The sequence below is a fragment of the Bacteroides sp. AF20-13LB genome (genome assembly GCF_003603065.1).
Classification (GTDB): domain Bacteria; phylum Bacteroidota; class Bacteroidia; order Bacteroidales; family Bacteroidaceae; genus Bacteroides; species Bacteroides uniformis.
Genome location: NZ_QTMH01000015.1, coordinates 57,672 through 103,805, shown reverse-complemented (window position 1 = coordinate 103,805; position 46,134 = coordinate 57,672). Strand labels below are relative to the sequence as shown.

Below are 46,134 nucleotides of genomic sequence, written 5' to 3'. Positions count from 1 at the left end.
ATCTTTGCCTTCTGAACAAGAATCACCAGATATGTCCAATCGCAGCAAGGAAGCCTACAAAGATGAAAATGCCCAATTAAAAAAGCGCATTAAAGAGCTGGAGAAAGCTCTGTCTTTCTCCAAGCTGGAAACAGAAGCCCGTGAGTTGATGATTACGCGTGCTGAAGAACTCTTCAACATCCCTATCAGAAAAAAATCTGGGGCCAAATCGTAACGGAACTGGTCAGTCAGCGCAACCTGAAAGTTGCGTTGGCCTGCCGTCTGTTTGGCCATTGTCGTCAAGCCTACTACCAGTCAAAGGCTGACATTGAGAGTCAGATACATAGGGAACGTCTCATGCTGGATGCTGTCCGTGATATCCGTATCGAAGATCCGGGTATAGGCTGTTACAAACTGTGGATTATGCTCACCGTGCTTTTTGGAGCCGGGTTCATGCCTGGGCGGGACAGCTTTTATGCATTGCTCCGGCAACACCGCTTGATGCTTCCTGCCCGCAAGACCCGGCATACGACGAACTCCAACCATCGCTACCACAAGTGGAAGAACCTAATCAAAGGACTGACCTTGACTTCAGCCAACCAGTTGTGGGTCAGCGACATTACTTATATACCACTTGCCAATGGTGAAGTCTGTTATCTGCATCTGATTACGGATGCCTACTCCCATAAGATAGTGGGATGGGTGCTTGCCGACACCTTACGGGTATCGGCAACCATCAATGCATTGCAACAGGCTATAGAGCAGGCTGTTGAAATGACAGGAGATGAAAATCTTACGGGCCTGATACATCACTCGGACCGTGGCGTACAATACTGTTGCGACCCATACGTGGCACTTCTTCAGAAACATGGCATTGCCATCAGTATGACGGAAGACTACAAACCCACCGACAATGCCGTTGCGGAACGTATCAACGGGATTATTAAGGCGGAAAGCAGCCATCCTCGAGGCCGGTTCAACGAAATCGGGCATGCAAGAAATGTCATAGCTCGCTACATACATTTCTATAACCATCGCAGACCGCATATGAGTATCGGGTATAAAATACCTGCTGTGGCGCATCTGGAGAAGGGAATACAGAAGAAAATGTGGAAGAAGAAAAAATATCCTTCCACAAGTAGCAATAAAAAGAAGGATGCAATATCTTTGCAAAGCCGGACAGCAAGTCCGGGCGAAGGCGCAGGACAGCGCACCTGACAAAGACAGAATGCCTCTTTTAGGGGCACCCAGTCTTGCCGGACAAGCAAGCACGGGCTCTGCAAATGCAGCAGGATGACTGTCAACAGAATCAGGACAACTCACTTTGCTGTGTCTACTATATCAGCAGGGCTTGGGAAGAAGTGACTACTGAACCAGTACAACATTCCAAGAACCGTCTACTGATATCGGTTATAAAAAGAAAAAGCGTCTAGCTAAATCAGGAAAAGACATACCCCAGGATGTAACTACCTTTACCCCGATATGTAACGGCCTTTACCCCGGTGTGTAAAGAGTCTTTCCCCGGCATGTAACGTCTTTTACATAAGGATGTAACAACGCTGTAAATGTAATGTATTGACAATAAGCCCCTAAACCCATCCATCAGTTTACCACTTCTTATACTGCAAATGACTATTTCTGCCATCCTCCTTCATCGTGGAATATAGAATTAAATAATAATCACACAAAGTATATTTTCAGCAAAAAACTTTTAAATAAATAATAAAAACACCACCTTTGTAGTTCATTCTTTCAGAGTCTATGTGGAATAGTACTTTACTATACAAAGACACTACCATTCAGAATGCGTAAATGTAAGATGAATCAATATGCAGAAAGAAAATGATACTTTATTGGTAGCCAAGTTGAGAGAAGGCAATAAATTTGCCTTTGAAGCATTGTACGAAAAATACAGTGCCAGGCTGTACAACACCATCGTCCTTCTCGTATATGACAAATCATTAGCCAAAGACATCACCCAAAGCAGCTTCATGACGATATGGGAAAAACGCAGTAATCTGGATACCGAGAAAAGTTTTCCGGCATATCTATGCACCATCGCACGCAACATGGTATACAAAGAAACCGAACGAAGATTATTACACAACAAATTTGTAGAAAACAAGCTGAAAACAGAAGCAGAGGCTATCGAGGAAGATACGATGGATATGGACGTCTCCATCATTGAAAAACAGATAGAGCAACTTCTGCAAAGCCTGCCAGAAGTTTCACGGGAAGTCTTTCAGCTGAAAAGAGCAGGAAAACTGTCCAACAAGGAAATCGCCTCACAGCTAGATTTGACGGAACGTGCCGTAGAGGCTCATTTCTACCGTACTATGAAACTACTGAAAGAAGAATTACGCAAATTCATCATGCTTTTCCTCTCCTTCTACTTTCTAAATAATTGTTAAAGCACGAAAATCCGTGAGTGTTTTGGCAGGCATACAGATATATACTACAGAACATGGATAAAAAAGACAGTCATATTGAACTTTTGGATCGTTTCTTTCGAGGACTGACCAGCCCTGAAGAAGATGTACAGTTGAAATCATGGATTAAGCAACCGGATTTTCAACAGAAATTTTCCGCATACTATCAGCAATGCTGGGCACTGGCTCCGGACACGATGGACAAAGCCGTACAAAATGAAATGTTCACCGAACTTTTAAGCCAGATAGACGCAAGTTCCACCACGGAAACGAAGGTCCTGAAAACAAGGAACCGTTTCCTGCGTCAGATTGGGCGCTATGCTGCAGTTGCCTGCATCATATTGGCAGTGGGAAGCGGAGCCTATTATGCAGGAGTCAAACGACCGGCCGATGACGCCAATACAGAAGTCACCATGTCCGTATCCAACGGGCAGAAGGCCGACATCATTTTGGCTGACGGCACAAAGGTCTACATCAATTCTGATTCAAGAATTGTATATGACAACACTTACAACAAGAAAACACGTATGGTCTCCCTGGAAGGAGAGGCCTATTTTGAAGTTGCAAAGGACAAGGAAAAGCCTTTCATCGTGAAAGCAAATGGCATCAATGTACAAGCGTTAGGTACAAGCTTCAATATACGTGCACATAAAGACGATAAATCAGTAGCTGTAATCCTGATAAGTGGAAAGGTTAAAGTAGACGACGGCAGACACGAGGCATATATGAAGCCAAACGAAAGGCTCGTTTGCAACCTGACCAATGGACAGTTCGAAAAAAGCGAGCTTCATCCTAATGCAAGCAACTTACTGTGGAGAAGCAACGAACTAGCACTCTATGGTGAATCCTTTGAAGAAATTTGTACCATGCTTACTCGAATGTATAATTGCAAATTTATATTCAAAAACGAGAAAGCCAAACAATATACTTATCATGGCATCATTAAAAACGGCAGTTTAAACAATGTATTGGAATACATCAGCCAAGCTGGCGGCATTAATTACAAGATAGAATCTGACAATACGATTATAATATATTAGTAGTGTAAAATAGCCCTTTATATTAACTAAAACAAAAAGTATATGGAATAGATTTTATAGGATTTTTACCTCAGACACAATGACCTACTTCTGGCAGCGACAATAAAATTTAAACATTCGAGAAATATAGTTTTAATATACTCTAATAGCTTAATTAGGGTTAGTCTTTGTCGTACCTTCCTTAAAGTAAAAAAGTAATTAACCTGATATGATAAGACATGAGACAAAATAAAATAATTACGCGATTTTCAATATTACTGGGAGTGCTGTTCTTCTGGGGAAATAGCTTTGCCCAAATCAGTTTATCTATAAACCAGCAGACTATCAAGCAGATTATACCTCAAATTGAAAAGACTAGCGGCTACAATGTATTCTATACCGACAAACTGCCCAATCTTGATACCCGAAAAGATTTGCTGGTATCCAATGCCCCACTTGAAGCCACCCTAAAGGAATTGTTCAAAGGGACCAAAATTACTTTCGAAATAAAACCCAACAAGCAGGTTCTACTATTTCAACAAGCCAACAAGCCCTCAGGCAATAGGAAACAAGTACCCAGCAAGTTATTGGTGGAAGCAGAAAGCTTTGACAGAAAGGGGGGATGGGTAGTAGACCAGCAATTCATGGACCTCATGGGTTCACCTTATCTGATGGCTCATGGAATGGGAGTCCCGGTTGAGGATGCCTCCACTACCATTTCTTTTCCTGAAGACGGTACATATTATGTATTTGTACGCACCTACAACTGGACTTCTCCCTGGTATGATGGTAAAGGACCGGGAAAATTCACTTTAGCCGTCGACAATAAAAAGTTGCCAGTGGTTTTAGGGGACGAGGGCAAACAATGGATGTGGCAACCTGCCGGAACAGTCTCTGTAAAAGCAGGAAGCTCTAGTCTGACATTAAAAGATTTGACCGGTTTTAATGGCCGTTGCGATGCCATTTATTTTACTACGGAAAAAGGGCAGCTCCCTCCCGCTCAGGCCACACAACTGACAGATTTCCGTAAAAAGATGCTGGATATTCCAGCCGAACCGGAGCAATACTCCTATGATGTGATTGTAACTGGTGGCGGTATAGCCGGTATGTGTGCAGCCGCAACCGCTTCCAGATTGGGATGCAAAGTGGCATTAATCAACGACCGCCCAGTACTTGGCGGCAATAATAGCTCTGAAGTCAGGGTTCACTTAGGGGGCAATATCGGAGTAGGCCCCAATTCCGGACTGGGACGTATGATAAGAGAATTCGGACATTCTAAAGAAGGAAATGCCAAACCTGCCGCAAACTATGAAGATGAAAAGAAGGAGCTTTTTATCGCCAATGAAAAGAATATCACCCTTTATGCCAACTACCGTGCCATATCTGTAAAGACCGATGGCAACAGAATAGAATCTGTCATCATCAAGCATATAGAGAATGGAAAAGAAGTGGAACTGAAAGCACCATTGTTCTCCGACTGTACCGGAGACGGCACCATCGGGTATCTGGCCGGTGCAGACTACAACATGGGACGCGAATCCCGTGCCGAATACGGAGAAGAGCTGGCACCGATTCAACCGGACAAAATGACAATGGGTTCATCCGTACAATGGTACTCTGCAGACAAAGGTAAACCTACCCGTTTCCCTATTTTCTCGTACGGTCTGCAATTCAATGAAAAAAATTGCGAAAAAGTGACGATGGGTGAATGGAAATGGGAAACCGGCATGAACTTCAATCAAATCGACGACTTCGAACGTATACGTGATTATGGCTTAATGGTCATCTATTCTAATTGGAGTTTTCTGAAAAATGAATCAAAGGACAACAAGAAATATAAGAACCGCGCATTGGACTGGGTAGCCTATATTGCCGGAAAACGCGAGTCACGCCGATTGTTGGGCGATTATATTCTAAAGCAAGATGATATAGATAAAAATGTCTATCACGAAGATGCCTCCTTCGTCACAACCTGGAGCATCGACCTGCATTTCCCGGATTCGCTCAATGCATCACACTTTCCTGATGCGCCTTTCAAAGCAGCAACCAAACACATCCATATATATCCTTATGCAGTGCCCTATCGCTGCCTATATTCCAGAAATATCGAGAATCTTTTTATGGCGGGCCGCAATATCAGTGTTACCCATGTGGCACTGGGCACTGTCCGCGTAATGCGTACCACCGGAATGATGGGCGAAGTTGTCGGGATGGCAGCTTTCTTATGTAAAAAGTACAACACCACTCCGAGAGGAGTATATCAGAAACACCTACCGGAATTGAAAGCACTGATGAAAGAGGGAGTAGGAAAAAAAGAAGGGATTCCTGATAATCAGAAGTTCAATGAACAAAAATTATTAAAAAAGCCTCGTATATTTGCCATTGAAAAAAACAAGAAGTAAGAAACACGTTGATACTACAATTTAAGTATTAATAAAACACGCATATCATGAAAAATATTCTAACATTATTATTTGTCCTTTTCGGAGGATATTCGTTACACGCACAAGATACCTGCTACGGCCTTCTGAGAAATGACACTTTAACCATCGGAAACAATTTGGTCGAACGTACCTTTTTGTGGAACGGGGGAAATATCATAACTTACCGCCTGACCGACAAGAGTAATGGAAAATCATGGAAGAACCACAGCCTTACTCCAGATTTCAGAGTAACGAAAAATTTGCCGCAACCATCAAACGGTTCACTCAAAGTAGTTCCCGTAAAAGAGACTAAAATATTTCCCGCTTATCTGAAAGTAGAAGTTTCTTTCAGCCTGGAGAAGCTAGATATAAAACGGGTATATCGTATTTATGATGATTGTCCAGCCATAGCCTGCGACACCTATTTAAGAGGAACAGTAAACAGTATTTTCGGAGGCAGAGAAGTTAGTGCAGCCGACCGGAAGAATATTGAATTCGCCGAAGACATGAAATCTAAAGAAGTAACCGCTGTACTAGACCAGTTCCATTTCCAAGGACAACATTGGCACGCTCGCAGCGTGGAATTTTCCGATGTGACCGACTGGCACAACAACCTGGTTTTCGAGAAAGAGATTATTTCCTACCGCAAACTGGGATATCGCGGCAATCTGCTGTTTGCCTTTAATGGCGAGGACAACTGTGGCATCTTCTTTTTAAAAGAGGTTCCCTGCTCTTCGGTACAATTAGCCTATCAAGGAAAGGATTTTCTGACTGATTTCGGAAAGTTTACAGTAACCGGTCTGGGCATTACCGAGAAAGACGTGACTCCCGACCGTTGGACCAAAACATACGGATGTGTATTGGGAATATACGGAGAAGATGAACTGAGCCGCCTACAAGCGCTTCGTTCATATCAGAAGAATATACGTACTTACCGGGCCGACCGCGACGAGATGATTATGATGAACACCTGGGGAGACCGTAGCCAGGACTCAAAAGTAAACGAATCCTTCTGTTTGAAAGAACTGGAACGCGCCGCCCGTCTGGGAATCACCCATTTCCAGATTGATGATGGCTGGCAAATAGGTAAAAGTCCTAATTCAGTTGTAGCCCGCGGTTCATTCAAGAACATTTGGGACAATAAAGACTACTGGAAACCCGATCCGCAAAAGTATCCACGTGGTTTGCATCCCATCGTAAAGCGTGGCAAGGAATTAGGTATTGAAATCGGTCTTTGGTTCAATCCCAGCATACAAAATGATTTTGCCGATTGGCAGAAAGATGCGCAAGCACTCATCAGCCTCTATCGCGAATACGGCATCAAAATATTCAAGATAGACGGGCTCACCATTCCCAGTAAAGAAGCCGAAACAAACCTGCACCGCTTATTCAACAAAGTGCTGGAAGAGACGGACGAGGAAGTGATTTTCAACCTTGATGCGACAGCCAGCCGCCGCGGAGGCTACCACATGTTCAATGAATATGGAAATATCTTTCTGGAAAACCGTTATACCGACTGGCAGAACTACTATCCTTACTGGACTTTGCGTAACCTCTGGATGCTTTCCAAATATGTTCCGGCAGAAAAGCTGCAAATAGAGTTCCTGAACAAATGGAGAAATACGGATAAATATAAAGGAGAAGTCTTCGCTCCGGAAAACTATTCATTTGAATATCTGTTTGCTACGACTTTAGCAGGACAGCCGCTTGCCTGGATGGAAGGTACCAATCTACCCGAGGAAGCATTTACATTACGAGAACATACAGAAGCCTACAAGAAATTTCAGCATGACATGCATTCCGGCACTATCCTACCCATAGGAGATGAACCATCGGGACGCTCTTGGACCGGCTTCCAGTCTCTAAAGAAAGATAGAGGATACTTGATTGTGTACCGTGAAAATCATCCAGAAGGGACTACAGAAGTCGATACCTGGCTGCCAGAAGGTGTCACAGTAAGATGTATCCCACTGATGGGACACGGCAAAGCTATGACAGCAGTAACCGGAAAGAAAGGAAGGCTGGAAATCTCTCTGCCATCAATCAATGACTATGTTGTCTACAAGTATGAAATTAAAAACAAACGCTAAAATAAATAACGACATGAGAACACTTTTCTTACTCACAACATTGCTTTTCATCATCCCGAACATGTTCGGACAAAAAGAATATCGCCTAAACTCACCGGACGGCAAGTTAGAGGTTACCTTATATATAGGTGACCGGATTACTTACGAGCTGACGGAAGAAGGGCATACATTGGTAGCCCCCTCTCCCTTATCAGTACATCTGGATAATGGGACAGTCTGGGGTAACGGCTCCCATCTTAAGAGAGTCAGTCATCGCCAGGCAAATGAGGTGATTCCCTCTCCTTTCTACAAACGCAGTGAAGTAAAGGATGTCTATAATGAAATGACGTTAAGTTTCCGGGAACATTTCAACCTCATTTTCAGAATGTACAATGAAGGAATGGCATACCGGTTCGCAGCGACCGGAAACAGACCGTTCAAAGTTACAAACGAAGAAGCCGCCTTCAACTTCAACAAGGACTACAAATCGATTGTTCCTTATGTAAAAGATGGCGATAAACAACCGATAGAAGCCCAGTTCTCCAACTCTTTTGAAAACACCTATACACATATAGAGCTATCCGGACTGAACCCCCAAAGACTGATGTTTACCCCCGTAGTAATAGAGCAGGAAAACGGCCGTAAACTTTGTATTGCCGAATCCGACGTGGAGAGCTATCCGGGCATGTTCCTCATCAACAGAAACGGGGGAACAGCACTCACTTCCGCTTTTGCCGCCGTCCCCAAAACAAAAAAACAAGGCGGGCATAACCAACTGCAAATATTAGTCACAGAGCGTGAAAACTACATTGCTTCCTGCCAGCCGAAAGCCAAACTACCCTGGCGCATCATTGTTGTGGCAAGAAATGACAAGGAGCTGGCAGATAACGATATGGTTTATAAGCTGGCTGCTCCATCACGCATGAAAGACATCTCATGGATACGTCCGGGCAAAGTGGCCTGGGAATGGTGGAACCATTGGGGAATCAAAGGCGTGGATTTCGAAGCTGGAATAAACAATGAAACATACATGCACTATATCGACTTCGCCTCCCGGCATGGCATCGAGTATGTGATTCTGGATGAAGGCTGGGCTGTCAACCTCAAGGCTGACCTTTTCCAAATTGTACCGGAAATTGATTTAAAAAAGCTCACGGCCTATGCCAGGCAAAAGAATGTAGGACTCATCCTTTGGGCAGGTTACCATGCCTTTGCCCGCGACATGGAACATGTATGCAAGCACTATTCCGAAATGGGCATCAAAGGATTCAAGATTGACTTTATGGATAGGGATGACCAGGAAATGGTAGACTTCCACTACCGGGCTGCCGAAACTGCCGCTAAATATAAGTTGATGGTAGACTTTCACGGCACGTACAAACCTACCGGGCTGAACCGCACTTATCCCAATGTCATCAACTATGAAGCCGTTCACGGGCTGGAACAGATGAAGTGGAGTGACATCCATACCGACCAGGTAACCTACGATGTCACCATGCCATTTATCCGTATGCTGGCCGGACCGGTAGACTATACACAAGGCGCCATGCACAATGCCAACAAACGGTGTTACCACTCCTCAATGGATACCCCAATGAGCCAGGGAACCCGTTGCCGCCAATTAGCTGAATATGTAGTATTTGAATCACCATTGAACATGTTGTGCGACAGTCCCACCAATTACGACCGTGAAGAAGAATGCACGGAATTCATCGCTACCATCCCTACCGTTTGGGAACAAACAATAGCCATGAACGGAGAAATTGGAAAATACATTACAATGGCGCGCAGGAAAGGAGATGTCTGGTATGTCGGCTCCCTAACCAATTGGGATGCACGTACTCTGACACTGGACCTTTCTTTCCTCGGTGCAGGCAGATGGAAAGCGGAAATGTTTCATGACGGAGTGAATGCCAACCGCCTGGCTTCCGACTACCAAAAGACCGTCACAGACATTCCTGCATCCCGTAAACTGACCGTCAAAATGGCACAAGGAGGCGGATGCGCATTGAAAATATACAAAGAATAATTCATAGGCTTTTTAAACGTTAACTGATACATACGATTTATGAAAATTAAAAGATTAATGATTACTTGTTTGCTCGCAGTGTCTGTACTGGGAGGCAAGTCACAAGCACAAGACTTATTGTCCAATGTTTACGGACGCGATTACCAGCTACTGAATGGGAAGTGGGGAGCCATTGTAGACCTTTATGACCAAGGAGAAAGGATGCAGGTGTACAAAAACAGAAAACCTCAAGACAACAAGCAATTTTATGAATACTCTTTCGACGGAGGTTTGGTCCTGAATGTACCTGCCGATTTCAATTCACAAATGCCCGAGTTGAAATTTTATGAAGGAACAGTATGGTACGGACGCTCTTTCGATACCCCAAAGACTGACGGCAAACGTTTGTTTCTCTATTTCGGTGCGGTAAGTTACCGTAGCAAAATATATCTGAACGGGGAGAAAATAGCCAGTCATGAAGGCGGATTCACTCCCTTCCAGGTGGAAATCACAGATAAGGTAAAGCAAAAGGACAACTTCCTGGTGGTGAAAGTCAACAATACCCGCACCACGGATGCCATCCCTGCCATGTCCTTTGACTGGTGGAATTACGGCGGCATCACACGCGATGTAATGTTGGTAAGCGTTCCACAAAGCTACATCAAAGACCATTTCATCCAGTTGGACAAGGTACAATCCAACCTGATTCGTGCCAAAGTAACCTTATCCGAAGCAAAGCCTGGCATCAACGTACAAGTCGCCATCCCCGAATTGGGCATCAGACAGAACATGACTACCGATGCCAACGGAATTGCCCAGGCCACTATCAAAACCAAAAAACTGCAACGTTGGTCACCGGATGCTCCAAAGCTGTATGATGTAACCATCACTTCGGAAAGTGACCGGCTCAACGAGCAAATTGGTTTCCGTAACCTTTATGTAAAAGGCGAAGATATCTATCTGAACGACCAGCCCATCTTCCTGCGCAGTATCAGCTTCCACGAGGAAATTCCGCAACGCCGCGGGCGTGCCTTCTCTGAAGCGGACGCAACAATGCTGTTGGCCGAAGCCAAAGAGCTGGGTGCCAACATGATTCGTCTGGCACATTATCCACAAAATGAATATACTGTCCGCCTAGCAGAAAGAATGGGATTTCTTTTATGGGAAGAGATACCTATCTGGCAAGGGATTGACTTCAAAAATACCGCTACCCGTGAGAAAGCAGGCAGAATGATTAAAGAGATGGTGATGCGCGACAAAAACCGTTGTTCCGTTGCCTTTTGGGGGATTGCCAATGAAACAGCCACTTCCGCCCCGCGCAATGAATTTCTGAAACACATGAAACAATGTTGCCTGGACATCGACTCAACCCGTCTGATTACGGCCGCCTTCGATTTGGTACGCTTCAACCGCGAAAGCCGGAACTTTGAGATGAATGACTCCATTATCAACATCCTGGACATGGTAGCCATCAACAAATATATGGGATGGTATCATGACTGGCCACTGGCTCCGGACCAGGCTGTCTGGAATGTAGCTCCCGGCAAACCTCTTTTCATTTCCGAGTTCGGAGGCGAAGCGCTCTATGGCAAACATGGCGACGCGGAAGTCAAGAGTTCTTGGAGTGAGGATTATCAGGCACAACTCTACAAGGACAATCTGGAAATGTTCAAGCATATCCCCAACCTGCGCGGAACATCGCCGTGGATTCTTTTTGATTTCCGTTCTCCCTTCCGTTTCCATCCACACCAGGGAGGGGAATGGAACCGTAAAGGACTGGTTTCCGACCAGGGACAACGCAAAAAAGCATGGTACATCATGCGTGATTACTATAACCAAAAGAAAACAGAACAATGAAGCACAAAATAAAACACTACATGGCTGCCCTCCTCCTGACCTCTATGGTCTGGAGCGGGCATGCCCAAGAAAAGAATGAAATGGACTTGTCTGGTGAATGGGCATTCCAGACAGATGTCATGGACTTCCGGAGAGGTTCACTGGACGTACGTTACTGCCATCGCCTGCAGGAAAGCATCGTTCTGCCGGGAATTACAGATGACTATAAAATAGGCTACAAATCTCCTTACCGCCACCTGGATAGGCTGACCCGTGTCTACGAATATATGGGCCCCGCATGGTACCAGCGAGAAATAGAAATTCCTGTGGCATGGAAAGGCAAACGCATTTTCCTCTATTTTGAACGTACACACTGGCTCAGTTCGGTATATGTAGGCAAAGAAGAAGTGAGTAAAATAGACTACATCAGTATTCCCCACAACCACGAACTGACCCAATGGCTACATCCAGGCAAAAAAGAACTGATAACTTTCTGTATAGACAACCGCTACCAGTACGATACCCATAAATGGGACCATGCCCACTCCGAATTTACCCAAATAAACTGGAACGGAGTATTGGGCGAAATTAAGCTGGTAGCTGTAGACCCAGTCTATGTAGATGACATGCAGGTCTATCCGGACATCAAGAACAAAAGCATCAAAGTCAAAATGACTGTCCGCAACTGTACAGAACATACCGCCAGCGGCAAAATATCCTTCCACGTGACAGGAAAGGACTATAGACTACAAAAGGAAGTACCAGTAACAGTGACCGATTCCATTACTTATATCGAGGAAGAAATGTTTTTGGGTAAGGATATCCATTTGTGGAATGAGTTCCATCCCAATCTTTATACGTTGGACTGTAAGTTGACTTCCAGTGTAGAGGGCCAATCCTATGCGCATGAGAAAAGCACAACTTTCGGTATGCGCGAAGTAGAGGCTGGTGAGGACCATATCATCCTTAATGGCGAACCCATACACCTGCGCGGTACCGTTGAAAACGCAGTGTTCCCCAAGACCGGCTATGCTCCCGTGGACGATGCCTCTTGGGAACGTGTACTCCGTATCCTAAAAGAATATGGTATGAACCATATGCGCTTCCACTCCTGGTGTCCTCCTGCCGCTGCGTTCCGTATGGCAGACAAGCTGGGTGTCTATCTGGAGGTGGAAATGCCGATGTGGGGTAAAGATGCCCAACCCGATGAGAAGCGCTGGAATTTCTTCCGTCGCGAGCTGCGGGGTATCTTGAAAGAATATGGGAATCACCCTTCCTTCATTCTCTACTGTAACGGAAACGAAATTACCGGCGATTTCAGTTTCATAGAAGAGCTTACCGCCACGGCCCGCCAGTTGGATAACCGCCGTCTATACAGCGGTTCCACAGCCCGCACACGTGTCAAATCAGACCAGTTCTACATTACCCATCAGACTACCAAAGGACACATGGCCATCTACGAAGGACGTCCTTATACAAACTGGGACAAAAACAAGGAACTGGGAGTAGGCCTGCCCATCATCTCGCATGAATCCGGACAGCGGTGCATCTATCCCAATTTCGAGGAAATAAAGAACTTCACCGGCCCCGTACAAGCGCGTAATTTCGAGATATTCCGTGAACTGCTGGACAAAAACCACATGCTCGACCAAGCACATGACTTCTTCCGTGCTTCTGGAGCCTTGACCGCCATAGAGTACAAGGATGTCATAGAAGCCCAGTTGCGCACTTATCTGAAAGGCGGTTTCCAATTACTGTCTCTGAATGATTTTACCGGACAAGGATATGCACCGGTAGGCATTCTCGATCCTTTCTGGAATACCAAAGGGCTCATCACACCGGAAAAGTGGCGCGAGTTCTGTGCACCGACTGTTGTGTTGCTCCGTTTCGACAAACGCGCACTTTACAATGATGAAGTATTTGAAGGAAAAGCGGAAATATACAATTATGGACCTACCCTATTGAAAAACGCAAAAATCAATTGGAGTATCACCGACAGCAACGGTAAAACCCTTAAGAGCGGAAAACTGAAAACACAAACTGTCGGAAAGAACGGGGTATTTCCACTTGGCAGTTTCAGTTATGCATTGAACAATATCACTGAACCACAGAAGCTGACGGTCCATCTTTCTGTTGCACACGTAAAAAACAGCTGGGATATCTGGGTATATCCCCGTCATAGCAACTTAATGCAGTCCACTAGTGAAGTGCTCTACACCACAGTATTCGATGAAAAAGCAAAACAACACCTTGCCGATGGCAAGAAAGTGGTACTCTGCCCCAAACCTTCCAAAGTAAAAGGTCGTAAATCCGTGTTCCACAATCACTTTTGGAATCCGATAATGTTCAAATGGCCTCCTATGACCATTGGCTGTCTGATTCATGACGACCAGCCTATATTCGAGCATTTCATAACTTCCTACCATACTGACTGGCAGTGGTGGGACATTCTGGAAAATGCCAAGGTTATTGAGATGAAAGATGCTCCGGCAGCACTGCGGCCTTTCATACAAGTAATAGACCATTACGACAATAATGAAAAGCTCGGTATTGGTTTCGAAGCAAAAGTGAAGAAAGGCAGTCTACTGGTACTAGCCGTAGATACCCAGAAAAACATCAACGAACGTCCTGCCACCCAGCAATTGCTGGAAAGCATTGACCGCTACGTAAAGAGTGACAAATTCGCTCCGCAAATTACCGTTGACGAGTCCTACATTGAATCATTCTTAAAGAAATAAATAAAGGAAATATGATGAAATTATTCTTGCTTTGGGCTCTTTTGTTGCTGCCGGTCGGACCGGCAGCAGCACAAGAGATAAAAATGTCACAAACAGCTCCATTGGAACAAGTTTATGGAGAAACTGTAGAAGATGATGCCTTACTGCCCATGAATGAACTGGATATGGATTTTGGCTATGCCCTCTATGAGACAACCGTTGATGTGGAAGAGGAGAATCCCACACTAACTATTGAAAACGTACGGGATTATGCTGTGGTCTATGCAGACGGCAAACTGCAAGGATATTTAAAAGATAGCAGTAAAAGCTTGAAAACCAATCTACCGATAGGTATACACAAACTTAGTATCTATACTGAAAATATCGGACGTATTACCTATGGTCCTGAAATTCTGGACAATTCAAAAGGTATCTACGGCAGCATAACATTGGGAAAGACAGATTTAGAAGGCTGGAAGATGACCCCATTGGAAATTAAGGAATGCGATGTGGCCGGAATAACTTTCAAAGAAGGTACCTCCTCCATCCCTTGCTTCCGTAAAGGTTGTGTCACAGTAAGCAATCCGGCACAAGAGACCTTTCTTGACGTGTCTGGCTGGGGAATGGGAGAAGTCTGGATAAACGGGCAATATTTGGGTGCCTACTGGGAAGAAAATGCAGAAAAGACCCTGGAGATACCTGCTGGTGCTCTGATAGCAGGTAATAATGAAATAGTGGTATTTGAACTAAAAAATAACGAACAAGCTTCCATGACACTAACCGATAAGCCTATTTTCAAATAAGCCCTTGCATGTACTTGTTTATATTCCTTAAAAAAACGACCTTTGTGTAGGAGCAGATTCCGAAAAACGTGTCTTATTTAATGAGAATAGCATAATTATATATATCATGAAGAAACTAACATTTATCAGTTGCCTCCTTTTAAGTGGTTGCCTGGCCGGAGCAATGGCTGCAAACAAAAAGCAACCCATCTACAAAGATGCCAAAGCTCCCATTGAGGAGCGTGTGAATGACCTGGTCAGCAGAATGACGCTGGAAGAAAAGGTACAACAACTCAACCAGTACACTTTGGGGCGGAATAACAACGAGAACAATCGTGGTGAGGAAGTAAAAAAAATTCCTGCCACATTAGGCTCCCTCATTTATTTTGATGAAGATGCCAATCTGCGTAACGAGGCTCAGAGAAAAGCAATGGAAGAATCACGTCTGGGTATCCCCATCCTTTTCGGATACGACGTCATCCACGGGTTCCGTACCATTTATCCCATCTCTTTGGGACAAGCATGTTCTTGGAATCCCCAATTGGTAGAACAGGCATGTGCCGTTGCCGCCCAGGAAGCACGCATGTCCGGGGTAGACTGGACTTTTTCCCCTATGATTGACGTGGCAAGAGACGGACGCTGGGGACGCGTTGCAGAGGGCTATGGCGAAGACCCTTATACCAATGCTGTATTCGGTGTCGCATCTATCAAAGGATACCAAGGTGAAGACATGTCCGACAGCAAGCGAGTAGCCGCCTGCCTTAAACATTATATCGGATACGGCGCTTCTGAAGCAGGACGTGACTATGTTTATACGGAAATCTCCAATCAGACTCTGTGGGACACCTATATTCCTCCCTATGAAGCTGGCGTAAAAGCCGGTGCCGCTACTTTAATGAGTTCATTCAATGACATCAGCGGCACTCCCGGAAGCGCCAACCATTACACGATGACAGAAATTCTGAAGAACCGTTGGAAACACGACGGCTTTGTTGTTTCAGACTGGTCTGCAGTACCGCAACTTATTGACCAGGGCCATGCTGCCGACCGCAAAGAAGCTGCCCGTCTGGCTTTCAACGCCGGCCTAGAAATGGACATGATGGGGCATTGCTATGACAGGCATATGGCAAAGCTGGTGGAAGAAGGTAAAATAAGCATGCAACTGGTGGACGATGCAGTAAAACGCGTGCTCCGTATCAAATTCCGCCTTGGACTTTTTGACAATCCCTACACCCCGACATCTACAGAAAAAGAGCGCTTCCTCCTTCCACAAAGCCTGGCTATTGCAGAGAAACTGGCAGAAGAGAGCATTGTTCTACTGAAGAATGAAAACAAGGTACTCCCTCTGGCAAACGGGAACAAGCCAACTATCGCCGTCATGGGGCCTCTGGTAGAAAACTATGCCGAGCTCCTGGGGTCATGGTATGGACATGGACATGCAGAAGATGTCCTCCCCATCAAAAAGGCGCTGGATGCAGAATTTGCAGGCAAGGCTGAACTGATTTATACCGAGGGTTGTGATTTCGACGGTAACGACACTTCCAAATTCAGTGAGGCACTGGCTGTAGCCCGGAAAGCAGATGTCATTCTACTCTGTATGGGTGAAAAGAAAAAGTGGAGTGGCGAAAACGCATCGCGTTCCATCATAGAACTGCCTGCCATTCAAGAGGAATTCATTGCTGAAATGAAGAAAGCATGCAAACCGATTGTTCTGGTACTGGCTAACGGACGTCCTTTGGGACTCTCTAAAGTGGAACCTCTCTGTGACGCCATCGTTGAAATGTGGCAACCGGGAGTACCTGGCGGTAAACCATTGGCAGGTGTCTTGTCCGGCCGGGTAAATCCTTCGGGCAAGCTTTCCATTACTTTTCCACGTTCCACCGGACAGATTCCAATCTATTACAATCAGCGCAAAACAGCCCGTCCACAAAGTGGCAAATATCAAGACCTCCCCTCTACCCCACTGTATGAATTCGGATACGGCTTGAGTTATACCACCTTTAATTATGGTAATATCAACTTGCCCAAAGAAACCATCAGACGCGGTGAAAAGTTGGTAATGGAAATCCCAGTCACCAATGTAGGCAAACGTGACGGTGCAGAAGTGGTGCATTGGTTTATCTCAGACCCATTTAGCACGATTACCCGTCCATGCAAAGAGTTGAAGCACTTCGAAAAGCAACTAATTAAAGCAGGTGAAACACATATATTCCGCTTTGAAATAGACCCGATGCGTGATCTTGGTTTTGTAAATGCCAATGGTGAACATTTCCTTGAGAATGGAGAATATTATGTAATAGTGAAAGACCAGAAAGTAAAATTCACGGTTATAGATTAATCTTCTTTTTATATTGCAGGCCATCCTCCTTTCATCATTCTAAAAGGCAGATGGCCTGCGATTTCTATTTTAGAACAAATAAGTATACTGTTCTCCTAAAAATTTCTTGATATGCTTCAAGGCTTTGGTTATTTGGGCCTCCACCGTCTTGACAGAAATCCCCATTTCCCCGGCAATTTCTTGATTAGTCTTCCCTTCCTCCCTACTTTTGCGATAAACCTGCCCACATTTGTCCGGAAGGGAACAAACAGCTTCTTCAATCAATCGGTTCAGTTCTTCCATCTCCACCGAAGTATCAGCAGCAAGAGCATATCCATATTCTTCTCCTCCCTCGATGGGAACCGTATCCTTTTCATCGCGTAAAGCATTCAGGCAACGATTACGTGCAGACTGGAAAAGATAAGCCTTGAATGAGATTTTAAGAGTCAAATCGGCCCTACCCTCCCACAAATTCATAAAGATAGAAAGGGCCAGTTCTTCTATCTCCTGCTTGTCTCTCAGATAAAGGGACATGAAGCGGCAGAGTGAAACAAAATAAGTATCGAAAAGGTGCTTGAAAGCCTTCTCGTCATCTTGTTTGATTAACTGTAACAATAGGATATCATCTTCTGCAGGCATATCGAAGTTATATTAGATAGGGCTTCTTGAGTGGCAAAGATACTAATATTATTCGTTCCTCGAAATTTATTAAAAAAATAATTGGAATTGGAATAAGGGTTAAACTCAAGTGATGTGTCATATAAGTGAAGGCCTATAAAAACATCGTGATCATGAAAAAAAGTGTTCCTTGGAATTTAATCATTCCTAAGTTGAAACAGGAAATTTCCGCAGACGAAGAGCGGCAATTGGAGACTTGGTTACGCAGCAGTAACAACGAAGCGTTATTCAAGGAATTGCAACTGTTATGGGAAAAAATTCAGGCAAATGTAGAAAACTACACGCCCAATACCGAATATTATTGGAATGAACTTGTCAACCGTATGCACGCCAGCGAGCCTAAGCAGACTGAAAAACCTGCAAAGAAACGCTTCGAACTGAAACGGATATACCGCTACGCAGTAGCTGCATGTATAGCTGTTGCCATCGGTTGCTCATTCTACATAGGATTCCTTAACGGACAGCCTGAAGCCATGCCGCAGTTATACTCTAATTTGTCGGGTAAGTCTAAGGTTCTCCTTCCTGACGGAAGCGAAGTATGGATGCATACAGAGACCTCTTTGCAATACGAATCACAAATGAATAAGGATGAGCGTATCGTAAATGTAACTGGTGAAGCTTACTTCGATGTAGCACACGATGCTGACAAACCTTTTATCGTGCAGACAGAAGGTATGCGTATCGTAGTTCACGGAACCAAATTCAATGTCGATGCATTCCCCGGTTCGGAAAATACATTGGTGAGTTTGGTAGAAGGGTCCGTCTCTTTGGAAACCGAGACAGAGAACCGTTTCCTCAAACCGGGCGAAACAGCTACTTTTAATCGGAAAACCCTGACACTTAAGGTAGAAAAAGATGATGTACATTTTGCCTCTTCGTGGGCAAATACACAACTCGTATTCAGAAACCGTTCATTGGGAGACATTTGCAAACTGCTTTCTAAATGGTATCGGGTAAAGATAGACGTGGATCCTACATTATCCAATAAATATTTCTATACGTTTACGTTGCGTAGCGAACCGCTGGACGAAATACTCCGCATCATGGCACGCATCCAACCTATGAAATATACCTTTAACGAAGAGAATGAGTTGACAATTTCGTTTGCAGACACAAAACAAAAAGTAAAATGAAACAGTAACAAAATTAAAAACTTATGCCAAACAAATGAGAAATGCACATTATTTAATAATTAACGAAAAGTAAACACCTACATTAATCTTTAAATTTAAGACAATTATGGATATAAGAAAACAACTCATCATTCTTATACTGGTACTTCTATGTGCCCCGGTTTCTGCACAAAAGAAAGAGAAACTGATCACACTGAAGTTCACAAATATCCCATTATCAGAGGCTATGCCAAAAGTGGAAAAGCAAAGCGGATACACTTTCTTCTATGAATCGCAGCAAATAGACATCAAACAGAAAGTCAGCCTGAATGTTAAGAATGAAACTATTAATAAGACAATAGCAGCCTTATTGAAAGGGACTAATGTTAAATTTGAAATCGACGCAACACACATTATTTTATATACCGGAAAGAATAACAAAGCAATATCCGGACAACCACAGAACATCTCTGGTACAGTAATTGACGAAAGTGGTGAACCGATTATCGGAGCAAATGTCATGGTGGAAGGAACCAGTACTGGTGTCATTACAGATCTTGACGGAAAATACACAATCAACGCACCGGCAGGGAGTAATCTCAAAATCTCCTATATCGGTTATGTGACACAGACTGTAAAAGCTGGTAGAAACAGTACCGTAAAGTTAGTGGAAGACAGTAAAACACTGGCAGAAGTCGTGGTAATCGGCTATGGTACACAGCGTAAGTCCGACCTGACTGGAGGTCTGGTATCAGTAGACCAGAAGAAACTGAACATGATAAATAGCAGTAACTTGATGGACCGTCTCGCAGGACAAATTCCGGGCTTAAGCGTAACTACTGGTGATGCGAAACCGGGGGCAGACCAAACCCTCCGTGTACGTGGTGAAAACTCATTAAGTGCTGACAATGCACCGCTTATTGTATTGGACGGTATTCCTTACAATGGTTCTTTGAGTGATATTGACCCAAACATCATCGAAAGCCTTAGTGTCTTGAAAGATGCTTCCGCAGCAGCTATCTACGGCTCACGCGGTTCCAATGGTGTTATCTTGATTCAATCAAAGAAAGGCAAGAAAGGTGCACCCCAAGTTACATACAAAGGGCAGTTCAGAATGTCGCAACCCCAACAGACTATTGATGTGATGACTCCAGACGAATACATCACATTTAAACAAGACATTGCACGCCTGAAAGATGGATGGAGCGGAGACCAATTGGCTCCTGAGAATATTCTGAGTGCCAGCGAACTTATAAATTACAAGAAAGGCGTTACAAACGACTGGCAGGACTATATTTTCCGCAATGCATTTACCATGGAACATCAAGTAGGCATTTCCGGAGGTACTGAAAGCACCACTTATATGGGGGCAGTTTCCTATCTGGATCAAGAAGGTGTAGTCTACAATTCTGCTATGAAACGTTACAATATCAATTTGAATGTCACACAAGTATTAAACAAATGGCTGACTATTGGTATACAGACCCAATTTATTCAAAGAGATGGCGGTGGTATAACCCCGAATATTGAACATGCTGTAAAGCAAAGTCCTTATGGTATCTACAAAGATGAAAACGGCAAGTATTATGAAGAACCTATGGACCAATCCCTGATTATTAACCCGATGGCCAATGTCAATGCCGACCAAGATCAAACAAGACGTAACTTCTTCATCAACACCTATGCTGACATTCTGTTGCCGGTAAAAGGTCTTTCAGCCCGTACAACCTTTGGTTACAACTATCGTAGCGACTTTACCGGCACATACTATGGCCGTGACACCAAAGACGGTAGAACAGCCAGCGGAAAAGCCAGCATCAACAATGAACACTACTGGGATTACACTTGGGAAAATCTGCTCAAATATAATCGTGAATTTGGCAAGCACCGTTTCGACGCTACAGGTTTGTTCAGTGTACAACAAACTCAGAAAAAGACTTCCAAGTCAAGTGCCGAAAGTTTTGTAAACGATGATTCCAGTTATCATAACATCAATGCAGGTGAAAAGAATAAAACCGTAAGTTCTGGTTTATCAGAAACCTCGATGCTGTCTTATATGCTTCGCTTGAATTATTCATATGCAGGAAAATATATGTTGACCCTGACCGGACGTTCCGACGGCTATTCTGCCTTCGGTGCAAACAACAAGTATGCATTCTTCCCGTCAGTGGCTGCTGCATGGAACATTGCTTCCGAAAGTTTTATGGAAAATGCACAAAACTGGCTGGACCAATTGAAGCTCCGCGTATCTTATGGTTCTAACGGTAACCAAGCCATCAACCCCTATCAGACATTGGACCGTCTGCACCTCACAAACTATATCTGGGGTGACGGTGGAGCAGGTGTCAACGGTGCTTATCTGGCCAATGACGGTGTCGGAAATCCGAATCTAAAGTGGGAAACAACCCAAACATTCAACGTCGGTATCGACTATTCATTCTTCAACGGCCGTATCAACGGTAACATTGAAATGTATGTCGCCAACACAAAAGACTTGCTGATGAAACGTACTGTTCCTATCATGAACGGCTATAAAACCATTTGGGATAATGTGGGTAAAACACGCAATAAAGGTGTTGAATTTACCTTGAACACCGTCAACATACGTAATAAGGACTTCGAATGGAGCACCGGAATCATCTTTTCACTGAACCGTGACAAGATTGTAGACCTACGTGGTGACAAAAAAGATGATATCACCAATAAATGGTTCATCGGCAAACCCTTGCGAGTTTACTACGACTATGACGTCGACGGCATCTGGCAGCAAGGTGACAAATTCACCTATACCGCAGCAGACGGTACAGAAAAAGAGATCCAAAAAGGTGCCAAACCAGGTTCTGCCAAAGTGAAAGATGCAGACGGAAACGGTTATATTGACTCCAATGACAAAGTTATCATCGGTTCAAAGAATCCAAGCTTCCTCATGTCTATGAGCAATACATTGACTTACAAGAACTTTTACTTGTCATTCCTACTGAATGGAACCTTCAAAGTTACACGTGAGTTGAACGAAGCCAATATCGGAAGTTGGAGTTACAACTTATACAACTATCTGCATAATGCCGATTACTGGACACCGGAACACACCAATTCCAAATATGCTTCTCCAGCATATAACAACTTCGACGGACACAGCTATTACAAAGACTTTACATACATCCAAATAAAGAATATCACTTTAGGATACAATTTTGAAAAGAATTTTGTAAAGAAATTGGGACTGAGCGGTTTGGGAGTCAATATCAGTGTGGAGAATCCTTATACATTCTGTGACATACGCAGCGTATTGAACTATGACAACAGTTGGTTTGCCTCTTACCCGACTGCACGTTCCTACGTACTTGGACTGAACTTATCATTCTAAACTTACTTAAATATATATACAATGAAAAATTATATATCAAAAGCAACTCTAGCTCTGTTAGTAGCTCTGTCTGCTACCGGTTGCTCTGACTTTCTGGATGAGAAACTGAAAAGTGAACTAGCTCCGGACAACACATATACAAGTTCCTATGGTTTCGAAGTAGGTTCTACCGGACTTTATGCCGAAGCACGCTCTGAATACAACACTTGGGGTGAAAACGGTGCCTTCATGCACAATGCCGCTTGCCCTTACGAAGCATTGCAGATTGCCACTGACCTTGCTACCATGGGTACCAAAGACGGTTCTATCCAACCGTTCGGTTTCTTGACATTAACTCCAAATACCGGTATTGTAGGCTCCTACTGGAACTGGGCTTATAGTCTGATTGCAGGAGCCAATGAGATGTTGAAATACTCGGAAATAAACACGAACTGGGATAATAGCACAGACAAGGCGCTCTATCAGGCAGAATCACGTTTTTTCCGCGCCTATGCATACCGTACATTGGTTTATCTGTATGGAGACGTTCCTTATGTAGACAAGATTCAAGATCAGTTCAGAATCGATTTTACCCGTACACCGAAGGAAGAGGTTATTGCCCACATGGTAGAAGACCTTCAGTTTGCTGTCGAGAACCTGCCTACTGACCCTGATGCCGTAAAAGTCGGCAAGCTGACCAAATGGGCGGCAGAACACTTACTAAGTGAGGTTTACTTGATGCAGGGTGATTATGCAAAGGCTGAAACTGCCGCAGAGAATGTCATCAACAGCGGATATTTCCACTTGATGGAAGACCGCTTCGGTGAAAAGGCAAAAGCAAACGGCGATGTGTTCTCCGACCTATTCGTTGAAAACAATCAAAATCGCACATCCGGCAATATGGAAAGCATTTGGGTCATGCAGTTTGAATATAACACTACTGGTGGCGGTACAAATTCCGATGACTGGACACGCCGTGCCTGGGAACCCAAATACTTCGAAATTACCGGTTTTGTTTTGGCAGACTCACTGGGTGGCCGCGGCTTGTCGCAATTGGTACCAATGAAATGGTGGATTGGAGAAGATACCGGTTTCTTTGATGAAGAAGACATTCGTAATTCCGAATACAACATCAAACGTAACTGGTATTACAACAACGAGAACATGCCCGACCTTTATGGTAAAAAAGCCACGATTACAGACGAAACATGGTTTACCACCTTCCGTCTTTATCCGGCTCTGACAAAATTCTTCTATGGCCGTTCCGAAAACCTTTCTTTGACCGGTTCCTACCGTGACCGCATGAAGTTCCGTTTGTCCGAGACTTATCTCTTACTCTGCGAAGCAAGGTTGGGGTTGAACGATATTTCAGGTGCCCGCGAAGCAATCAATGTTGTACGCCGTCGCGCGCATGCTCCTGAAATTACGGACAGTGAAATGACCATGGACTTCTTGCTGGACGAACGTATCCGCGAGTTGGTAGGTGAAGAATCACGCCGCTTTACCTTATGCCGTACCGGCAAATTATTGGAGCGTACCCGCAAATACAATACAGAATCGGGGCCCGTTATGCGTGATTACCACACATTATGGCCGATTCCTCAGAGCATAATCGATTCAAATACGGGTGCAGAATTCCCGCAAAACGAGGGATATTAACAGCACAAAGACAAAATAAAACACGAATAAAGGTAAAAAGATAGTTTTCAAGATTCTCATAAAGGGAATTGTCCGCGTCCATTGAGAACAAAGGCAATTCCCTTAATTTTATCAATAAACAATCATGAAGATACACAGACAATTAACAGCAGCAGCCTTTCTGTTTATCAGTATGGCAATCATGGCACAAGTGCCATTCAGCAAAAAGGAAGTAAAAGAGAAAATGAAGCAAGTGGCAGACTGGCAAATTTCCAATCCTAACACTGCCCACGAACACCACGACCTGGATTGGACCAATGGAGCACTTTATGTAGGTATGGTAGATTGGGCTAAACTGGCAGAAGAGGAGTACAATGACAGCACCTACTATCAATGGCTCTATAAAATAGGAAGACGAAACTGCTGGCAACCCCATCAGCGGTTGTACCATGCAGACGATATAACCGTTTCCCAATCATTCATTGACTTATACCGTAAATATAAAAAAGAGGAAATACTGGCTCCTACCCTGGCACGTACGGAATGGATTGTCAACCATCCATCCAACGGTACATTCAAACTGGAGTATGGTGACAACAAAACCCTAGAACGCTGGACCTGGTGTGATGCCTTGTTTATGGCCCCCCCGGTTTATGCCAAGCTATACCGTGAAACCAACAACCGGAAATACCTCCAATTCATGGACAATGAATACCGGGCTACCTACGAATACCTATTCGATAAGGAAGAGAACCTTTTCTACCGCGATTGGCATTATTTCGGTAAAAAAGAAGCCAATGGCAAAAAGGTGTTCTGGGGACGTGGAAATGCCTGGGTACTGGCCGGTCTGGCAGAAGTATTGCAGGAGTTGCCCAAAGGCTTGATGGAACGCGCTTATTACGAAGAACTGTTTATCCGGTTATGCACACGTATCGCCGGATTGCAGAACGAAGACGGTTATTGGCATGCCAGCCTTCTGGATCCGGCTTCTTATCCTTCTCCCGAAACCAGTTCCACCGGTTTCTTTGTATATGCGTTGGCCTATGGCGTAAATGCGGGACTCTTGAATGAAGACGATTTCATGCCAGTCATTATAAAAGGCTGGAAGGCACTGACCGATGCTGTAGATGCAAGCGGTAAACTTGGCTGGGTACAGCCTATCGGTGCCGACCCCCGTAAAGTGACGCGTGACATGACAGAAGTTTACGGTGTCGGTGCGTTTCTTGCAGCAGGATGCCAGATATACAAGATGGCTGTAGATACGGAAGCTGATTATATAAAAATCTGGCCAGACAGAAAAACCATGCAGGGAAACCCTTTAAGTGGTTGGGTTGTTTATGCAAATGAGAATGTCAGCGATGACTTCTGGAAGAAATACGACCATATCTATGTACCGGAAAAAGGAACAACCGTGAAAATCTCCGATTATGCACGCACACTCTATATCCGTACGCATTGGAGTACCTTCAATCCCGCCGAAGGAGTCTACGGCTGGGATACCAACGAAAAGTTGAAAAAAGTAATTCAAGGGGCACTCGACAGAGGTATGCGTCTCTCTTTCCGTGTAGTTGTCGACAGCCGCGACCGAAAAAATGAAGCCACTCCGGCCTATGTATTCGATGCAGGAGCCAAATACTATACAGACAATGGAAAACGCTCTCCCTATCCTGATGACCCTATCTTCCAGGAGAAATATGCAAAGTTCATAGAAGCATTTGCCCAAAAATACAATGACCCTGACCTGGTGGAATTTATAGACGGCTACGGTCTTGGCAAATGGGGTGAGGCACACACTATGAAGTACATTGACCCCAAGAACCGGGAAGCTGTGTTCAATTGGATTACAGACCTCTACGTCAAACACTTCACCAAAGTACCTTTAGTTATCAACTACCATCGTTGGATGGGTGCAGGCAAAGACTGGGCAGGTGAGGAGAATTTTGATCCCGATAGTAAACGCTTGTTGGACAGCGCTTGCGAGAAAGGCTTTTCCTTACGTCATGATGCTTTCGGAATGAGAGAGTATTACGGCCAGTGGGAGCGAAACTATGTGAAACCTTGGATTATGAAACGCCCGGTTCTACTGGAAGGTGGATGGATTGTGAGCAAGCACCCTTATCACAATGACCCGAGCGGTTACAAAACAGCCAAAGATGTGCGTATCGGAGAATTTGAAGACGGTCAGGAAGCTCATGTCAACATGATGGATTTCCGTGTAGGAGACGAAACCATGAGTTGGTTCCGTGATGCCTATCCTTTGGTTGAGCGTTTCATCTCCGAAGGAGGTTATCGTTTATATCCCGATTCCATTGTAGTTCCCAAAGAAATGAAGAGTGGTTCAAGAATAAAGATAGTACATCGCTGGAACAACTTAGGCTGGGGATATTGCCCAACCAATATACCACAATGGAACCAAAAGTATAAAGTAGCTTTCGCATTATTGAACCAAGACAATCAAGTAGTCTACTCTTATCTGGACAACAATACTGATTTATCCGTCTGGATAAAAGGCTATCCCACTTCCTATGAGTTCACTCCCAAACTTCACGGGGTAAAAAAAGGAACCTATACCTGGGCAGTAGCTTTAGTCGATACAACCAAAGGCAATGGAAGCAATGTTAAGGGGCTGGATATCTCTGCCAAGGGAACCTTCACTAATTCTGGTTGGTTAAAACTGTCAGAAGTAACTGTAAAATAAATAAGACACCCCATCGACTTTATAAACAAGAGGCTGAATTCAATCTTGAATTCAGCCTCTTGTTTATAAAGTCCAATCCATCTATTTCTTTTGCGGCAACCCCTTCAGCAAGTGGTCCACCGCCGCTTTCAGCTGTGCATCTTCTCCCTTCAAAACAGCTTCCGGTTCATTATAGACCAGGATATCAGGCTGCAACGTGCGGTTCTCCAGATAGTTGCCCTGCATATCCATGCAGCCTACCTGCGGAATACCGAATACAATACTTGGATCGATCTGGCTTTCCCACCAGACAGCAGTCATGGTTCCTGCCACGGGAGCACCTACCAGCTTGCCTATTCTCAACGTCTTATATACGAAAGGAGTACCGTGGGCATTGCTGTAATTATCCTCGCAAACCAGCATACACGAAGGTTTCAGCCATCTGTCAAAAGGATCGCTGCCGATGTACTGGCCACGCGGCACAAAGCGTTCATACTCCTTGCCGCTAAGTAACGTCGCTACTTGTTCGTGCAGCCACCCGCCTCCGTTATGGCGGGTATCCACCACAACAGCCTCTTTCTTACGACTGCTTTCGCTCAACAAATCGGAGTAAATCTTACGGAAGCTCGGACTATCCATACCTTTGATGTGAATATAAGCAATGCGTCCGCCAGAATATTCATCCACCTTCTTGCGGCAGTTTTCCACCCAGCGCTTATACAACAGCTCATTCTGGGCACCGTAAGATATGGGCTTCAAGGTTTCTTCAAACCGCTTTCCGGTAACAGGATCATAGACCGAGAGAATCACCTTGCGGCCTGCCTTACCTTCGAGTAACGGGAAATAATCAGCGCCAGCCTTAATGGCAACACCATCCACTTTCTCGATAATACAGCCAGGCTTGACATCCGTCTTTTTCTTCGTCAATGGACTCTGAGCTATAATTTCTTTAATCTTCAGTCCATCGCCCGCATAAGCTTCATCATAGAACACTCCCAAAGCAGCCGTAGGAAGTGCTGCGCCCGAAGCATAATAACGCGCTCCCGTATGAGAACCGTTCAATTCACCCAGCATCTCACTCAGCATTTCCGCAAAATCGTAGTTATTGTTGATATACGGCAAGAAGCGCTTATAAGTTTCTTTGTATCCATTCCAGTCCGTACCTTGCAAGTCTGCCACATAGAACTTATCATTTACCTGCTGCCAGATGTGGTCGAAGATATATTCACGCTCACCATAAGGGCGGTAATCGAAGAAAGCCTCAAATTCAATTGGAGAAATCTTGCTGCCTTCAATCTCTATCTTCTTCATTCCGTCGCGGGCACAAAGGAAGATATTCTTCCCTTCCTTGTCAGGCTGCAAAGCGCCTGCACCTACTTTCTTCAAAAGAACTTTTGTAACATTCTCTTTCAGATTGTGTTCCCAAAGATCGTACCCATCCTCGAAAACAGAAAGATAATAGAGTTTATCCCCTTTAGCAGAAAGCATGGCATCTGCCATATGCGAGGAGTTGACGGTCAGGCGTACAATACGGTCAAAGCGGTTTGCGAGGTCGAACTTTAACGGCTCTACCTTTTTCTCCTTATCTTTGTCGGCATCCCCTTTTTTCTTCTTGGCATCCTTTTCGTCTTTCTTCCCGGCTTTTTCCTTCTCCGCCTTCTCCGCTTCCTCGAGTAAAGCGGTTTCTTCCTTGTTCATCAAAAAACGGTCGTATGCTTCAGCATCAAAGAACATGATATAAGTATCGTCTTCGGCTCCCCAACTGCCGTGGCTGCGATACCCCGCACGGTCACTGGTCCAAATCATGGCTTTTCCACCCAATACCCATTTGGCATTGCCATCGTTGTATCCGCTCTCGGTCAGGTTCACCATTTCACCCTTGCCATCGGCATTCAGCAGCACAACATCTTTGTTGTTCCATCCACCTACACCGATATAGTCCGAAAGAATCCATTTGCTGTCCGGACTCCACTGAAACCACTGGTCACCGTCCGAATAAGAGTATTGATACTTGCCATCCATAACGGTACGCACATCCTTTGTCTTCAAATTGATGACACGGATGGTGCTGCGGTTTTCGAGAAAGGCAATCTCTTTACCGTCAGGGCTGTATTGGGGTTGGAAAGAAGCGGCATCCGAGTTTATCAAGCGTTCTTCCTTCAGCGCTGTGGCATAGGTAAACAGCTTTTCATCCTTACGCACAATCGTCGAAGTGTAAAGTTGCCAAAGCCCGCCACGCTCGGAAGCATAAACCAGTGTCCGCCCATCGGGGGCAAAGTCTACGGTACGTTCCTGACAAGAAGTATTCGTTATCTGCTTCGTAGTCTTATATTCCACTGAAGTGACGTAGACATCGCCGCGCAAAACGAAAGCCACTTCCTTACCATCCGGAGACACTGCCATTTCCGTGGCACCGCTACTCTTAATCTGGCGGATAATATCCTTGTCGTTTCTGTCGGAAACAATGCTGATGTTCACCTTTTGCGCTTCTCCACCGGGAAGCAGGGTGTAAATCTCACCATCAAATCCATAGCACAACCTTCCGTCCGTAGCGGCACTGAGATAGCGTACCGGATTTTTGGTATAGTGCGTCAACTGCACGGCCTTCGCATCTCCGGGAGTACGTCGGTAGATATTGAAAGAGCCGTTTTCCTCACTCAGATAGTAGAATGTTTTTCCATCAGGAGCCCAAACCGGTTCACGGTCTTCTCCTCCGAAAGTGGTCAGCTGGCGGTACTGCGGTTCTTTTCCCGGAGTATACATCCAGATGTCACGGGCAATGGGCGATACGTGATGTTTACGCCAGTAGTCCTCGTAACCTTTCTTATCTTGATACAACATCGCTCCCTCCTTATTGATGGAGATGCACTCCATAGGCATGGACGAAATCATCGTCGGGCGCCCTCCCTCCACTGATACTCGATAGACCTGGTTGAACTGCCCGTTAGAGGGAAAGACAACAGCCTCGGCAGACGGCATGATGCCCGCAGAAAACAAGACATGTCCGGCATCTGTAAAAGCAAGCGGCGTTTCGCTTCCCGAGTGGGTAGTCAGCCGTCGTGGTTCGCCTCCGTCTTTGGCCACAATGTAGACGTCCAGGCTTCCCATACGGTCCGAAGCAAAAGCAATCCGCTTACTGTCCGGACTCCATACCGGAGCCGTATCATATGCGGGATTGGTAGTTATCTGCATGGCACGTCCACCGGCAACCGGCACCGTATAGATGTCTCCTTTATACGTAAAAGCAATGGTGGTCCCATCGGGAGAGATGACACTATGACGCATCCACAGCGGAGCATCCTGCGCAAAAGTAAAACCAGCCAGGCAAGCGGCAGCAATACCTAATAGTAGTTTTTTCATAATGATTCTTGTTTTTGGAGAATAAAAAAACCTCACGACTTTTCCTTTCGGAAAAAGACCGTGAGGTTTGCTTATCATTTTAAGTTACCCTCAATTAGAGAGCACCTACTTCCTTCAAAGCGGCATTTGTCTTGTGAACGGCAGCAGCGCTGGCAGCAAATTTAGCTTTTTCGTCAGCAGTCAGTTCCAGTTCAACGATTTTCTCGATACCGTTCTTGCCAAGGATTACGGGAACACCGATACAGATGTCTGATTCACCGTATTCTCCTTCCAGATATACTGAACAAGGAATCATCTTCTTCTGGTTGTGGATGATAGACTCAACGACATAAGCGCCTGCCGCACCCGGAGCATACCATGCAGAAGTACCCAGCAACTTAGTCAGTGTAGCACCACCTACCATAGTAGAAGCTACCACTTCGTTCAGTTTTTCTTCGCTCAGCAGTGTGCTTACCGGCTGTCCTTTGTAAGTAGCCAGACGAGCCAACGGAATCATGGTAGTATCACCGTGACCACCGATAACCATGCCTTCCACTTCGTTGGCGTTGCAGCCCAAAGCCTGAGACAAGAAATATTTGAAACGAGAGCTATCCAAAGCACCACCCATACCGATGATACGGTTCTTCGGCAAGCCCAGAGACTTCAATGACAGATAAGTCATGGTATCCATCGGGTTGGAGATAACCACAAGGATAGCATTCGGAGAATATTTCAAGATGTTCTGTGCAACCGACTTAACGATACCTGCATTAACACCGATCAATTCTTCACGAGTCATACCCGGTTTACGGGGAATACCGGAAGTAATCACTACAACGTCGGAGTTGGCAGTCTTCTCATAATCGTTGGTACAACCTACAACAGTGGTGTCGAAGCCCAGCAGTTGAGCAGTCTGCATCATATCCATTGCCTTACCTTCTGAAACGCCTTCTTTCACGTCCAGCATTACCACTTCGTCAGCCACTTCATTAAAGGCTAACACATTAGCGCATGTAGCACCTACGTTACCTGCACCTACTACGGTTACTTTTGACATAATTTCTAAAGTTTTTTGTTTATAAGTGTTCTTTAAAGATGACGCAAAAGTACAGCGAACTTCGTAATTAGAGAAATATTTCCGTAATAATTTTAGTTAAATACACATTTAGCCAATGATTAGTGGACGATGATTAATGATTAATGATTAATTTTGCGGACGATTAATGAATGTAGGACGAATAATCAGCCACCAACCATTAATCACTTAACCATTAATCATTATCAAAAATGGCAGTTAAGAAGAATACACTTCTCATCGTGGCAGGCAGCCTCCTTATCTTATTATTAATAGGAGTTACCATTCTGCTGATTTCCGAAAAGCAAACCAACAAGGAACTGGTGATGGAATTCAATCTGGATAAAGAAGACCTTGAAAATCAATACACAGACTTCGCCAGACAATATGACGAGCTGAAGTTGACAGTCTCCAACGACTCCCTCTCCGTACTCTTGGAGCAGGAACAATTGAAGACCCAACGTTTATTGGAAGAACTCCGCACCGTGAAGAGCAGCAATGCCACCGAGATACGCCGTCTGAAGAAGGAACTGGCCTCTCTCCGCAAAGTCATGATAGGCTATATCAACCAGATTGACTCGCTAAACCGCCTGACTGCTCAACAGAAGGAAATCATAGCCGATGTCACCAAGAAGTACAACGCCGCTTCCCGGCAAATCAGCAACTTGTCCGAAGAGAAGAAGAACCTGACCAAGACCGTGACACTTGCCGCCCAACTGGACGCCACCAACATCTCTGTGCAGCCCACAAACAAACGCGGCAAGACTGCCAAGAAGGTGAAAGACATCGTGAAGTTCAAAATAAACTTCTCCATCGTGAAAAACATCACTGCAGAGACCGGCGAACGTACCCTCTACATCCGCATCACCAAACCGGACAATGACGTGCTGACCAAAAGTTCCTCGAACACCTTCCCATACGAGAACCGGGAACTGGTATATTCCATCAAGAAGTATATAGAATACAACGGAGAAGAGCAAGCCGTCACCGTATATTGGGATGTAGAAGAATACCTCTATGCAGGCACCTACCGCGTAGACATTTTTGCTGACGGTACCCTTATCGGTTCGCAATCATTCAGCTTGAATTAATACAAAAAAATCTAAATTATTTTGCAATATCATTGAAAGCCTATACATTTGCATCGTTGTTTATGCAATTATTGTTGCTGTATAAACAACAGATTCATCACCTTAATTAATGTATAGCCCAATGAAAAAGTTCTTCTGTTTCATCTGTTTGGCATACCTATCCTTCCCCATGAAGGCCCAGGAAGCATTAAGCTTGGATAGTTGCCGTGCATTGGCAATCTCCAACAACAAAGAACTGCTGATAAGCCAGGAAAAAATCAACGCTGCCCACTATCAAAGGAAAGCGGCATTTACTAATTACCTTCCCAACATTTCGGCCAGCGGCGGATATATGCGCAGTCAAAAAGAGTTGTCCATCCTCAGCGACGCTCAGAAAGGAGCCTTGTCCGGATTGGGTACAAGTCTCAGCGGACCGTTACAGCAGGCTGCCCAAGTCATCGCACAGCTTCATCCAGAACTGGCAGGCCAATTGCCGGCTTTAGGACAAAGCCTGGTAGGTGCCCTCGACGGTGCAGGCCAATCCTTGGTTGACGCCTTTCGTACAGACACCCGCAACATGTATGCGGGCGCACTGACCTTGACCCAACCCCTATATATGGGCGGCAAGATACGTGCCTACAACAAAATTACCAAATACGCCGAAGAGCTGGCCCGCCAGCAGCACAACACCGGTATGCAGGAAGTAATCCTGAGTACAGACCAGGCATATTGGCAGGTAGTGTCCCTTGCCCATAAAAAGAAGCTGGCAGAAGGTTATCTGAAACTACTGCAGAAGCTCGACAGCGACGTTGACAAAATGATTGCCGAAGGCGTTGCCACCAAAGCAGACGGACTCTCCATCAAAGTAAAAGTGAATGAGGCCGAAATGACCCTGACCAAAGTAACCGATGGCCTGAGCCTTGCCCGGATGCTGCTGTGCCAATTGTGTGGTCTCGACCTTTCCACTCCCGTCATGCTCACAGACGAACAGAAGGAAGACCTGGCTCCCACTACTCCGGAAAACGGTGCCATCGACATCAACAATGTTTATGCTACCCGTCCCGAAGTGCGTAGCCTGGAACTTGCCACGCAGATTTATAAGCAGAAAGTAAATGTCACCCGTTCGGAATATCTTCCTTCCATAGCACTAATGGGCAGCTATATGGCAACCAACCCTTCCGTCTTCAACAGTTTCGAGAAAAAGTTCAAGGGGATGTGGAATGTGGGTGTCATGGTGTCGGTACCCATCTGGCACTGGGGCGAAGGCATCTATAAAGTAAAAGCAGCCAAATCGGAAGCACGCATCGCCCAATACCAGTTGGATGACGCCAAAGAAAAGATAGAGCTGCAGGTCAACCAGTCGGCTTTCCAAGTGAACGAAGCTGCCAAGAAACTGACCATGGCCGAAAAGAACCTGGAAAAAGCCAACGAGAACCTGAGATACGCCACACTTGGCTTTGAGGAAGGCGTTATACCTGCCAGCAATGTGCTCGAAGCGCACACCGCATGGCTTTCTGCCCAATCGGAAAAGATAGACGCACAGATTGACGTAAAACTGACGGAAATCTATCTGAGAAAGGCAACGGGGGAATTGACAATTGATAATTGATAGTTTCTTCAATCGTAAATAGTAAACAGTCAAATAGTAAATAATATGTTGGATACAAAATCACAAAACAGTAACATGTTGTTGGCATTCCTCACGCTGACGGGAGTGATTGCCATCGTTGCCCTTGTAGGTTTCTTCATGTTGCGTAAAGGGCCGGAAATTGTGCAAGGACAAGCAGAAGTAACGGAGTATCGAGTATCGAGCAAAGTGCCGGGACGTATTCTGGAATTTCGTGTAAAAGAGGGACAAAGCGTACAAGCCGGAGACACCCTTGCCATTTTGGAGGCTCCGGACGTGCAGGCCAAACTGGAACAAGCACGCGCCGCCGAATCGGCAGCCCAAGCCCAGAACGAAAAAGCTCTGAAAGGCGCCCGTCGGGAACAGATACAAGCTGCCTATGAAATGTGGCAAAAGGCACTGGCCGGACTGGAGATTGCCGAAAAATCCTACACGCGTGTGAAGAACCTGCACGACCAAGGCGTGATGTCTACACAAAAGCTTGACGAAGTTACCGCCCAACGCAATGCAGCCCGGGCTACGGAGAAAGCCGCCAAAGCCCAGTATGATATGGCCAAGAACGGTGCGGAACGCGAGGACAAAGCCGCTGCCGCTGCCTTGGTGGAACGTGCCAAAGGAGCTGTGGCCGAAGTTGAATCGTACATCAAGGAAACTTACCTGATTGCACAGACTGCCGGTGAGGTATCCGAAATATTCCCCAAAGTAGGCGAGCTCGTGGGCACGGGTGCTCCCATTATGAACATCGCCATTCTGGACGATATGTGGGTAACCTTCAATGTACGCGAGGACTTGCTGCAAGGGTTGGGTATGAATACCGAATTCGAGGCGTTCATCCCTGCACTCGATAAGAATATCCGCCTGAAAGTGTACTATATGAAAGACCTCGGCACATATGCCGCCTGGAAAGCGACCAAGACTACCGGCCAGTTCGACCTGAAAACATTCGAAGTAAAAGCCGCTCCGCAAGAGAAGGTGGAAGGACTGCGTCCGGGAATGAGTGTTGTATTGAAGAAATAAAGGAGTTATGAGTTATTGGAGAGGATGATGGAAAGAAATAAGAAACATACGGCTTTGTGGAATGTAGCAAGACGCGAATGCCGCCGTCTTGTTTCCCGTCCGCTCTATCTGTTCTGTATGGTGATAGCACCGTTGTTCTGCTACATATTCTTCACCACGCTGATGGACTCCGGGCTTCCTACGGACATGCCCGTAGGTGTGGTGGACCAAGACATGAGTGCCACTTCACGCCAGCTGATACGTAACTTGGACGCTTTTGAGCAGACAGCCGTCGTCGCCCGCTACCCTACCGTCAACGAAGCCCGTACCGCCATGCAGCGCGGAGAGATTTACGGTTTCTTCTACATTCCCGAAGGTACCTCTGCCAAAGCGCAGGCCGGACGGCAGCCCAAACTCTCTTTCTATACAAACAATACCCTGCTCATCGCAGGTTCACTCCTCTTCAAGGACATGAAGATGATGAGCGAATTGGCATCCGGTGCCGCAGCACGTAGCACCCTATATGCCAAAGGAGCTACCGAGGAACAAGCGATGGCCTTCCTCCAACCCATCGTCATAGATACGCATCCACTCAATAACCCGTGGCTGAACTACTCCGTATATCTGTGCAACACCTTTGCACCGGGCGTATTGATGCTGCTTATCTTCATGGTAACCGTCTATTCCATCGGAGTCGAGATAAAAGACCGCACCGCCCGCGAATGGCTGCGCATGGGCAACAACTCCATCTGGATTTCCCTTGCCGGCAAACTGCTGCCGCATACCGCCATCTTCTTCCTGATGGGAATATTATATAATGTATACCTCTACGGTTTCCTCCATTTTCCCTGCAACAGCGGCATCCTGCCGATGCTGCTTGCCACCCTTTGCCTGGTGCTGGCATCGCAAGGCATGGGAATATTGATGATAGGAACCCTGCCTACCCTGCGTCTGGGACTCAGTTTCGCTTCCCTATGGGGCGTACTCTCTTTCTCCATGTGCGGATTGTCATTCCCTGCCATGGGCATGCACCCCGTATTGCAGGCATTGGCAAATCTGTTCCCCCTGCGCCACTATTTCCTGATTTATGTGGACCAGGCACTGAATGGATACCCCATGATTTACTCGTGGGTCAACTACGTAGCGCTGCTTATTTTCATGATGCTCCCGTTCCTCATAGCCCATAGGCTGAAAGGAGCGTTGGTTTACTATAAATACATGCCCTAATGAAAGACCTGACGTTCAGACAGAAAGTGATACAAGGCATTCATGACTTGTTCTATATATGGAAACGGGAATTCGGCACCACCTTCCGCGACCAGGGCGTGCTCATCTTCTTCGTGCTCGTTCCGTTGGTCTATCCGTTGATATACGCTTTCATCTATACCAACGAAACTATCCACGAAGTGCCCACTGTCGTGGTGGATGACTCACGCTCCTCGTTGAGCCGCGAATACCTGCGGAAAGTGGACTCCAGTCCCGAAGTGAGCCTCGTGAGCTACTGCGCTGATATGGAAGAAGCCAAACTGATGTTGAAGGACCGCAGGGCATACGGTATTATCTACATCCCCTCCACCTTCAGCGACGACATTGTACGCGGTAAGCAAACGCAGGTCAGCATCTTCTGCGACATGAGCGGACTGCTGTATTACAAAGCCTTGCTGACTGCCAACACCAACGTGTCGCTTGCCATGAACGCAGACATCAAAGTGGAGCGAAGCGCCAATACCACCGACCGCCAGGACGAGATTACCGCCTACCCGATAGAGTATGAGGATGTCGCCCTCTATAATCCAACCAACGGATTTGCCGCTTTCCTGATTCCGGCAGTATTGGTATTGATTATCCAGCAAACGCTGCTACTCGGCATCGGCTTGTCTGCCGGGACGGCACGCGAACAGAACCGCTTCCGCGACCTGGTGCCTATCAACCGCCACTACAACGGCACACTACGCATTGTGATGGGAAAAGGGCTGAGCTACTTCATGGTATATTCACTGGTATCGGTATATATACTGTGTGTGGTTCCATGGCTTTTCAGCCTCAACCAAATAGCGATACCCGGTGTCCTGACTCTGTTCACCCTGCCCTACCTGGCCGCTTGTATTTTCTTTGCCATGACAGCATCCATTGCCATCCGCAACCGCGAAACGTGCATGCTGCTGTTCGTGTTCACCTCCGTGCCGCTGCTGTTCCTCTCCGGCATTTCATGGCCGGGAGCTGCTATGCCCGCTTTCTGGAAGTACTTCTCGTACATCTTCCCTTCTACCTTCGGCATCAACGGCTACGTACGCATCAACAGCATGGGAGCCACACTCAATGAAGTCTCTTTCGAGTACCAGGCACTATGGATACAAACGGGCTTCTACTTCATCACCACGTGCCTGGTATATCGCTGGCAGATATTGCAGAGCAGGAAACATGTGATTGAAGAGTATAAGAAGCATAAGAGTATAGAAGCGTAACACATTGTTCCAAGCCTACGAAACAAAGTGTTCACATGCGTTTGAACACTTTGTTTCAGCGTATCAGAACAATTTGTTCCAATATATAAAAACAGTTTGTTCGCCATATTGAAACAGTCTGTTCCCTTATAGGAAACAGACTGTTTTGTTAAAGGAAACAAATAGTTGCCCTACAGCATCGGCAAGGCAGCAAACAGACAAACGGGGCTGTAATACCTAATTACGGTCGCATGTGTTTCTCCAATATCGGGTAAAGTATCTCAGCATACCTCATAAAGCCCAAATCGGTAAAATGAATGCCGTCTACTGTAGCCTCCCCGTCGTGGCCGATGATGTCACGGGAAGCAAGGAAATAGATGTTTTTCTCTCCACGTTGCTTCAAAGAACGGAAAAAGGCATTCAATGTCTCATTCTTGTCCTTTACCTCCTTGGCAATCCTGGTGTCAAAAGGAGAGTGGGTAAAGAGAGGGTCTTCCACGAAAAGGACAGGCGTATCGGGATGCTTGCTGCGGATAGTGGTATAGAATTTATCGGCACGCTCTCTCATTTGCTCCACGGTAGCATTGGGCACAAAGTCGAGGACAAACATAGAAGCGTCCACACCGGCTATGACATCGGCAATCTCCAGGTCGAGCAAGGCATTGCCGCTAAATCCCAGATTGATGCACTCACGATTGAGCCAACGTTCCAGAATATTGGTATGCGCCATGCCGGGACGGGAAGCGCAGCCTCCCTGCAAGATGCTGGTACCATAGAATACCACCGGCTTCTCACGTTTCGGCAAGTCTACTGCCGGCGGGGTAATGGCGGATAAAGAATCCACGCCGATGGAAAGCGAGGTAACCCCATCATATAAAGAAAGGTACAAAAGGTATTCGCGCTCCTCGGGCAACATATTGCTTACGATAGTCGCCTTATTGATTTTGCCCTGCGGACGTCCGCTACCGGCAAATATCCACTTGCCGTCTTGCAAGCAGTAGAGGTCGAGGCCTTTAATGCCGGTCGGTGTCATGTGGTTCATACTCATATTGTTCCTTACTTCCCATTTGGCAGAAATGCTTGTAGAGTTGGAACGGAAGCGCACGGCGAGTCCGGCACTGTTGCGGCCTAAGTCCCACAATGGCTTGCGGGAGATGTTCTGCAGAGAGTCCGGCAGACGCTCATAGCGGGTAAGGGTAGATTCTGTTGCTTTGCCCAGAAGGGGGAAGGCGGAAGCATCATGATAGATAGTCTGGGCATTGGCAACAGCGGCCAACAACAAGCCCATCAAAAGAATTCTGGTTCTCATATGACAAGATATTAAGTGTTAAGTATCAGATGGCAAAGATACAAGGTTTCTTTGAAAAACGAAGAAATGGAAGTATTTTACATCAATTAACTCCCACATGCTTGTTTCTTTACGAAACATTCGTATTTTCGCAGAAAACAATTCATATGAGACACATCCATTTCCTCTTAGCAGGCTTCCTGCTGTGCATCTGCTGTACCCTGCAAGCCAAAAACCGTGTGATTGACCAACCACCGTTTATCGTAAGAAACACGACTTCCATCGAAGTGAGTAAAGTAGTCATCAGTGACACGGCAACCGTGCTCCACATCTATGCCAAGTATCGTCCCAAGTACTGGATACAGATTGCACCCGACAGCTACCTGACAGACAATAACGGAGAAACCTACCAACTGCGTTCCGGTATAGGCATCATACCAGGTAAAGAATTTTGGATGCCCGAATCGGGCGAAGCGGAATTCCAGCTGGTCTTTCCTCCCCTATCCGACAATGCTACCTCCTTCGACTTCACCGAAGGCGAAAAGGTGGAAAACGGATTCAGCATCTGGGGAATACAACTGAAAAGCAAGAAACTGCCGGAACTGGCACTTCCCCAGAACGCCGTAGTACACAAAGCCGACCCTAATGCCGAACTTCCCGAACCGGTCATCCAATACGGAAAAGCCATGCTGAAAGGAAAACTCCTGGATTCACGCCCCAATATGGGAATGCCAATCAGTATTGCCGTGTGGGAGAATATCAAAGGAGACATCACGGACATACCACTCGACATCCAGCCTGACGGCAGTTTCACCAAAGAAGTAACATTGCCCGGCACTACCCCATGTACCATATATTTGGGTAGAGAGCATATGCTCCAGTTCTTCATGGAACCCGGCAAGACAACAGAAATATACGTCAATCTACGCGAAGCTTCCCGGCGCAAGTCTAAATTCCACAGCGAAGGGAAACCCTATGGAGAAATGGTATATATCAACGGACCGCTGGAAACCGTGGCACAAGAGTTGAACGGAAACCACCTCAGCATCGACATGCAAGACAAGCTCTATCAAAACATAGCTGCACTGGCTGGCAAGGATATTGATGCAGCCAAAGCATACGTACTTCAAATATCCGACGAAACACAAGAAGCAATAGACAAGTTGCCTTATAGTGCTTCTACCCGACAACTTTTGACTATCAATAACAAACTGATTACAAATGCCATGCTGTCTTCCGTTGCCAGCATCTTGACATCGGCTGCCCTACACGCCAATCTCATCAAACGGGAGGAAGCAAACAACTACTATCAGGAACTTGCCCGGAAAGTACCCGCCAACTACGTGTCCGACGAAGATATGAGTATATTGAATGTGCCGCAGGCAGTCTTGTCCAACCAGTATGTACAAATGGCTTCAAGGGATGTCGAACGGAGTGGAGAATTGGCCAAAGCCTGGGGAACCGACAAAGGTATCTTCTTCGATATAGCCCGTAATGTCACCCTCTACCGGGGTATCAAGAACTTCACCCCGCTCACCGACGAGCAAAAGGCCATCGTTGCCGCCATGCCCGCCGCATACCGTGAAATGCTGACTGCCGCCAATGACGAACTGCTGGCACAACTCGAAGCCAACAAGAAAAAGACGGGCTACACCATCAACCAAGTGGACACCAACGTCAGCAACGAAGATTTGTTCACTTCTATCATCAGCAAATTCAAAGGAAAAGTATTGTTAGTAGATTTCTGGGCCACTTGGTGCGGTCCATGCCGTATGGCAAACAAGACGATGACCCCCATGAAGGAGGAACTGAAAGACAAGGATATCCTATATCTGTACATCACCGGCGAAACCTCCCCCTTGAAGACCTGGGAGAATATGATTCCCGACATCCACGGCGAACATTTCCGTCTGACAGATGCCCAATGGAAATACCTATCGGACGTATTCAAGATAGAAGGGGTACCGACTTATCTGGTTGTAGACCGCAAAGGAAACACCACGTTCAGACAAACCGGCTTTCCGGGAGTGGAGAAGATGAAGGAAGAGTTGCTGAAAGTGACTAAATGACAAACTGATAAAAAAAACAGCAGGCTTATCACCTGCTGTTTTTTGTTTTATCAATATACCGCTATTACTTTTCAGCCCATTCCTTGGCTCCCTGCTCTTTCAGTTTAGCAGTAAATGCCTTTGCCTTCTCCATAGCAGCCGCTTCCTCTTCCGGAGTTGCATATGCATGCTTGTAGCCCTTCACCACATTCCATTCACCACGGGTGAAATCGGGGAATGCCACAGCCGCACAACCGTTGTCCATAGAAAGTTCTCCCAATTCTGCAAGGCAGCACCACTCAGCAAGGTCGTATACATCCATATCCAAAGGAAGACCGTTTTGCAGGCAATATACCAGACGGCTGTCCATCACGAAGTCCATGCCACCATGACCTCCTACTTCCTTCGCCATCTCACCGTACTTCTTTAAAATGGGATGCTGGTATTTCTCCACGAGTGCCTCCATCTCCGTCTCCGGCAGGAAACCGTGTGAATTCAAATCATCCACTTTGGGCTGAATGCCCGATGCACTCAGCTGGTCAGCGTCAAGCGCATACCCTTCTACCGGATATTTGTTGGCGAATCCCTTGGTACCCGTAAGCTGATACAAACGGTTATAAGGCTGTGGTGTCATTACATTGTGCTGAATCTCAATCACCTTTCCATTGGCTGTACGAATCATGGTCGTGGTATGGTCACCGTTACGGAATTCCTTGCACTCCTCGCCGGTTCTTTTTTCTACCAGCTCCTTGCCCACTACAGACTTGGTATCCATGGCTACCAACGTTTCCATACGGTCACCACGGTGAATATCCAGTGCTTGCGCCACCGGGCCAAGGCCATGGGTGGCATACACGTCACCACGATGCTTCATGTTGTAGTCCAAACGCCAGCCCAGCTTGTCATTTTCTCCATTCTTCCAATAATGGTCCCAAAACGGGCTCAAATTATGTATATAAGCACCCTGCGCACGGATAACTTCACCGAACACGCCATGCTGCGCCATGTTCAGCGTATTCATCTCGAACCAGTCATAGCAGCAGTTCTCCAGAATGAAGCAATGCTTACGGGTAGATTCACTCAAGTTAATCAAATCCCAGCATTCCTGCAGGTTCATGGCCGAAGGTACTTCTATCGCTACATTCTTTCCGTTCTCCAACGCACACTTGGCAACGGGGAAGTGATGCAGCCAGTCTGCAGCAATATAAACCAAATCTATATCATCACGTTTGCAGAGTTCCTCGTATCCTTTGTCACCGGAATAGACGGCGGCTTTGGGCATGGATGCCTTCTTCAAGAGCTCCTGACATTTATCTGCACGGGCCTCTTCATAATCACAAAGAGCCACTACCTGCGTACCCGGAATATAAGTGAAACGCTCCACTGCTCCGGGGCCACGCATACCCAAACCAACAAAACCCACACGGACTGCCTCCAACTTCGGAGTAGTCAGTCCCAATACACTCTTCTGTCCTGCCGGACGCTCGGGAGTTTTGACAACAATGGTACCATTCTGCCATTCCCATTGAGTTCCCTTCTCTGTGGTTTGCACAGTAGAAGTCTGGCTTGTGCATGCACCCAATACGAAGCACATTCCCAGCAACAACGATTTAACTGTTCCCATATTTCTGCTTTATTTAAGGTAAAAGAATTCATTGCAACAAAGACAGCGCAAACCGAATGCAGAATAAAATGAACCCGTTCATTTTTTATGCTGAGGTGCCGCCAGTCTTCGCTTCTTCTGCAAAGATAGACAATCTTAGCCAAAAGAAGATTATCAACAGCCATGTTCTTTTCAATCTGGCAAAAGAATATACACACAGCAGGAACATTTAGATTAATTAACTCACTGTTTGATGTTGGCTTACGAAATATTCGTAGATTTGCATTGAATTCATTTAAATACTTTATCCATGGAAAAGTTAACGATACAAGAAGAAGAAGCAATGTTGTACATTTGGGAACTGGGCAGTTGCTTCGTAAAAGACATTGTTGCCAAATATCCCAAACCGGCGCCTCCCTACACAACTGTAGCATCTATTGTGAAAAACCTGGAGCGCAAGCAGTATATCCGTGCCGCACGTGTAGGCAACACTTACCAGTATACCCCGCTTATACGCGAAAGCGAATACAAACGTACCTTTATGAGCGGTTTTGTGCGCAACTACTTTGAAAATTCTTATAAGGAAATGGTTTCGTTCTTCGCCAAAGACCAGAAGATTTCGGCCAATGACCTGAAAGACATTATAGACATGATAGAGAAAGGAAAGGAGTAAACATGTTAGCCTATTTTCTGAAAGTGAATGTAGCGATAGTACTGTTTTATGCATTCTATCGGCTGTTCTTCTACAAAGACACGTTTTTCGGCTGGCGCAGAACCGCACTGCTCTGCTTCTTTGCCGTTTCTGCCGCCGTACCTCTGCTGAACATACAAACGTGGATTACGGAGCAGGAACCGATGGTGGCCATGGCAGACCTCTATGCCAGCGTTGTGCTACCGGAACTCACAATAGGCACCGAAGCGGCTCCTACCGACTGGAAAAGCATCCTTTCAGAATATGCCAATATCGCCTATTGGGGAATAGTGGCATTGCTGATGATACGCCTCGTCATGCAACTGGCGGGCATCATCCACTTGGCATGCCGATGCCGCAAGGTACAAATAGGCAACACAAATATACATCTGCTTCCCAAAGCAGACGGGCCTTTCTCCTTTTTCCACTGGATTTTTATCCATCCGTCCTCGCATACGGAAGAGGAATTCAACGAAATATTGACCCATGAGCAGACACACGCCCGGCAATGGCACTCCATTGATGTCATCATCAGTGAACTAGTGTGCATTTTTTGCTGGTGCAATCCCTTTGCCTGGCTCATGAAACGGGAAATCCGCACCAATCTGGAATATATGGCCGATGCCCGCGTATTGGAGAACGGCTATGACTCCAAAACCTACCAGTACCATCTGCTAGGATTGTCACATCAAAAGGCTGCAGCAACTATCTATAACAGTTTCAATGTTTTACCTTTAAAAAAACGCATCAAAATGATGAACAAAAAGAGAACAAAAGGAATAGGAAGGACTAAATATCTGATGTTCCTTCCCTTGGCAGCCTTACTTATGATTATCAGCAATATCGAAGCAGTGGCGCGTACCACAAAGAAGATTGCAGCGGAAGTCATAGAGGCTGTAGACGCCAAAACCGGACAAGCGGTACCGGAAGTTCAAGCCCCTCAAGTAGCTCCCCTACCGGAACAAGATACGAAAACAGTGACTTACAAAGGAAAGGTAGTGGATAAGGATACTCTCGACAATCCGATTTTTGAGGTAGTGGAACACATGCCCGAATTCCCCGACGGAGGCATGTCTGCACTAATGGAATACTTGAGCAAGAACATCAAATATCCGGAAGCAGCCATGAAGAAAGGTACGCAAGGACGGGCTACCGTGCAATTTGTAGTGGAGAAGGATGGCAGTATTACCAATGTAAAAATACTGCGCGGCATTGACCCGGAATTGAATAAAGAAGCCGTACGCGTAATCAGTGCCATGCCCAAATGGAAACCCGGCACACAAAAAGGAGAAGCCGTGCGGGTAAAATATACAGTTCCCGTGATGTTCCGTCTGACGGAAAACAATACACAGGTTAAGTATGCTCCCATTGAAAGCAAAATAGATGAAATGGTGGTAGTGGGTTATGCTCCCGAAGAGGCAACCTACCCGGAGGAAGTAACCGTTTTCGAAGTCGTAGAAAAAATGCCGGAATATCCCGGCGGCATGTCCGCAATGATGGAATTCATCGGCAAAAATATCAAATATCCGGTAGCCGCACAAAAAGCTAAGATTCAGGGAAGAGTGGTCATACAGTTTATAGTGGATAAAGAAGGGAACATCATCTGCCCCAGAGTAATCCGTGGTGCCGACCCACTGCTAGACGCTGAAGCAATCCGTCTGACTACTATCATGCCCAAGTGGAAGCCCGGCATGCAAAGAGGACAAGCTGTAAACGTAAAATATACAGTCCCCATCATGTTCCGTCTGCAAGAACCGGAGAAAAGCCCTGCTGTTCAGAATGCCACTGTTACTCCAACTAAATAAACTAATTCTCTCTCTAAACAAGTTTAAATGAAAAAGGAGCAGTTACCCGACGACGGGCAATTGCTCCTTTTCATAAGGAAAACATCCATGTTTATTTATGCACTTCCACAATCCGCGTCGGCGCCATTTCCATATTTCTGCGGTCTACCTGACGGACTACGGCAGCAGCCAGTTGCAGGAAAGCGCGCCCGGTCACCGTATTCTCATCCAAAGCAACCGGAGTCCCCTTATCACCACTCTCACAGATGCTCTGTACGATAGGAATTTGTCCCAGCAAGGGTACGTTCATTTTCTCAGCCAGTCTCTTTGCGCCTTCTTTTCCAAAGATATAATACTTGTTTTCCGGCAATTCGGCAGGCGTGAACCAAGCCATGTTCTCCACCAAACCGAGAATGGGCACATTCACCTTATCATTGGTAAACATATTGATGCCTTTGCGGGCATCTGCCAGCGCCACAGCCTGCGGCGTGCTAACAACGATAGCTCCTGTCAGTGCCAAAGTCTGCACCACTGTCAAGTGAATGTCGCTCGTTCCGGGAGGAAGGTCGATAAGGAAATAATCCAGTTCTCCCCAATCGGCATCACCAATCAGCTGCTTCAAGGCATTGCTTGCCATACCTCCCCGCCACAAAGTGGCCTGGTCGGGGTCTACAAAGAAACCGATGGAAAGCAACTTGATGCCATACTTCTCTATCGGAACAATCAAGTCACGTCCACCAATGTTCTCTGCCACCGGACGGGCATCTTCCACTTGGAACATCTTTGGAACAGAAGGCCCGAAGATATCAGCATCCAGCAGACCTACTTTATAACCCAACTTTGCCAAAGACACGGCAAGGTTGGCAGCAACCGTGGACTTGCCTACCCCACCTTTTCCGGAAGACACTCCGATAACATTCTTCACCTGGGGTAATAGCTTACCCACTTCCGGACGTGCCGCCTGACGGCTTTCAGTCGTAATCACAACCTCCACCTCAGGAGAAACATACGTATGTATAGCTGTCTCGGCAGCCTTCACCATTGACTTCATGAACGGATCAGTCGGTTTCTCAAATGTTAACGAGAAGCTGACCTTCATCCCGTCAATCCGCATGTTATCGGCCACCATCTCAGCCTCA

At 45.9% G+C, this 46,134-nt stretch carries 27 protein-coding genes and 2 pseudogenes (1 of these 29 cut by a window edge); 23 read left to right on the top strand and 6 right to left on the bottom strand.

Annotated elements, in window-relative coordinates:
• From DWX62_RS17800 to DWX62_RS17745, 11 genes and pseudogenes are all read left to right on the top strand, one after another.
• A pseudogene (locus tag DWX62_RS17800) lies at nt 1-214 on the top strand (transposase); the annotation flags it as partial.
• Nucleotides 196-1,197 carry an IS3 family transposase gene (locus DWX62_RS17795; RefSeq protein WP_227212994.1) on the top strand — a complete coding sequence of 334 codons (1,002 nt, stop codon included), beginning with the start codon at nt 196-198 and terminating at the stop codon, nt 1,195-1,197. The pseudogene DWX62_RS17800 and the gene DWX62_RS17795, both read left to right, overlap by 19 nt.
• Before the next feature lie 611 nt (nt 1,198-1,808).
• Nucleotides 1,809-2,390: an RNA polymerase sigma-70 factor gene (locus tag DWX62_RS17785; RefSeq protein WP_005829818.1), complete on the top strand. Its 582-nt coding sequence runs from the start codon at nt 1,809-1,811 to the stop codon at nt 2,388-2,390.
• A gap of 53 nt (nt 2,391-2,443) precedes the next feature.
• The gene (locus DWX62_RS17780) at nt 2,444-3,448 is read left to right on the top strand and encodes a FecR family protein (RefSeq protein WP_009037867.1); all 1,005 of its coding nucleotides are present in this window, start codon (nt 2,444-2,446) and stop codon (nt 3,446-3,448) included.
• Between the two features lie 218 nt (nt 3,449-3,666).
• The gene (locus DWX62_RS17775; RefSeq protein ID WP_118264529.1) at nt 3,667-5,829 is read left to right on the top strand and encodes an FAD-dependent oxidoreductase; all 2,163 of its coding nucleotides are present in this window, start codon (nt 3,667-3,669) and stop codon (nt 5,827-5,829) included.
• 47 nt (nt 5,830-5,876) lie between these two features.
• Nucleotides 5,877-7,940, top strand: a complete 2,064-nt coding sequence (locus DWX62_RS17770; RefSeq protein ID WP_120173044.1) for an alpha-galactosidase — start codon at nt 5,877-5,879, stop codon at nt 7,938-7,940.
• A gap of 13 nt (nt 7,941-7,953) precedes the next feature.
• Nucleotides 7,954-9,948: a glycoside hydrolase family 97 protein gene (locus tag DWX62_RS17765; RefSeq protein WP_117879004.1), complete on the top strand. Its 1,995-nt coding sequence runs from the start codon at nt 7,954-7,956 to the stop codon at nt 9,946-9,948.
• A gap of 39 nt (nt 9,949-9,987) precedes the next feature.
• Complete coding sequence (locus DWX62_RS17760) at nt 9,988-11,784, top strand: glycoside hydrolase family 2 TIM barrel-domain containing protein (protein WP_117879003.1); 1,797 nt, start codon at nt 9,988-9,990, stop codon at nt 11,782-11,784.
• Nucleotides 11,781-14,501, top strand: coding sequence for a sugar-binding domain-containing protein (locus DWX62_RS17755; protein WP_120173043.1), 2,721 nt, complete (start codon nt 11,781-11,783; stop codon nt 14,499-14,501). Before DWX62_RS17760 ends, DWX62_RS17755 begins: the two co-directional genes overlap by 4 nt.
• Nucleotides 14,502-14,512: 11 nt before the next feature.
• Nucleotides 14,513-15,283, top strand: coding sequence for a hypothetical protein (locus DWX62_RS17750; RefSeq protein WP_009037861.1), 771 nt, complete (start codon nt 14,513-14,515; stop codon nt 15,281-15,283).
• 106 nt (nt 15,284-15,389) lie between these two features.
• On the top strand, nt 15,390-17,600 hold the full coding sequence (locus tag DWX62_RS17745) for a glycoside hydrolase family 3 N-terminal domain-containing protein (protein ID WP_120173042.1): 2,211 nt from the start codon (nt 15,390-15,392) through the stop codon (nt 17,598-17,600).
• Between the two features lie 69 nt (nt 17,601-17,669).
• On the opposite strand, the gene DWX62_RS17740 is transcribed toward DWX62_RS17745, so the two are convergent.
• Entirely contained in the window at nt 17,670-18,218 is a 549-nt protein-coding gene (locus DWX62_RS17740; protein ID WP_005829791.1) for an RNA polymerase sigma-70 factor, read from the bottom strand.
• A 152-nt stretch (nt 18,219-18,370) separates the two neighbouring features.
• On the opposite strand from DWX62_RS17740, the gene DWX62_RS17735 reads away from it, so the two are divergent.
• The 4 genes and pseudogenes from DWX62_RS17735 to DWX62_RS22385 form a co-directional block, all read left to right on the top strand.
• A complete protein-coding gene (locus DWX62_RS17735; RefSeq protein WP_120173045.1) occupies nt 18,371-19,390 on the top strand; it encodes a FecR domain-containing protein in 1,020 nt (339 codons plus the stop codon).
• A 106-nt stretch (nt 19,391-19,496) separates the two neighbouring features.
• Entirely contained in the window at nt 19,497-22,736 is a 3,240-nt protein-coding gene (locus DWX62_RS17730; RefSeq protein ID WP_120173041.1) for a TonB-dependent receptor, read from the top strand.
• Between the two features lie 21 nt (nt 22,737-22,757).
• A complete protein-coding gene (locus DWX62_RS17725) occupies nt 22,758-24,374 on the top strand; it encodes a RagB/SusD family nutrient uptake outer membrane protein (RefSeq protein WP_009037857.1) in 1,617 nt (538 codons plus the stop codon).
• 124 nt (nt 24,375-24,498) lie between these two features.
• Nucleotides 24,499-25,608, top strand: a pseudogene (locus DWX62_RS22385) (glycoside hydrolase family 88 protein); the annotation flags it as partial.
• A 1,524-nt stretch (nt 25,609-27,132) separates the two neighbouring features.
• On the opposite strand, the gene DWX62_RS17715 reads toward DWX62_RS22385, so the two are convergent.
• Both DWX62_RS17715 and mdh read right to left on the bottom strand, forming a co-directional pair.
• Complete coding sequence (locus DWX62_RS17715; protein WP_005833385.1) at nt 27,133-30,390, bottom strand: S41 family peptidase; 3,258 nt, start codon at nt 30,388-30,390, stop codon at nt 27,133-27,135.
• 94 nt (nt 30,391-30,484) lie between these two features.
• On the bottom strand, nt 30,485-31,426 hold the full coding sequence (gene mdh / locus DWX62_RS17710) for a malate dehydrogenase (protein WP_005829779.1): 942 nt from the start codon (nt 31,424-31,426) through the stop codon (nt 30,485-30,487).
• A gap of 230 nt (nt 31,427-31,656) precedes the next feature.
• On the opposite strand from mdh, the gene DWX62_RS17705 reads away from it, so the two are divergent.
• From DWX62_RS17705 to DWX62_RS17685, 5 genes are all read left to right on the top strand, one after another.
• On the top strand, nt 31,657-32,535 hold the full coding sequence (locus tag DWX62_RS17705) for a hypothetical protein (protein ID WP_005829777.1): 879 nt from the start codon (nt 31,657-31,659) through the stop codon (nt 32,533-32,535).
• A 121-nt stretch (nt 32,536-32,656) separates the two neighbouring features.
• A complete protein-coding gene (locus DWX62_RS17700; RefSeq protein WP_008664221.1) occupies nt 32,657-34,123 on the top strand; it encodes a TolC family protein in 1,467 nt (488 codons plus the stop codon).
• 45 nt (nt 34,124-34,168) lie between these two features.
• Nucleotides 34,169-35,158, top strand: a complete 990-nt coding sequence (locus DWX62_RS17695) for an HlyD family secretion protein (RefSeq protein WP_035450104.1) — start codon at nt 34,169-34,171, stop codon at nt 35,156-35,158.
• A gap of 24 nt (nt 35,159-35,182) precedes the next feature.
• Nucleotides 35,183-36,364 (top strand): ABC transporter permease, encoded by a 1,182-nt coding sequence (locus DWX62_RS17690; RefSeq protein ID WP_080650777.1) that lies wholly within the window; start codon nt 35,183-35,185, stop codon nt 36,362-36,364.
• Nucleotides 36,364-37,602, top strand: coding sequence for an ABC transporter permease (locus DWX62_RS17685; protein WP_005829766.1), 1,239 nt, complete (start codon nt 36,364-36,366; stop codon nt 37,600-37,602). Before DWX62_RS17690 ends, DWX62_RS17685 begins: the two co-directional genes overlap by 1 nt.
• Before the next feature lie 220 nt (nt 37,603-37,822).
• On the opposite strand, the gene DWX62_RS17680 is transcribed toward DWX62_RS17685, so the two are convergent.
• Entirely contained in the window at nt 37,823-38,890 is a 1,068-nt protein-coding gene (locus tag DWX62_RS17680) for an SGNH/GDSL hydrolase family protein (protein ID WP_005833392.1), read from the bottom strand.
• A 146-nt stretch (nt 38,891-39,036) separates the two neighbouring features.
• Between DWX62_RS17680 and DWX62_RS17675 the strand changes: the two genes are divergently transcribed.
• The gene (locus DWX62_RS17675) at nt 39,037-40,938 is read left to right on the top strand and encodes a TlpA disulfide reductase family protein (protein ID WP_035450111.1); all 1,902 of its coding nucleotides are present in this window, start codon (nt 39,037-39,039) and stop codon (nt 40,936-40,938) included.
• A 64-nt stretch (nt 40,939-41,002) separates the two neighbouring features.
• On the opposite strand, the gene DWX62_RS17670 is transcribed toward DWX62_RS17675, so the two are convergent.
• Entirely contained in the window at nt 41,003-42,541 is a 1,539-nt protein-coding gene (locus tag DWX62_RS17670; protein WP_035450112.1) for a Gfo/Idh/MocA family oxidoreductase, read from the bottom strand.
• A gap of 289 nt (nt 42,542-42,830) precedes the next feature.
• Here DWX62_RS17670 and DWX62_RS17665 point away from each other — a divergent pair, with 289 nt between their 5' ends.
• Nucleotides 42,831-43,193 (top strand): BlaI/MecI/CopY family transcriptional regulator, encoded by a 363-nt coding sequence (locus DWX62_RS17665; RefSeq protein ID WP_005829755.1) that lies wholly within the window; start codon nt 42,831-42,833, stop codon nt 43,191-43,193.
• 2 nt (nt 43,194-43,195) lie between these two features.
• A complete protein-coding gene (locus DWX62_RS17660) occupies nt 43,196-45,016 on the top strand; it encodes a M56 family metallopeptidase (RefSeq protein WP_117681593.1) in 1,821 nt (606 codons plus the stop codon).
• A 91-nt stretch (nt 45,017-45,107) separates the two neighbouring features.
• Here the strand turns inward: DWX62_RS17660 and DWX62_RS17655 are convergent, their stop codons facing one another.
• Nucleotides 45,108-46,134 carry the 3' portion of an Mrp/NBP35 family ATP-binding protein gene (locus DWX62_RS17655; RefSeq protein ID WP_005829749.1) on the bottom strand. The gene runs 74 nt beyond the window's last position, so 1,027 of the gene's 1,101 nt are visible here — the last part of the coding sequence; its start codon lies off the right edge, out of view; the stop codon is at nt 45,108-45,110.

Bases quoted from the DNA above. Each gene is read 5' to 3' on its own strand.
- DWX62_RS17695 (WP_035450104.1), top strand. From the start codon at position 34,169: ATGTTGGATACAAAATCACAAAACAGTAACATGTTGTTGGCATTCCTC.
- DWX62_RS17770 (WP_120173044.1), top strand. From the start codon at position 5,877: ATGAAAAATATTCTAACATTATTATTTGTCCTTTTCGGAGGATATTCG.
- DWX62_RS17760 (WP_117879003.1), top strand. From the start codon at position 9,988: ATGAAAATTAAAAGATTAATGATTACTTGTTTGCTCGCAGTGTCTGTA.
- DWX62_RS17745 (WP_120173042.1), top strand. From the start codon at position 15,390: ATGAAGAAACTAACATTTATCAGTTGCCTCCTTTTAAGTGGTTGCCTG.
- DWX62_RS17765 (WP_117879004.1), top strand. From the start codon at position 7,954: ATGAGAACACTTTTCTTACTCACAACATTGCTTTTCATCATCCCGAAC.
- DWX62_RS17675 (WP_035450111.1), top strand. From the start codon at position 39,037: ATGAGACACATCCATTTCCTCTTAGCAGGCTTCCTGCTGTGCATCTGC.
- DWX62_RS17730 (WP_120173041.1), top strand. From the start codon at position 19,497: ATGGATATAAGAAAACAACTCATCATTCTTATACTGGTACTTCTATGT.
- DWX62_RS17680 (WP_005833392.1), bottom strand. From the start codon at position 38,890: ATGAGAACCAGAATTCTTTTGATGGGCTTGTTGTTGGCCGCTGTTGCC.
- DWX62_RS17755 (WP_120173043.1), top strand. From the start codon at position 11,781: ATGAAGCACAAAATAAAACACTACATGGCTGCCCTCCTCCTGACCTCT.
- DWX62_RS17750 (WP_009037861.1), top strand. From the start codon at position 14,513: ATGATGAAATTATTCTTGCTTTGGGCTCTTTTGTTGCTGCCGGTCGGA.
- DWX62_RS17685 (WP_005829766.1), top strand. From the start codon at position 36,364: ATGAAAGACCTGACGTTCAGACAGAAAGTGATACAAGGCATTCATGAC.
- DWX62_RS17735 (WP_120173045.1), top strand. From the start codon at position 18,371: ATGAAAAAAAGTGTTCCTTGGAATTTAATCATTCCTAAGTTGAAACAG.
- DWX62_RS17780 (WP_009037867.1), top strand. From the start codon at position 2,444: ATGGATAAAAAAGACAGTCATATTGAACTTTTGGATCGTTTCTTTCGA.
- DWX62_RS17715 (WP_005833385.1), bottom strand. From the start codon at position 30,390: ATGAAAAAACTACTATTAGGTATTGCTGCCGCTTGCCTGGCTGGTTTT.
- mdh (WP_005829779.1), bottom strand. From the start codon at position 31,426: ATGTCAAAAGTAACCGTAGTAGGTGCAGGTAACGTAGGTGCTACATGC.
- DWX62_RS17785 (WP_005829818.1), top strand. From the start codon at position 1,809: ATGCAGAAAGAAAATGATACTTTATTGGTAGCCAAGTTGAGAGAAGGC.
- DWX62_RS17670 (WP_035450112.1), bottom strand. From the start codon at position 42,541: ATGGGAACAGTTAAATCGTTGTTGCTGGGAATGTGCTTCGTATTGGGT.
- DWX62_RS17725 (WP_009037857.1), top strand. From the start codon at position 22,758: ATGAAAAATTATATATCAAAAGCAACTCTAGCTCTGTTAGTAGCTCTG.
- DWX62_RS17775 (WP_118264529.1), top strand. From the start codon at position 3,667: ATGAGACAAAATAAAATAATTACGCGATTTTCAATATTACTGGGAGTG.
- DWX62_RS17660 (WP_117681593.1), top strand. From the start codon at position 43,196: ATGTTAGCCTATTTTCTGAAAGTGAATGTAGCGATAGTACTGTTTTAT.
- DWX62_RS17665 (WP_005829755.1), top strand. From the start codon at position 42,831: ATGGAAAAGTTAACGATACAAGAAGAAGAAGCAATGTTGTACATTTGG.
- DWX62_RS17690 (WP_080650777.1), top strand. From the start codon at position 35,183: ATGATGGAAAGAAATAAGAAACATACGGCTTTGTGGAATGTAGCAAGA.
- DWX62_RS17700 (WP_008664221.1), top strand. From the start codon at position 32,657: ATGAAAAAGTTCTTCTGTTTCATCTGTTTGGCATACCTATCCTTCCCC.
- DWX62_RS17740 (WP_005829791.1), bottom strand. From the start codon at position 18,218: ATGCCTGCAGAAGATGATATCCTATTGTTACAGTTAATCAAACAAGAT.
- DWX62_RS17705 (WP_005829777.1), top strand. From the start codon at position 31,657: ATGGCAGTTAAGAAGAATACACTTCTCATCGTGGCAGGCAGCCTCCTT.